Below are 57,671 nucleotides of genomic sequence, written 5' to 3'. Positions count from 1 at the left end.
GAAATGGAAAAGATCATACTGCTCTGTGAACTGTTTTCCTGCAGTATGGATACTCTGCTGCGCGGGGATGCCCAGGCGGAAGTGGTGGAAGATTCCGCTAAATATGAAGAGCATATGAAAAGATTTGGCAATGCGGTTACCTTTGGCGTGGGCTTCCTGATCGTGGGGTGTTCTTTTCGCACTCTTCTGGATGGGATGAATGGATTTTTGAGAAATCTGCAGGATATTGTTATATTTCCTTTCTTTATTGTGGCTGTTCTGACATTTGTGGTGGCGGGTATCAGACACATTAACTTTACAAAAAGGCATCCCTATATACAGCCTTTTTACACCGGGGAGGAGATAGAACGGTTTGACAGGGGATTTCCCATCAGGATCGCCGCGGGAGTGGGAATCATTCTCATAAGTGTAGTGGTGGATGAGCTTCAGAACTTTATGCCCGCACCTGCAGGTGTGGAAGCCTCTGCGTTTTACCGCTTTCTGATGCTTTTGCTCGTCAGTGCGGGCTTCATGCTGCTGGTCCATACAGGGATGGAAAAAAGTAGATATAATATAGATGAATATAACAAAGAGCACGATCCGCTGTACCGTGAACGTCTGACTCCGGAGCAGAGGCGTATACTGGATGAGGAGGATCATATGCCGCTGGCTGCCAAATGGTCGGCCTGTATCATGATCGTGACGGCAGCAGTTTATCTGCTCTGGAGTTTTTTACAGCATGCCTGGCAGATCAGCTGGGTTTTATTCCCGGTAGGGGGTCTGTTATGCGGAATCGCATATATTGTGCTGGGACCGAAAAAATAGAGAAAATGGAGGAAGACACATGAGTCTGGCGATCGCGACACTGAAGAAGGGGGAAGGGCGTTCCCTGAAGGCAGGAGGTCCGTGGATATATGACAATGAGATAGCCAGTATCCTGGGAAGTTTTGAGAATGGGGATATGGTGGTGGTCCACGATTTTGACGGTTATCCCCTGGGAAGAGGATTTATCAACACCAACTCCAAAATCAGGATCCGTATGATGACAAGAAGATCGGAGCAGGAGATCAATGAGGACTTTTTGAGAAAACGGGTGTGGGATGCCTGGGAATACAGGAAGAAAACCGTGGACACAAGCAGCTGCCGCGTGATCTTCGGTGAGGCGGATTTTCTGCCGGGGCTTGTTGTGGATAAATTTTCCGATGTTTTGGTGGTGCAGTCACTGGCCTTGGGGATTGACAGACTGAAAGGGAAGATCCTGGAGCTTTTGAAGGAAGAGATGGCAAAGGACGGTACTGCCATCCGGGGCATTTACGAGCGGAGTGATGCAAAGGTGAGAAGGCAGGAAGGGATGGTACCGGTAAAGGGGTTTATGGGAGAGCCTTTTGATACCAAGGTGGAGATATGTGAGAATGGTGTGAGGTATCTGGTAGATGTGGAGGACGGCCAAAAGACCGGTTTTTTCCTGGACCAGAAGTATAACCGGCGGGCCATTCAGAAATTATGCAGGGATGCAAAAGTACTGGACTGCTTTACACATACAGGTTCTTTTGCGCTGAATGCGGGGATCGCAGGGGCAAAGAGCGTGTTAGGGGTGGACGCGTCCCAACTGGCAGTGGAGCAGGCAGAAGAAAATGCTGCGCTGAACGGGCTTTCAGGGAGTGTAAAATTTGTATGTGAAGATGTGTTTGAGCTGCTTCCGAAGCTGGAGAAAGAGGGGGAGAAGTTCGATGTGGTGATCCTGGACCCTCCGGCGTTTACGAAATCGCGCAACTCTGTTAAGAATGCGGTGAAAGGGTACCGGGAGATCAATCTGCGGGCTATGAAACTGGTGAAGGATGGAGGGTTTTTGGCGACTTGCTCCTGTTCGCATTTTATGTCTTATGAGATGTTTACGCAGACCATTGGGCAGGCGGCAAGGAATGTGCATAAGAGACTACGGCAGGTGGAGTATCGGACGCAGGCGGCGGATCATCCCATACTTTGGGCGGCGGAGGAGTCTTATTATTTGAAGTTTTATATTTTTCAGGTATGTGAAGGGTAGGTAAAGGCGGACGGCAGGGGAAGCACCGCTCTTTGCTTCCCTTGCCTGGTATTGGCTGGTTTACGAAAGAGGTAGAGGATGGCGGATTAAAATGTGTATGGGGAAGTTTTTGATAAAAATTGTCAAAAAGCGTTGACAAGGGAAAGATTACGTGATAATGTTTAAATTGCTTATATGACTGACGGAAGTGGAATGAACCACAGGGAGTATAAGCGTAGGAAGCCGACCGTCTGGGCAAGTATGTTCAGAGCGTGGGCTTTTTTTGTTGTTATGTTTTATTAGGGTAAAGTTGCCCATGGATTGGCAGCTATGATCATGGTCAAAATGAGAAGGAGAAGGAATTCATGAAAATGTTATCACTTGAGAATGAATTGAGAGAAAATGCATACCCTGGAAGGGGAATTGTTATTGGTAAGTCCGAGGATGGTACAAAGGCAGTTACAGCATATTTTATCATGGGCAGAAGTGAGAACAGCAGGAACCGTGTGTTCGTGGAAGAGGGAGAGGGTATCCGCACCCAGGCATTTGACCCGTCTAAGCTGACTGATCCCAGCTTGATCATATATGCACCGGTACGTGTGATTGGCAATAAGACGATCGTAACGAACGGTGACCAGACAGATACGGTCTATGAAGGTATGGAACAGGGAATCTCTTTTGAGCAGTCCTTAAGGGCTCGTGAGTTTGAGCCGGACGGCCCCAACTATACACCGAGGATCTCCGGTATTATGCAGGTGGAGGACGGCACATACCATTATGCCATGTCTATTTTGAAGAGCAGCAACGGAAGTCCTGCGGGATGTAACCGTTATACATTCACCTATGAGAACCCGGCAGCCGGGGAAGGACATTTTATCCACACTTATATGCATGACGGCAATCCGCTGCCAAGCTTTGAGGGAGAACCGAAGCTGGTGGGGATTCCAAATGATATTGATGGGTTTACAAAAAATGTTTGGGAGAGCCTGAATGAGGACAATAAAGTGTCTCTGTTTGTGCGGTTTATTGATATTGAAACCGGGAAGTATGAGACAAGGATCGTAAATAAAAACAAATAAGTACGAAGCATAGAGGAGAACAGAAATATGAAAGAATTAGCGCTAAAGTACGGATGTAATCCGAACCAGAAACCTTCCAGAATTTATGTTGCTGACGGCAGCGGGCTTCCTATTGAAGTTCTCAGCGGCAAGCCGGGATATATTAATTTTCTGGATGCTTTTAATGGCTGGCAGTTGGTGAAAGAACTGAAAAAGGCTACCGGACTTCCGGCTGCAACTTCTTTTAAACATGTATCACCGGCAGGTGCGGCAGTTGGGATTCCCATGTCAGATGTGCTGAAAAAGATTTACTGGGTGGATGATATGGGTGAATTATCACCGCTGGCATGTGCTTATGCAAGAGCGAGGGGCGCTGACAGAATGTCCTCTTTTGGTGACTTTATTTCCCTGTCTGATGTGTGCGATAAAGACACAGCTATGCTGATCAAGAGAGAGGTTTCCGACGGTGTTATCGCTCCGGGATATACAGAGGAAGCACTGGAAATACTGAAACAGAAGAAAAACGGCAATTATAATGTGATTCAGATCGATCCGGATTATCAGCCGGCTCCGCTGGAACATAAAGAAGTATTCGGCATCACATTTGAGCAGGGAAGACAGGAGCTTTCTATTGACGATGCGCTGCTTTCCAATATTGTGACAGAGAATAAAGAAATTCCGGCAAACGCGCTGATGGATCTGAAGATTTCTCTGATCACACTGAAATATACACAATCTAATTCCGTCTGTTTTGTAAAAGACGGACAGGCGATCGGTATCGGCGCAGGCCAGCAGTCACGTGTACACTGTACCCGTCTGGCAGGCCAGAAGGCTGATAACTGGTGGCTGAGACAATGCCTGAAGGTGCTGGATCTGCCTTTTATCGACGGTATCCGCCGTGCTGACAGAGATAATGCTATTGATGTTTACATCGGTGAGGAATACATGGATGTTCTGGCTGATGGGGCCTGGGAAAAGATTTTCAAAGAGAAGCCGGAAGTGTTTACACGTGAGGAAAAACGTGCATGGCTTGACAAACTGACGGATGTCACATTAGGCTCTGATGCATTCTTCCCGTTCTCAGACAATATCGAGCGCGCTAACAAGAGCGGCGTTAAATATATCGCAGAGCCGGGCGGCTCCGTACGCGATGATGCAGTGATCGAGTGCTGCAATAAGTACAATATGGCGATGGCATTTACAGGCATCCGTCTGTTCCATCACTAAATAATTTCGCCTCCGCTTTGGGCAGAGATAGGACCGGGTTTTCGGTTTTATCCCTGCCTTTTTTATTTTAATCGTGAAGGTTTTTGCGCAGATCTGGCAGCGGTATGACTGTGAATATGCAAGTGTTCAAGACAGCGCTGGGATATGGGAAAAATCAAAGAAATTTGAAGGAAAAAGACATGAATTTCACTTGTAGTCTATACGGTTCTGACTTATAATGAAGTCACATAATGCACAATCACAAGAGGAGGAAAACAAGAGATGGAAGGCATGATGAAAGTAGCAATAATGACGGATATCCAGAAGATGGATTTTGAAGAAAGACCCATCCCGCAGCCAAAGGACGACGAAGTTTTGGTAAAGCTGGATTATGTGGGAATCTGCGGTTCGGACCTGCATTATTATGAGACAGGGGCTATCGGGGATTATGTGGTAAAACCACCGTTCGTACTGGGCCATGAGCCGGGCGGCGTTGTAGTGGAAGTGGGCAGAGAGGTAAAGCATCTGCAGGTTGGTGACCGTGTGGCTTTGGAGCCGGGAAAGACCTGCGGACAGTGCGAATTCTGTAAAGAGGGCAAGTATAATCTCTGCCCGGATGTGGTATTCTTTGCAACTCCGCCGGTTGACGGCGTGTTCCAGGAATACGTGGCACATGAGGCGAATCTCTGCTTTAAGCTGCCGGACAATGTCAGTACTCTGGAGGGTGCTCTCATTGAGCCTTTGGCAGTCGGATTCCACGCTGCGATCCAGGGAGATGCCCATCTGGGACAGAAGGCTGTTGTTATGGGCGCAGGCTGTATCGGCCTTGTCTCCATGATGGCATTAAAGGCCAGAGGTGTCAGTGAAGTTTACGTGGTGGACGTGATGGACAAACGTCTGGAAAAAGCCATGGAACTGGGCGCCACAGGCGTCATCAACGGCATGAAAGAGGATGTTGTGGAGAGAGTAAAAGAGCTGACCGGCGGCAGGGGAACGGATCTGGTGATTGAGACTGCCGGTGCGGAAGTGACCTCCAGACAGGCCATCCTCATGGCAAGAAAAGGCTCCACTATTGTATTTGTGGGATACAGTAAGACAGGGGAAGTGACCCTGCCTATGAGTATCGCTCTTGATAAGGAACTGACCTTCAAGACAGTGTTCCGTTACCGTCATATTTATCCTATGGCGATCCAGGCTGTTGCGGACGGCAAGATCGATCTGAAGGGGATCGTGACAGATGAATTCCCGCTTACTGAAGCGGATAAGGCTATGGAGTTCTCTATGAAGAATAAGGCGGATATTGTAAAGGCAGTTATTAAGATCCATGAGTAACTCTTGACTGCAGCTTTACTGCCTTTGTATGGTAAGGAGAAGCACTACTCACCTATTTTATAAGCAAAGATGGAATGATAAAAAAGATGATCGGATGCCTCATATAGAGGTGTTCGGTTGTCTTTTTTGCATGTAAGGAAAAAATGGTGATATGTGGAATTCCGGGTGGATGCAATATCAAAGGTATTATTGTCTGCAGTTATAGATACTATTATGAGAAAGACAGGAAAACAATGAAACAAATGTGAAACACATGAAACTGCGTTGACTTTTTTTAATGTGAGATTTATTGTTAAATTGACCAGAAAAAAGCTGATAAAAACAAATAATAGTTTATATTGACTAAAAAATGGGAGAGGACTGATAGGATGGCAGCAACAATACGAGATGTTGCGGCCCGTGGTACTTTCCTCCACAATGGTTTGGGAACATGACAGGAGTTTTGTTTCATACAGGGACGAGGTAGAGATCACTGCCGGAGTTCTTGAACAGGTATATGAAAGTTTAAGCGGGGCAAAAGTGGTGGATATGCATGAAGGTTTTTTAGATGTTTATCAAAAACTACATCGGGAAGGGACTTTGCAGGTGTTCGATACGGGGTGGAGCGATGACCTGTCCATTGATAAATACAGAGAATATTTGCAGATTGCCGATTACTATGTCCCCAATCAGAAAGAGGCATTGAAGATCACAGGTGAGATCACAATAGAAAATGCAGCAGAAAGGCTGTCAGAATTTTTCAATGATGTGATCATTACTGGACCGGGATGGATGTCTTCTGAAAAATAAAGACGGCATTTCTGTCATTCCTTCTATGAAAAATGTGGAGGCTGTAGATGCCACTGGAGCCGGGGATGCATTTTTAAGTGGTTTTATTTATGGATTATTTCATGATTATCCCGTGGAGCAGTGTATCCGTTTTGGAAATGTGACAGGAGGTACATGTGTACAGGGAGTGGGATGTCTGACAAAATATGTATATGAAGATCAGTTGCTGCAGTTCGCCAGCCAAATCCAATAGGGGGTCAGGGGTGACAAAGGGGGTCATAAAAAGCATAGCCGAAACAGAATGGAGCATGTGATGGCATTCTGCAGAAGCAGGACGGATAGTGACGGATTTATGAGGGAAAGGCCAGGGGACTGGATATTCATTGACTGGGCGCCCATGGACAAGACCGGGGCAGTGTGCGTTGAAAAACTGTTCAGCATTCAGGCGATCCTGAACACGATCATTACCAATATCCAATTCCTCACAAGCGGACAGAGCGCGGCAGCCTCCAATGTGGATCTGTCACAGCTTCCGAGTGTTGGAATCCGGATGGCGATGGCGTTTCGGCCGCTGCACTTGGGAAACTAAAGTGCAGCGGTCTTTTTGCGGCACACTCTGGGAATCTATGGACAGTCCCATAGTTGTGTGTTATCCTTTGAAAGGATCATATTACATAAAAGGATGGGACAAAATATGAAAAAGAACCCGGCGGGAGCATCCCAAACCAGGGATGCTTTCCGTTCAAAATTTGGTTTTATTGTGGCGTGTGTAGGTTCGGCTGTGGGGATGGGAAACATCTGGATGTTTCCTTACCGGACCGGGCAGTATGGCGGTGCTGCTTTTCTGATCCCCTATTTCATCTTTGTGGCGATCCTGGGATTTTCCGGAGTGGTGGGGGAAATGGCCTTTGGGCGTGCCATGAAGACCGGGCCTTCGGGAGCGTTCGGTAGTGTGATGGAGATGCGGGGGCTGAAGGGCGGCAGACTGATCGGCATGATACCGGTTCTTGGCTCCCTGGCTATTGGCATAGGCTACTCTGTGGTAGTGGGCTGGTTTCTGCGGTTCTTGTGGGGGTCCCTGTCGGGAACCATGTTCCGCGCCCCGGATGTCTCCGCTTATTTTGGAGAGATCGCAGGTGGATTTGGAAGCGTGGGATGGCATATGGCAGGTCTGGCTGTGACCTTCCTTATTATGGCGTTTGGGGTTTCCAAAGGGATCGAGAAGATGAATAAGGTTATGATGCCCCTGTTCTTTGTTTTCTTTTTGTTTCTCATGGTGCGTGTGCTGACGCTGGGAAATGTGGGAGAGGGCTATAAATATCTCTTTGTGCCCAAATGGGAATATCTCGCGCAGCCCAAAACCTGGGTGTTTGCCCTTGGGCAGGCATTCTTTTCCCTGTCTCTGGCAGGGTCGGGCACTTTGGTGTACGGCAGTTACCTGTCAAAGGATGTGGATGTGGTGGAGAGTGCCAGGAATGTGGCGTTTTTTGATACCTGTGCCGCTATCCTTGCAGGTCTGGTTGTGATTCCGGCTGTCTTTGCCTTTGGGCTGGATGTGTCCGCGGGACCTCCGCTGATGTTCATTACACTTCCTGAGGTGTTCCGGCAGATGCCATTTGGCCAGTTGTTCGCAGTGGTATTTTTTGTGGCTGTACTGTTTGCTGCGGTGACTTCCCTGATGAACTTGTTTGAGACACCCATTGAGGCGCTTCAGGAACAGTTTGGACTGTCAAGGAAGATGGCGGTCATTCTGGTGGCCTTTGCGGCGGCAGCAGTGGGGATCTTTATCGAGAGTGCTGATATGGTCAGCATGTGGATGGATGTGGTTTCCATTTATATTATCCCTCTCGGCGCGCTCCTGGCCGCAGTGATGTTTTTCTGGGCAGCGCCAAAAGGGTTTGCCAGAGAACAGGTGCAGATGGGACGGACAAAAGCCCTTGGGAAATGGTTCGAGCCTGCGACAAAATATCTCTTTGTGGGAATGACTTTTGTTGTATATATTTTAGGTATTTTTTACGGAGGCATCGGCTGATTTATGAATTTTGCAGGTTGAAGTGAAAAAGGGAATTTGTTATACTTAGTGGGATGAAAAGGGAAACACGATAGAAAAAATTAACAGGAGAGATAAAGGATGAGTATAAGAATCGGAATTTTAGGCTATGGTAATCTGGGACGCGGAGTAGAATGTGCGGTGAAACAGAACCCGGATATGGAGCTTGCTGCTGTTTTTACACGCCGTGATCCTGCAGATGTCCATATCATGACAGAGACTGCAAAAGTATATCATGTGGATGAAGCTGTGAAGATGAAGGACGAGATTGACGTTCTGATCCTGTGCGGCGGAAGCGCAACAGACTTACCGAAGCAGACACCTGAGTTTGCACAGTATTTCAACGTGGTGGACAGCTTTGATACTCATGCAAAAATTCCTGAGCATTTTGCAGATGTAGATGCAGCGGCAAAGAAGAGCGGGAAGATCGGCCTGATCTCAGTGGGCTGGGATCCGGGCATGTTTTCTTTGAACCGTCTGTATTCCAATGCCATTCTGCCGGAAGGAACAGACTACACCTTCTGGGGAAAAGGCGTAAGTCAGGGACATTCAGATGCAGTCAGAAGAATTGATGGAGTTGTGGATGCAAGACAGTATACCATTCCTGTGGAAAAAGCGCTTTCGGCAGTCAGAAACGGCGAGAATCCGGTACTGACAACCGGAGAAAAGCATACACGTGAAGTGTTTGTAGTGGCAGAAGATGGCGCTGATAAAGAGAAAATTGAAAAAGAGATCAAGACAATGCCCAATTATTTTGATGAGTATGAGACAACTGTGCATTTCATCAGTGAGGAGCAGATGAAAGCTGAGCACGCGGGACTTCCTCACGGAGGATTTGTTATCCGTACAGGAAAGACAGGATGGGAGCAAGAGCACAGTCATGTAATTGAGTACAGTCTGAAACTGGATTCAAATCCGGAATTCACTTCCTCTGTCATTGCAGCTTACGCAAGGGCAGCATACCGTCTGAACCGGGAGGGACAGAGCGGCTGCAGAACCGTCTTTGATATTGCACCGGCTTATTTAACTGTAAAATCTCCGGAGGAGCTTCGGAAACACATGCTGTAAGGTCAGCAGATGAGGAAAAATGAAAGAAAATATTGATTATAAGGCAGAGGCAAAACGAGTTGTCTTTGGGCTTGCAGGTGCCATTATCATGGCAGTTAATATTAAAACCTTTGTAAGAGCCGGTGGATTGTATCCCGGCGGGTTTAATGGAGTGACGCTGCTGATCCAGACTATCTTTGAACGGTTTTTGGGTGTTGCACTGCCGTTTACGGTGATCAACCTGCTGTTAAATGCAATCCCTACCGTTGTTTGCTTTAAAGCCATAGGCAAGAAGTTCACAGTCAGCTCCGCCATGATCATTGTGCTGACCAGTGTTCTTACCGATATTATTCCGTATCAGCCGATCACCCAGGATATTCTGCTGATCTCCGTGTTCGGCGGACTGCTGAACGGTTTTGCTGTGAGTCTTTGTCTCATGGGCGGGACAAGCGGCGGAGGTACGGATTTTATCGCTATTTATTTTGCTGAGAAAAAGAATAAAGATGTCTGGAATTTTATTCTGCTTGGCAACGGATGTGTGCTGGTGATCGCGGGTATTTTGTTTGGATGGGATAAAGCGCTTTACTCTATTATTTTCCAGTTTACGTCCACACAGATCATCCATATGCTGCATACAGCGTATAAGAAGGAGACCCTGTTTATTGTTACGGACTGCCCGGATGCCGTGTACCAGGAGATCTATGAGGTGACGAATCACAGTGCAACGGAGTTTGCGGCTACCGGCTGTTATTCTAATGAAGGGCGGAAAATGCTTTATTCTGTTGTTTCCAGCGCAGAGGCTAAAGTGTTGGTCTCACGAGTACGGAAGGCGGATCCGAAGGCATTTATCAATGTGATCAAGACGGACTTTCTGGAAGGACATTTTTATCAGAAGACAGATTATTAGGCGGAAAAGGACTGCTGCGGGGACGTGGCGGTCCTTTTTTTCTGCACGGTTCTGCCGGACACTGAACAGGAAGGCTTGCAGCCTGGTCCGGCTGCAGATTTTTATTGCACTGGCGGAAGATTGTCTTTGTTGTTGGAAAAGGGAAGAATTGTATGGGGATTTGTGGTATTATGGAAATGATCAGGAGAGTTCGGATATAGAAATCATAGTAATAGATAAAGAGAGTGGACGGGTGAAGTATGATTTACGTGAGTCATTTACTGGAAGACTGGGATATGAGAGATGTGATAAATAGAACAGGGGCAGGGGTTGAAAGTATTGAGTTTTCTATTTCGGAAAATTTGGACTGCCTGGAAGAGAAGGTTGATCAGTATGAAAAGAGGCTGGAGGAGATGGGGTGTGAGAACCTGATCCTCCATGGGCCCTTTTTGGATTTGAATCCTATGACGTTTGATTCCCTGATCCTGGAGACTACCAGGAAAAGATATGAGCAGGCTTACTGGGCGGCGAAAAGACTGGGGGCAAAAAAACTGGTGTTCCACACCTGTTATGTGCCGGATGTATATCTGCTGATCGGCTGGGCCGACAGGGTGGCGGATTTTTATAAACGGTTTCTGGAAAGCAGGGAAGGGATCCAGATCGTGATGGAAAATGTGTTTGACAGACAGGCAGAGCCAATTCTTGAAGTGGCGAGGAAGGTGGAGCATCCTGATTTTGGGCTTTGCCTGGATATAGGACATGCCCATTGCTATTCAGATAGGCCGGCTGGTGCATGGGCGGAGCTGTTTGGCAGTTATATCAAACATCTGCATGTCCATGACAATTCGGGGGACAGGGATGCCCACTGGAGGCTGGGAAGGGGAAACCTGGATTATAAAGAGATAATTGAGACCGTAAAAAGGAACAGCCCGGATGTGACTTTTACGGTTGAGTGCAGCCAAAAGGAGGATGTGCTCCAATCCATAAAAGAAATCTGCATGGGATGATCCGGGGCCGCAAAATGTAAGGAATGGAATCGCGAGCATAGGACCGGTTTTAAATGCCCCAGATATCGTATCATATCTAGGGCATTTCAGGCTGTAGATTAAGTAAATCCAGGATTTTAGATTATGCATAGGTTGAATGATTATGCAAATGAACTATTTTCCTCTATCTTTCATAGAATATCTTGAATATAAGTCAGGAATTTCTTCCTCTTTCTTATTTCTTCGGACTCTTTTTCTTCATCAAGTTCTTGAACCTGCGCATCATCTGTTCCTGAAAGAGCTTTAAGCATCTTGAACATCTCATTTTGGGCTATGGGACCCGAACCCAGGGAAAGACACACCATTAGGGTGAGAAATAGTTTATATATCTTTTTTTTCATTTATATTCCTCCAATTCAATCTCTGCTTTGTTTCACTCCCGTAATAAGAATACAGGTTACGGCCGCTGCCTAATTTGCACACAAAAAAGAAGCCATTGTTTCATTCTAAAAATGACTTATAACCACCAGAATACTTGCCATAAAGTATTCTAATAATAGTGCATAGGCATGTTTTGTCCATGATTTGAAAAGGAAAAGATTCAATTGTCCAGACGTACCTTCTGATTAATTAATGTGTGATCATCAGGCAAAGAGATAGATAAGGTCAAAAAGTAAAAAAGAAAAAAAGTAAAGCTGATTCCTTTGGGGATAGCTGCCATTGTAAGTATGGAGCATATATTTTTCGTTATAGTTTCATTATAAGAGTTATTTTGGTTCAAAAAGGAAGTCTTAAAATCGGTAGTATGATCAATGTCTTCATTTTCAGCCATACTTTCTGAAGTTGCCCACGTCTCAATTACAGTTGTCATATCTAATGATCCATAAGGAGCATAAGTACAACATAAAAGCACATGCATAGTTAAACACATGGCAAAAAGAAGCATACTGAAAGAGACTATAATATGAGATAGACGATTTATCTTATCATTTTTTTCCATTACAATTCCCTTCTGCCGCTGTGGCCAATGTGTTCAACATAAACAACACTGTTTTTCATTCCATATCTTGAGATATGGAAAAAGTACGATTTATTTTATTATAACAGTAAAGAAAATAAAAATAAAGCACTGTATATTTATACTCTTGATATACAGTGCTTCATCGCATGATTTCCTTTGCCTGCAGCAGATCTGTTTAGAGCAGCTTCGGCTGTATTTCATCTATTATTTTCCGTCAAAACAGTGTGTGCACATTTTACACGGACTGAGGCCGATGGAAGCTGTCAGATCATCCAGACGGTGATAGTGAAGGGTGGTGAAATTAAGCTGTCTTCCGATCTCCTCCAGCATTTCTTTGTAGTTGGAGGAATCCGGGTTCGCGTAGTCGGCAAGGACTTCCGCGGGAACATTGTCCCCCTCACGGTCTGCAATGATACGGCGGGTGATCAGATCCATTTCGGATTTGGAGCGGGAGAAGTTCAGGTACGGGCAGCCGAACAGAAGCGGCGGGCAGGCCGGACGGATGTGAACTTCTTTGGCTCCGCTGCTGTATAAAAATTCGGTTGTCTCGCGAAGCTGTGTGCCGCGGACAATGGAATCGTCAATGAGCAGCAGACTTTTGTTTTTGATCAGCGCTTCCACAGGAATCAGCTTCATGCGGGCGATGAGGTTTCTCTGGCTCTGCTGAGTCGGCATGAAGGAGCGGGGCCAGGTCGGTGTATATTTAATGAACGGGCGGGAGAAGGGAATGCCGGATTCGTTGGCGTAGCCAATGGCGTGTGCGATACCGGAATCGGGAACACCTGCAACCAGGTCGGGTTTTACATTTTCCCTCTGGGCATCGCGCTGTGCCAGTTTTTTGCCGCATTCGTAGCGCATTTCCTCTACATTTATGCCTTCATAGGTAGAGGTGGGATAGCCATAGTATACCCACAGGAAGGAACAGATCTTCATTTCCTCTTGTGGTTTCACTAAAGTTTCAGCGCTTTCCGGTGTAAGGAATACAACTTCTCCGGGGCCAAGTTCACGGTAGGGTTCATAGCCAAGATTGAAGAAGGCGAAGCTTTCAAAGGCAGCGCAGAACGCGTCCTCTTTTTTACCCAGGATAACAGGGGTGCGGCCTACCCGGTCACGGGCGGCATAGATTCCTTTTGGGGTGAGCAGAAGCAGGGTCATGGAACCCTCTACAAGCTCCTGTACATACTGTATCCCTTCCACAATGGTGGATTTCTGGTTGATCAGGGACGCCACCATCTCGGTTGGATTGATGCTTCCGCCGCTCATTTCCAGGAAGTGCGTACATCCGTTTTTATAGGAGATATCTACAAGCTCATCCATGTTGTTGATCTTTCCCACAGTTGTGATAGCGAAGCTGCCCAGATGTGACTGGACTAAAAGCGGCTGCGGCTCGTTGTCAGAGATACAGCCAATACCCAGATTTCCTTCCAGTTCGTTTAAGTCTCCATCGAATTTGGTACGGAAAGGGGTATTTTCGATATTGTGAATCGAACGGTTGAATCCATTTGGTCCATAGACTGCCAAACCGCCTCTTCTTGTTCCTAGATGAGAATGATAGTCTGTTCCGAAAAACAAATCCAAAGTGCAGCTGGATTTAGAAGCTACTCCAAATATTCCACCCATTGATTTTTCTCCTTTTTTACTTAAGAATTCTGTCTGTTGTTATTATATACAGCCGATTTTCCGCCAGGTGTTTTATGCGCCTTCACATAAAAATCCCGGAGCAGCCGGCGTGATACGGAGCAGAATGCTCTATATCTGTGCATCGCGAAGCGTGCTGCTGTTTGCAGTAACATTCTGTTATTTTCACCACAGATCGTGTGTTGTGTGTACTTTCTGCGGTTTTTCCGATGCAGTCTTTATTATATACTCATAGGACAGCGTTCGTAAAGTCGTTTTGCCAACTTTTTTTACTTCGCAGGATAGAAAAAATAGTGTATAATGGGGACGAAAGAAGTAAAATTCTACAATTATAAAAGAAAAGAAGATGTTATATTTTGTAAATATCCGGCAGGTCTGGGTATTTACAATATTTCGTCTGTTTGGGGGAGGAGCCGATGAAAAATCAGACAGAATATGTGACGCATACGTTTGCACCGGTTTTTGACAGCAGTTCCAGAGTACTGCTTTTGGGGACTATGCCTTCTCCGAAATCCAGAGAGGAAGGCTTTTATTACGGGCATCCCAGAAACAGATTTTGGAAAGTGATAGGGGAAGTGCTGGGCGAAGATATGCCTTTGACCATAGAAGAAAAGAAGAAAATGCTGCTGGCTCATAAGGTGGCTGTGTGGGATGTACTGAAAAGCTGCGAGATACGCGGGGCGGACGACGGAAGTATTAAAAACCCGGCGGCAAATGATATGTCCATCGTGCTGAAGGCCGCGCCCATACAGGCCGTTTTTGCTACAGGCCAGAAGGCGGCAGCACTTTACCGGAAATATTGCGAGCCTGATACGGGTGTGCCAATCAGACAGCTGCCGTCCACCAGTCCGGCAAACTGCGGTATGAAATATGAAAGGATCCTGGAATCTTACCGGGAGATTTTAGAGTATATTTGAAAATTGTTTTCAGCCCGCTGCGCGTCAAGGGATGCGCAGCGGGCTGGGTTTACCGAGGTGGGGCAAAATATACTGTGAATTGGGGCGTGCAGATTGTGGGGATGAATTTTAGACACGTATTTGTATAGAACAGAGAGGAGAATTGTATGAAATTTATATCATGGAATGTGAATGGCCTGCGGGCTTGTGTGCAGAAGGGATTTACTGAGTTTTTTGAGGCTGCGGACGCGGATTTTTTCTGTCTGCAGGAGACAAAGCTTCAGGAAGGGCAGATTGATTTTGCGCCGGAAGGGTATTACGCGTACTGGAATTATGCTGTGAAGAAGGGGTATTCGGGGACGGCTGTTTTTGCCAAGAAGGAGCCGGTTTCTGTGGCATATGGGATTGGGATGGAGGAGCATGACCAGGAGGGCAGGGTGATCACTCTGGAATATGATGGGTTTTATCTTGTGACTTGTTATACGCCCAATTCAAAGAATGAGCTGGCAAGGCTTCCTTACAGGATGGAGTGGGAGGATGCGTTCAGGGCGTATCTTTTGAAATTGGATGAGAAAAAGCCGGTTGTTATGTGCGGGGATCTGAATGTGGCACATGAGGAGATTGATTTGAAGAATCCGAAGACTAACAGGCATAACGCGGGATTTACGGACGAGGAGAGAGGGAAATTTACGGAGCTTTTGGAGGCTGGGTTTACGGACAGTTTCCGGTATTTTTATCCGGAGGAGACCGGGGTTTATTCCTGGTGGTCTTATCGGTTTAGGGCAAGGGAAAAGAATGCGGGGTGGAGGATTGATTATTTTTGTGTGTCGGATCGGTTGAGGGAGAAGTTGGTTTCGGCGGGGATCCATACGGAGGTGTTTGGGTCGGATCATTGTCCGGTGGAGGTGGTGATTGCTGAGTAGGAGTTAATATGGAGGCGGAGGGGATATGAAGGTGGATGGGGATATGTAGGCGGAGGGGGATATGAAGGCGGACGGGGATATGAAGGCGGACGGGAAAGGAGCGGTGAGCGGAGGGCAGCCGGGGCAGAGGGTATCAGGCAGACGGAGCGCTCCGCTGGGCAGAAGCTAACCTGCTCCCAGTCACTAAATTCGTCAGCAGCGGCTTCCTCATTAAGTGTCTGGGGCAGGTGGATCTTCTGCCCGCTCCTCGAAACACCGCCTGCCTGATACCCTCTGCCCCGGCTGCCCTCCGCTCACCGCTCCTTTCCCTGTTGACTGGCTGACCACCGGACTCGGCGTGAGGGTGTGGGGCGGGAGGGGTTGGAAAGAGCAAGATATAAGGATATTGAAGGGGTGGCGGAAACATAAGGATAATGAGGGGATGGCAGAAACATAAGGATGTTGAGGGTATGGCAGAAACATAAGGAAATTGAGGGGGTGGCGGAAACATAAGGATAATGAGGGGATGGCAGAAACATAAGGATAATGAGGGGATGGCAGAAACATAAGGATAATGAGGGGATGGCAGAAACATAAGGATAATGAGGGGATGGCAGAAACATAAGGATAATGAGGGGATGGCAGAAACATAAGGATAATGAGGGGATGGCAGAAACATAAGGAAATTGAGGGGGTGGCGGAAACATAAGGATATTGAGGGGATGGCAGAAACATAAGGATATTGAGGGGGTGGTGGAAACATAATGGATATTGAGGGGGTGGCAGAAGCATAAGGGATATTGAGAGGTTAATAGAGGTGGGAGGAGATATTGTGAGATTGATAGAGATGGGAATGGATAGGAGATTGTTATGAGTGCTGGGGTGAAGTTGACGGAGTTTTCTAAGAGTGCGGGGTGTGCGGCTAAGATTGGGCCGGGGATTTTGGCGGAGGTGGTGGGGAGACTGCCTGCGGTGATGGATGAGAATTTGTTGGTGGGGGTTGAGACGGCGGATGATGCGGCGGTGTATCGGGTTTCGGATGAGGTGGCTTTGATTCAGACAGTGGATTTTTTTCCGCCTATGGTGGATGATCCGTTTACGTTTGGACAGATCGCCGCGGCTAATGCGCTCAGTGATGTGTATGCTATGGGCGGGGAACCGAGGATTGCCTTGAATGTGGTGGCGTTTCCTAATTGCCTGGGGGCTGAGGTGCTGGGGGAGATGCTGGCAGGCGGGGCTTCTAAGGTGAAGGAGGCCGGGGCTGTGCTGGCAGGTGGGCATTCTATTAATGATGAGGAGCCTAAGTATGGGCTTTGCGTGACGGGTTTTGTGCATCCGGATAGGATTTGGAAGAATGGCGGGGCGCAGGCCGGTGATGTGCTTCTGCTGACAAAGCCTCTGGGAGTGGGGCTGGTCAATACGGCTGTGAAGGCTGGTATGGCTTCTGAGGAGGCGAAAAGGTGCGCGGTGGAGAGTATGAGCTGCCTGAATAAATTGGCGATGGAGGGGCTCAGAGAGGTTGAGGTGCATAGCTGTACGGATGTGACAGGATTTGGGCTTGCGGGACATGCGCTGGAGACTGCCAGGGCAAGCGGGGTTTCGCTTGTGATCGAGTCCGGCAGATTAGAAGTGCTGCCGGACGCTCTTTTTTATGCGTCTATGGGATTGGTCCCTGAGGGGACTTACAGGAATAAGGCGTATAATAAGAAGGATGTATGGCTGGAGGACAAGGTTGAGGAAGCTTTGGAGGATTTGGTCTTTGACCCGCAGACTTCCGGAGGGCTTTTGGTGAGCCTGAGAAGGGAGGACGCTGAGGCTGTGCTTGTTAAGCTTGAGAAAGCCGGGTATCCTTTGAAGGCTGGGATCGTGGGATTTGTGACGGATATGCAGGAGAAGTTCCTGATGATCCGATAGGACGGAAAGACGGTGATAGAGATGATTTATCTGGATAATGCGGCAACTACACTGAGGAAACCGGAATGTGTGAGAAAGGCTGTCTATGAGGCTATGGGCACCCTTGGAAATTATGGGAGGGGTGGCCATGGGATCACCCTTGAGACGTCCAGGAAGATTTATGAGGCCAGGGAGGCCATTGCGGGATTTTTTGGATTTGGTGATCCTTCCGGTGTGGCGTTTACCTGTAATGCCACGGAGGCATTGAATACAGTGATCCGGGGGATGTTTGATCCCGGAGAGCATGTGGTGACTACCGCGCTGGAACATAATTCGGTTCTCAGACCCTTGTATGAGATGGAAAAAGCAGGGGTTCTGGTGACGGTTCTTCCGGCAGATGAAAAAGGAAATATTTCTTATGAGGAGATGGAACAGGCCATTGGGGAGAAGACCAGGGCCGTGGTGTGCACCCATGCTTCTAATGTTACGGGAAATATGCTGGATATAGAAAGGATTGGAAAGCTTTGCCGCAGAAAAGGGATTCTTTTTGTCCTGGATGCGTCTCAGACTGCGGGAGCGGTGCCTGTTCAGATGGAAAAATGCGGAATAGATGTGCTTTGTTTTACCGGACATAAGGGGCTTATGGGGCCTCAGGGAACAGGTGGGATCTGCGTGCGGGAAGGGGTGGAGATTCGCCCTTTAAAAGCAGGAGGCAGCGGAATCCATTCTTTTGAACGGGAGCATCCGGGGATCATGCCGGGCAGGCTGGAAGCGGGAACGCTGAATGGGCACGGAATCATGGGCCTGTTAAGCGCTGTGGAGTATGTGAAACAGGCAGGCGTGGAAAATATCGGTGCCCATGAACAGAAGCTTGCCCGTGCGTTCTATGAAGGTGTGCGGGAAATACCAGGCGTTAAGGTGTACGGGGATTTTGAGAAAAAGGAGAGAGCTGCGATTGTGGCTCTCAATATAGGAGAATATGATTCGGCACAGGTAAGTGATGAACTGTCCTGTACTTATGAGATCTATGCCCGGTCCGGGGCACACTGCGCGCCGCTGATGCATCAGGCAATGGGAACGCAGGAGCAGGGGGCCGTTCGTTTTTCTTTTTCCTGGTTTAATACTTTGGAGGAAGTGGAGCAGACCGTAAGAGTATTGAGGGAACTGGCAGCAGAATGAGCAGCCGGTTCCCTTTAAATAATGCAGAACTTTTATTCTGAAAAGTATACGTCAATGATCATGACCTCAGCGTCTGTTCCCACACGCATGGCAGGACCCCAGATCCCCACGCCGGAGGTGACATAGGAGTACATATTATCCTTTTTCAGCTCTCCGCAGGAGTTTTCCCACATGAGTTTTGTGGTCAGATTGCCCGGGAACATCTGTCCGTCGTGGGTGTGGCCGGAGAGGTCTATGTCGCAGCCGGCGTCTGCCAGTTCCTGGAGCTGTTTGGGCTGGTGGTCAATGACCAGTATGGGCTTGTCATGGTCCAGGTCTTTTAAAAGGTCCTCCGGTGAGAGTCGGTTTTCCTTCATTTTTTTGGAACGCTGGGGGTCTTTACGGCCTGTCAGATAGAAGGAGTCGTCAATGAGGACAGACTTGTCATCCAGGAGCCGGATTCCGGATTTTTTCAGGAAGTCATCCATCCGGGTATCTGTGTGCTGTCCGTTTTTGACGGGTACGGTAAAGCCGGCAAGGAGCTTTTCTTTAAAGTCATGGTTGCCCCAGCAGGCATATACGCCGTAGGTGCTCTTTATTTTCTTTAAGATGGAAATGGTTTTTTCCGGGTACAGTACAGCGTCATATTCGTTGTCGAAGAAGTCGCCGGCAATGCAGACCAGGTCCACGTTTTCAGCGTTTATTTTGTCCACCATGGATTTCACATGGTATGTGCCGATGCTGTAGCCCAGATGCAGGTCTGCAGTCAGGGCGATCCGCAGATGGTCCAGTCTGCCGCCGGATTTTTCCACTTTGGCTTCATAGTGGTTTACATAGACCCGGTGTTCATGGATGATCCCATAGGCGCTCAGGCCGATGATCAGGCAGGCCGCGGCACCGCCGCTTATGACAAAAGTGCGGCGCAGGGCAAGGGTTTCATTTTTTATCCATCTTGTATGTTTTAACAGGAATCTTCCCAGGTCGAAGATAAGGATGATAAGTACAATATATAAAAATGTGCCCAGCCAGTAATTGAAAAGGCGCTTCAGATAACTGTGCCAGGGATTGGCAGAGACCAGATAAGAGGTCAGGGGCGTCAGGCACATGAAAATATAAATGGAAAGGAAAACCGCACGGAACGGCCTGGATTTCAAATGCCTGTGGCAGGCACCTGTCCAGCGGATGATCCAGCGGACAACATAGAAATTGATCAAAAGATAAAATGGGGCAAGTATGATAGCCAGCATAACAGACTCCTTTTGTGAATTGGATTTATTACTTCAAGAATAGAATAGGTTGGAAGTTTTGTCAAGTATTTACAAAGAACATATGTTCTGGTATAATGGTCCTAAAGAGGTCAAAGACCTTGCGGGAATCAAATTGTTATGATATAAGGAAGTGGGATAGAATTGGAGAACATCATTTTTCATATTGATGTAAACAGTGCGTTTCTTTCCTGGGAGGCTGTTTACAGGCTTGAAAACGGAGGGACTGTGGATCTTCGCAGCATTCCGAGTGCAGTGGGAGGGGACAGGTCAAAAAGGCGGGGGATCATCCTGGCAAAATCCATTCCTGCCAAAGCCTTTGGTGTCAGGACAGGGGAGCCTATTGTGGACGCCATGCGGAAATGCCCATCCCTGACTATTATCCCTTCCCATCACGGAATGTACCGGGTGTTTTCGGGAAAGTTTATGGATATCCTGAGAGAATACACACCAGATGTGGAAAAATACAGCATTGACGAGGCGTTTATGAATATGACAGGGATGGAGCGGCTGCTGGGGGAACCGGTGGCATTTGCGCACCGGCTCAAAGACCGCATCAAGACAGAACTGGGGTTTACAGTGAATATCGGAATCTCCAGCAATAAGCTGCTGGCAAAAATGGCCTCTGATTTCCAGAAGCCAGACAGAGTCCACACGCTGTTTCCGGAGGAGATTCCCGAGAAGATGTGGCCTCTTCCCGTATCGGAACTGCTGTTTGTAGGCAAATCCACGGAAAACACTTTAAAGAAGCTGGGGATCTATACCATTGGGGACCTGGCTGCCGCGGATGTGGAGATTCTGCGGCATCATCTGAAAAAGCACGGGGAGGCTATCTGGAATTTTGCCAACGGCAGGGACAGCGCTGTGGTGGAATCCGTGCAGGAGGATAATAAGGGGTACGGCAACAGTACGACCATAGCTTTTAATGTGGTGGATGAGGAGACCGCAAAACAGGTGCTGCTATCCCTTTGTGAGACAGTGGCCTCCCGGCTGCGCAGTGACGGTATGAAGGCTGAGGTGGTGTCCATCACCATTAAGGATCATGAACTGCAGTCAGTCTCCCACCAGATGGTGCTGAATGCCCCCACCAATATCACCTCAGAGCTTTATCATCAGGCCTGCAGGCTGTTTGATGAACTGTGGGACGGAGCGCCCATCCGTCTTCTGGGGGTGCGGACCAGCCGTGTTTCCAGGGAGGAGAGCGGCAGGCAGTTGTCCTTGTTTGATCACACGGATTATGATAAACTGGAGAAAATGGACCAGGCTGTTGATGAGATCCGCAAAAAATTCGGAACAGGGGCGGTCATGCGGGCTTCTTTCCTGAAGCAGCCCATCGAAAATATGGCGGGAGGTCATCCGGAAGGAAAACTTCCGGCTCCTGAGGTGAGCGCTGCGGAGGGGCTTTCCCTAAACTGGAAGCAGAAAGAAAATGAGGAGAAGAACAAGCGGGATGAGTGAGATAGTGGAGGAATTTGTAAACGGATACTGTAAGAATTACGATATGGCAAGGAGTGCCATATGCGAATTCGTACAGAATGAAGACGGCCTGCATTTTGACAGGATTGACTGTGATTACGGTGCATGTCCCCACAGCAAGAACTGTGAGATGATGAAACAGGTTTTTGCAATGGAAGCAGAAAAATAACAGAAAGGAAAATGTAGCTGGTAAATCCGGAACAGTTACAGGATAACAATAATTATGCTGACGATCAGAGATATCAGAGAGGAAGACAGAGACATATTCTTTAAGATGGAAAAGGAGTTTTACGGCGGTGAAGCCTGTATGCATACAGTACCTCAGGAGCATTTTGAAGCAACCCTGAAGGAATGTTTAAGAAGCAGGGAATATGCCAGGGTTTTGATGCTGGAGGATGAAAGCGGTGTGGTCGGATACCTGCTTCTCGCTTTTACTTTCAGTAATGAGGCAGGTGGTCTCACGGTGTGGCTGGAGGAACTGTACTTTATGGAAAATGCCAGAGGAAAGGGATACGGAAGTGAAGTCTTTGCCTGGATCGAACAGGAGTATTCCCATGCCAAGAGATTCCGTCTGGAAGCCACATACAGCAACGAGAGAGCGATCGCGCTGTATGAGAGGCTTGGATATGAGGAGCTGCATTATTTCCAGATGATAAAAGACTTGTAGAAAAGAAAAAGGATGCGTTTTGATGATACCGCACCGGCCTGCCGGGAGCTGTAAGATCGAAAACGCATCCTTGATTCTAAACGCAGTGCTGCCGGCTATGACCGGGCCTAATACTTACGCGGAGGCGATCATCCGTTTGATATCCGGTACTGCAGTGAGAAGCGGATAGAGGACCAGTGAGAGGATCAGACCGCTGGCACCCTGGATCAGATTGGAGGGCACGCTTAAAAATGCGGCTGTGCCGTACAGGAAGAACTCACACAGGCAGTAGCCCCCTGCAACCAGCACCATGTCGATAATGCCTCCTGTGAGGACGCCTGCCCAGGCTGTTTTACTGTCTTTGGCTATCTTTTTGTAGGCAAGGGCAGCAAACAGTGCCACCAGGCCTTTTATAGCAAAGGTGATGGGGACGTAGATAAAATATCCCCCCAAAAGGTCGGCCATGCAGGAACCGATACCGGCGGCCAGGAATCCGTAGGCAGGACCCAGGATGATCCCGGAAAGGATCACAATGGCATCCCCCGGATGAATGTAACCGCTGGTTCCGGGGGTGGGAATGCGGATGGACATGGTGGCAACACAGGCCAGAGCTGCGAAAAGTGCGGTCATGACAATCTTTTTTGTTTTGTTTTCCATAATGTAAACTCCTTTTAACGATATAGCTGTCCGGCACCTTCATTTTACATGTAAGAATCCCTGCGAAGCCGCTTCAGGTATGGGGAATCTGGCTGCCGAACGCTTTCTTTCTACACAATATAGCCGAAAATTGGCATTCTATAAAGAGCCAGTTTCTTAAAAAAAGAGCAGTCCAGTTTTGGACTGCCCTATAAACTGCTATGTACTATGCGCGGAAGGTGAGGGAATCATTGCTCATGGAATCCACAATTGCCAGGGACTCCACACGGATGCCTTTTTCTCTCAGCGCGTCGCCACCGTGCTGAAAGCCCTTTTCAATGACTATACCGGCTCCTTCCAGAGTTGCTCCGGCTGTATCCACTATTTCGATGAGACCCTGGAGTGCGCATCCGTTAGCCAGGAAATCGTCAATGATCAGTACATGGTCTTCCGGCTGCAGGAATTTTTTTGATAATATCACATCATAAACTTTTTTATGGGTAAAGGACTGGACTTTGGTCGTATACATTTCACCGTCCAGGTTCAGGCTCTGGGCTTTTTTTGCAAAGACCACCGGGACGCCGAAATACTGTGCCACAATACAGGCAATGCCAATGCCGGAGGCTTCGATGGTAAGAATCTTTGTGATAGGGGAGCCGGCAAATCTGCGTTTGAACTCTTTGCCGATCTCGTTGATGAATGGTATGTCCATCTGGTGATTCAGGAAACTGTCCACCTTCAGTATATTACCCGGCTTTACCGTGCCGTCTTTTAGAATACGCTCTTTTAAAAGCTGCATTTGAATTCCTCCCTGGTTTTACGTGTCCGGAGGGATCTGATACCCCCGGTTTTTCTGGTAACTACCATAATACGATATTTGTACGGGCTTTGCAATTTATTTTTGGTTTTTTTGTAAAAACAGGGGAGAAAATCACACAAAATCTGCACGATCGTGATAAAATAGAAAAGAGGTAGGTTCCCAGAGACCTGCGGCAGGATGAAACGAACGCGCAGTGGTGATCGGGAACCGGGTGGAGCTGCGGCAGACAAGAAGCCTGCCGCCCAAAGTGATTTTGCATGGACAGCCAAAAGGCCCCATAAGGCTAAGAGGCAGTGTTTGAAAGGAAGGAAAGAGATGAAAACGTATGAAGTAATACACGAAATTTTCAACCAGTGTCCGGGAAACCATTCCAGGGATAATTTTATTCAGGAAGTGGATATGGAAAGCCCGGAGGTTTGGCTGAACGCGAAGTTTAATTCCGAAAAGGAGCTTCGTATGGAGAAGACAGAGAAGGAAGACGGAAGTGTGGTATATGATGTGATGACAGCGGAGGTACATCAGAGATTTACATTTTCTGAGATTTAGATGCTGCTGTTTACACAGCCATTATCCCCACGGAGGCTGAAGAGCAGGGAAACCATTGCTTTTTTTTCTGGGTTTGATATAATAGAGAAAGTGCGAGGAGGAAACCACAATGGAAGAGACGAAACATGTCCATACACATAGTCTTCCTGACGGAACAGTGATTGAGCATGTGCATGAAGATGCCGGCACACAGGGACACGGACACCCCCATTCCCATACGCATACCCACACCCATACGAAGGCAGTGCTGAACCGTTTGTCAAGAGCGATCGGTCATCTGGAATCAATCCGCCGTATGGTGGAGGACGGCAGGGACTGCAGTGAAGTGCTCATACAGCTCTCGGCAGTGAAGGCGGCGATCAACAATACCGGAAAGGTGATTCTGCAGGATCACATTGAGCACTGTATCGTGGATGCAGTGGAGAGCGGGGATAAAGAAGCCCTGGAAGAATTAAATAAAGCCATTGACAGGTTTATGAAATAAGGTATAAACCCCAGTGGGAAAGGAAAGAATCATGAGTGAAGAAAAGAAACAATGCGACAGCAAGAGCTGTGATAAAAAAAGTTGTGAGGGATGCAGCCATGCAAACGGCGGCGGAATCCCAAAAGAAGAGTTGAATGCATTTTCCGAAATTAAGAAGGTGATCGGTGTTGTCAGTGGAAAAGGCGGCGTAGGCAAATCTTTTGTCACCGCGTCACTGGCCAATGAGATGGCATCCAAGGGATACCGTGTAGGTATTCTGGATGCAGATATCACAGGGCCTTCCATCCCGAGAATGTACGGGATCAAAGGTTCCGCTACCGCGGATGACAATGGCATATATCCAATTCTGACAAAGAATGATATTAAGATCATGTCCATCAATCTGCTTTTGCCTCAGGAGGAGGCTCCGGTTATCTGGAGAGGCCCGATTCTTGCGAATATGGTAAAGCAGTTCTGGACGGATGTTATATGGGGCGAACTGGACTATCTGTTCGTGGACATGCCTCCGGGAACCGGAGATGTCCCGCTGACTGTATTCCAGTCTCTTCCGGTAGATGGAATTGTCATTGTGTCATCTCCGCAGGATTTGGTGCATATGATTGTGAAAAAAGCTTACAACATGGCCAAGATGATGAAGGTTCCGGTGATTGGTTTGGTGGAGAACTACAGCTTTGTCAAATGTCCTGACTGTGGAAAAGAGATCCATGTGTTTGGGGAGAGCAAAGTAGATGCCATCGGAGCAGAGCTGGGTGTGCCGGTAATTGCCAAGATGCCTCTGGAACCTGAGCTGGCAGCAACTGTGGACGCCGGCGGATATGCGGATGTGATCAACGAATATCTGAAGGATTCCCTAAAATATCTGCCGAAAGCCTGAGCGGCGGCTGATACAGTGACAAAATTTGGGTCTCTGATTTGGGGATATTTCTCTGAGTAAAATGATAACTGGTATATCATGGTTAAACGGAGACGTCAAACTGCACAGAGCAGACAAGTTTCGACAAAATATTTCCTGTTTATTTTACTAAAAAGCGTGATAAAATGGCGGTTTTTAGTACAAGAGGGAAAATCTTGTCAAATTCTTGACAAATATAGGCAGAGCTGTCATAATACGTCCTAACAATAAAGAATCAAGACATAACTATAATATCAGTTGGCGTGTTGTTTCTTAAAAGAAAGGATGGTAAATATGGTACAACGCCAGATTAGGTTGAATGAGACAGGCGATGTTAAGGAATTTGTCACTGAAGCCAGTAAATGCGAATTTGATATTGATGTTTTTTACAACAGAGTTATCATTGATGCGAAGTCGATCCTTGGAGTTTTAAGTATGGATTTGACACGTGTGCTCACTGTGAGATGTAATGGGCATGATGAGAGATTCGATAGATTTCTGGACAGATATGCGATTGCTTAGAGGGGGATTACTCGGGGACTGATAATTTTATATGTTATTTTGGGGCGGAAGACACGGATTGTGGGCTTCCGCTTTTTTTGGCGTTGGTGGGGAGTGCGGACGGGAAAGCATGACGGATGCGGGAGGGGGAAGGGATTGCCTGTGAGCGATGCACTCCCCTGGGGTTGGGGATGTACAGGAACATAGGTTCTGTGTTAGAATGTGGGTATGAGTGAGATGAAGGAAGTGATTCGGATATCGGTTAGGTATTTGGTGGAGTTTATACTGCGCAGCGGGAATTTGGATAACCGGAGGACAGTGTCTGCGGACCGGGAGGCTATGAGGAAAGGAAGTAAGGTGCACCGGAAGATTCAGAAGCAGATGGGGTTGTCTTATCGGGCGGAGGTTCCGCTTTTGTGGGAAGAAGAATTTGAGGAGTTTGTTGTCCGGCTGGAAGGCAGGGCGGATGGTATTATAGAGGAAAAGGATGGGGTTACGATTGACGAGATTAAGGGTGTTTATCGAGACCTTGAATTTTTGGAAGAGCCTGTGCCGGTTCATCGGGCACAGGCTATGTGTTATGCTTATATTTATGGGACGCAGAAGGAATTGGAACGGATTGGGGTGCAGATGACGTATTGTCAGCTGGAGTCAGAACAGGTGAAACGGTTTCGGGAAGAGTTGTCCATGTCTGCGCTGAAAAAGTGGTTCTCGGATTTGATGGCGCAGTATTATAAGTGGGCTTATTTTCAGTATAGAAGAAGGATTGAGCGCAGGGAATCTATGCAGGGATTGGAGTTTCCTTATGAATATCGGGAGGGGCAGAAGGAACTGACTGCTGGGGTTTACCATACGCTCAGGAATGGGAAACAGTTGTTTATTCAGGCGCCTACAGGGATTGGAAAGACTATGGCGGCCCTTTTTCCAGCAGTGCGGGCTGTGGGGGAGGGACATGGGGATAAGATTTTTTATCTGACGGCTAAGACGATCACCAGGACTGTGGCGGAGGAGGCGTTTTCTATTTTGAAGGGCAAGGGATTGTCCTATAAAACCCTTACGGTCACCTCTAAGGAGAAGATGTGTCTCATGGATGAGGTGGAGTGTAATCCGGAAAAGTGTCCTTATGCTAAGGGGCATTTTGACAGGGTAAATGATGCTGTGTATGAATTGCTGACAGAACAGGATACTTATCAGAGAGAGGAACTGCTTAAACAGGCCCGGAAGTGGCAGGTGTGTCCTTTTGAAATGTGTCTGGATACCTCTACCTGGGTGGATGCAGTGATCTGTGATTATAATTATGTGTTTGATCCGAATGTGTATCTGAAGCGGTTTTTTGGGGACGGGGTGAAGGGGGATTATCTGTTTTTGATTGATGAGGCACATAACCTGGTGGACAGAGGGCGGAATATGTACAGCGCTGTTCTGTGTAAAGAGGATTTTCTGGAAGTTAAGAAGGTGGTGAAGGAGCACAGCAGGAAACTGGAAAAGATCCTGGAAAAGTGTAATAAGGTTTTGCTGGGATATAAGAGGGAGTGTCAGGATGAGTACCGGGTGATGGAGAATATAGGGGTACTGGCACTGCAGCTTATGAATCTTTTAGGGGAGATGGAAAACTTCCTGGAGAGGGAGCAGGAGGAAAAGGTGCGCAGTACGGTGCTGGAATTTTCTTTTGCAGTGCGTCATTTTTTGAATATGTTTGATCTGCTGGATGAGAATTATGTAATTTATACGCATCATGGGGCAGAGGGGAGGTTTTATCTGACTCTGTTTTGCGTAAATCCAAGGGTGAATCTTCAGGAATGCCTGAACAAAGGGAGAGGGACCGTATTTTTTTCGGCCACGCTTCTGCCTTTGGGATATTACAGGTCGCTTTTCAGCACAAGGGAGGATGATTATGCCATCTGTGCCAAATCCCCGTTTCCCAGGGAGAATCTGAAGCTTATGATCGCAAGGGATGTGAGCAGTAAATATACCAGACGCGGGGAGGAGGAGTATGGGAAGCTGGCACAGTATATTCTGCAGACGGTGACTGTCAAGCAGGGAAATTATATGGTGTTTTTTCCTTCTTACAGGATGCTGCGGGATGTGTATGAGATTTTTGAGGAGAAGAGTTCAGGGATGGAGCTGCAGTGTATGCTGCAGTCCGGGAATATGACTGAGGGGGAGAAGGAAGAGTTTCTGGAACGGTTTGAGGGGGAACCGGATGGGACGCTGGTGGGATTTTGTGTGATGGGTGGGATTTTTTCGGAAGGGATAGATCTGACAGGGGAGAAGTTGATCGGGGCAATTCTGGTGGGAACCGGACTGCCGCAGGTGGGATATGAGAGGGAGATATTGAAGAATTATTACGATGAGAAGAACAGGGCCGGGTTTGAGTACGCGTATCGGTATCCGGGAATGAATAAAGTGCTGCAGTCTGCAGGAAGGGTGATTCGGACGAAAGAGGATAAAGGGGTGGTGCTGCTTTTGGATGAAAGGTTTTTGCAGAGGGCTTATAGGGAGTTGTTTCCGGAGGAATGGGGAGGGTATGAGATTTGTTCGTTGGAGGATGAGAGGGGGAGGGTGGAGCGATTTTGGGAGTGAGGTGGCAGCAGAGCCACCTGTTATGGACCTGTTTGTAGTATATGAAGACATTGCCAAAGCGTACAGGATCATTGACCGGGAGCCAGGACAGGTCATACAGGTTATGCTTACTTACTGACAAAAGGAGATACCATGAAAACTACATTTACCGTTCCGGGTCTTCTCCCTGAGGGCTATATAGGGAAGGGATTTTGGGGTCATACAGAGGAAACGGCACTGCTTTGATATATAATCCCTCCGGGATGGCAGCCTGTGAATAGTAAGACTTGACCGTTCCCTTTTAGAAACGTATAATATATACATTCCCCCGGATGTTCCAATCAGGTTCGAGGGGGAGGATTTGTATTTCAGAAGGGAGATTTTTTTATGAAGGTAGTAAGCACTGACAAGGCTCCGGCAGCGATCGGACCATATTCACAGGCAATGATCGTAAACGGAGTGGTATTCACTTCCGGTCAGATTCCCATTGATCCGGCTACAGGTGAAATTACAGCAAAAACCATTGAGGAGCAGGCAGAACAGGTAATGAAGAACCTGGGCGAAGTGTTAAAAGAGGCGGGAAGCAGCTATGAGAAAACGGTTAAGACAACCTGTTTTCTGTCAGATATGGGTGATTTTGCCGCCTTTAATGAAGTATACGGAAAATACTTCACCGGCAAACCTGCACGTTCCTGCGTGGCAGTAAAGACACTGCCTAAAAATGTGCTGTGCGAAGTGGAAGCTATCGCTGAAATTTAAGCGTATCTGCTGCGCTGGCCGTAAAAATAATATAACAAATTATTATGTTTGAATGAATGCCATAATCCCCCCATGGGGCTTGTGGCATTTTTTCTGTTCTGATAAAGTAATAAAATAAGAAAAAAACAGATATTATAGCGAAAAGGATGAAATTATGGAAAGACTGCTGGAGAAAATAGAGAAATACTGGAGTACCCGCACAGAAGGGTATTCGGAAGTGAACCATAAGGAACTGGAAGGGATGCAGAAGGAGGCCTGGCTGGAAGTGCTGGAGGCGGAATTTCCGGCCATGCCCAGGGAGGAAATGAAAATACTGGACATTGGCACAGGCCCCGGCTTTTTTTCCATAATCCTGGCAGAAGCCGGATATCCGGTCACAGCCGTGGATTACACCCGGGAGATGCTGGAGAAGGCTATGGAGAATGCGGGAAACCTGTGTAAAAAAATAGATTTTTACCGTATGGATGCCCAGAATCTTGGATTTGAGGATAACACCTTTGATGTGGTGATCTCCAGAAACCTGACCTGGAACCTGGAAAAACCGGAGCAGGCTTACCGGGATTGGTACCGGGTGTTGAAGCCGGGCGGAAAGCTTCTGAATTTTGATGCCAATTGGTATGGATATCTCTACGATGAACAGAAGCGGAACGCTTATGAGCAGGACCGGAAAAACGTGGAGCAGTTAAGCCTGGATGACCATTACCTGTGCACAGATATTGACGCTATGGAGCAGATCGCCCTGCAGATGCCCCTCTCCTCAAAAATGCGTCCGGGCTGGGATATGGAAATACTGAAGCGAACAGGATTTGCGGAAATACACACAGACACATCAGTCTGGGAGCGGGTATGGAGCAAAGAGGAAAAGCTGAACTATGGCTCCACACCCATGTTTATGATAAATGGACGGAAAGGGGACAGCAAAGTCTATGCTTAATACGAAGACATTCACGCTTGTAAATATGAAAGCAGAGCCGGGAGAAATCTGCAGCGGGTTTCTGGAGCTGGCAGAGGGGAAATTCAAACTTCCCGCAGCCATTTTAAACGGTGAGAAGCCGGGAAAAACGGTTCTTATTATGGCTGGTGTTCACGCAGGAGAATATGTGGGCATCCAGGCTGCCATTGAATTATCGGAAAAATTAAAGATCAGGAAGATTAGCGGAACAGTGGTCATTTTGAAGGCAGTATGCAGAGAGGCTTTTGCGTGCAGAGGCGGCAGCCTGGGATTGGAGGATGGCAAGAATCTCAACCGGGAGTTTCCCGGGGACCCAAAGGGAACTTGGACGCAGCAGCTTGCCTGGGCCATGACACAGGAAGTATTTCCGGCGGTTGATTTCTGCATTGACCTGCACAGCGGCGACGATTACGAACAGCTCACCCCTTATGTGTATTATGCGGGCAAGGCGGAGGAGCGGGTGGTGGCTATGTCGAGAAAAATGGCGGAGCAGGTGGATGTGCCTTATATGGTGCGGTCCACGGTTGCCACAGGCGGTGCCTATAATTATGCGGCGCATACCGGTATTCCGGGTATTCTTATGGAGAGAGGCGGTATGGGAGGCTGGACCATGGAGGAAGTCCGCTCTACCAGAAGAGATGTGCGGAATATTCTCTGCTCGCTGGGTATTTATGAGGGACAGAGGGACTACCGGGTCTATTATCCTCTTGATGTGGTGGATATCAGATATCAGGCCGCCTCTGCCAACGGATGCTGGTATCCCTATAAGATGCCGGGGGATATGATTCAGGGCGGGGAGGTTCTGGGTACGGTAAAGGACTATGAAGGGAATGTGACGGAGGTCTGCCGCGCGGAATGCGACGGCGTCATCCTCTGTCAGACAGGCAGTCTCCAGGTCCTGGAAAACGGCCCAATGATCGCTTACGGAAGGATTGTCAAAAATTTTGATGACAGAAAAGAGAGGATCACGGATTACTGGGCAAAGCGCAGTGAGAGTTTTATGGAGCAGAGGAGAAGAGAACTGAAAAGCCCTCTGGCAGAACGCTGGCTGGGGGAGATCCGGCAGAAGCTTCCGGCAGGAAAGAAATTAAAAATCCTGGATGTGGGATGCGGTTCCGGATTCTTTTCCATTCTTCTGGCTAAACTGGGACATGAGGTGACGGGAACTGATTTGACCCCGGAGATGATCGTCAATTCCAAACAGCTTGCAAAGGAAGAAAATGTCTCCTGCCGTTTTCTGGTCATGGATGCGGAGAAGCTGGAGTTTGAGGATGGAAGTTTTGATGTTGTCATCTCCAGAAACCTGACCTGGACCCTTCCCCATGTGAAGGAAGCTTATGGGGAGTGGATAAGAGTGCTGAAGGCGGAGGGAATCCTTTTGAATTTTGACGCCAATTACGGTGCCAGTAATTTCGCGGATACTTCCGAACTGCCGGACAGCCATGCCCACCATACGCTGGGTGAGGACATGATGCAGGCGTGTGAGGAGATCAAGCGCCAGCTCCCCATCAGTTCCCGCGTCCGCCCGGCCTGGGATGTGGAAACCCTGGGGCAGATGGAAATAGAAGAAATTTCCATAGACCTGGGGATCAGCAGGCGTATTTATATAGAAAAAGATGAGTTCTATAACCCCACACCCATTTTCATGATCTGCGGAAAAAAGTGTGAGTTACAAAAAGGAATGAGGAGATGAAAAAGTACATAATAAAAAGGCTTCTGCAGCTGATACCTATTTTGATCGGGATCACGCTTTTGTCCTTTGTTCTGATGCAGGCATCTGCCATGGACGCAGTTGATGTGATGGAACAAAATACGGGAGGTTCCATGTCTGATGCCGAGAAAGCGGCTGCAAGGGAAGAACTTGGACTGGACAAGCCTCTTCCCCAGCAGTATGCGGTGTGGCTAAAGGGCGTACTCACGGGAGATATGGGAAAGTCTTTTGTTTCCGGACAACCGGTATTTACCACGTTTGTGTCAAAACTTCCGGCCACCGTTGCATTGGCAGCCACGTCCGTTTTGCTGACCGTATTGATCTCCATTCCCCTTGGGATCTTAGCGGCTGTAAAACAAAGTCATTTTTGGGATTATCTGATACGTTTTCTCAGTTTTATCGGTAACTCCCTTCCGAATTTTTTCGTGTCTTTGCTGCTGATCTATATTTTCGCCCTAAAGCTTGGCTGGTTCCCTGTGATGGGAAATGCCCAGGGGTGGAAAAGTATCATTCTGCCAACTCTTACCCTGGCTCTGGCAATGGCGGCCAAATATACCAGACAGGTGCGGGCCACAGTGCTGGAGGAGCTGAACAAAGAGTATGTGCAGGGGGCCAGGGCGCGCGGGGTTCAGGAGAAGAAGATCCTTTCTTTCAGTGTGCTGAAAGCATCCATGCTGACCATTGTAACGCTGCTGGCATTATCTGTCGGTTCTCTTCTTGGAGGCACTGCCATTGTTGAGTCTATATTTATGTGGGACGGCGTGGGGAAAATGGCCGTCGACGCAATTACCATGCGTGACTATCCGGTGATCCAGGCATATGTGATCTGGATGGCAGTTATCTACGTGCTGGTGAATCTTGTCACGGACCTGATCTATTGCTTCCTGGACCCGAGAATCCGCATAGGACAGGAGGCCCACGGATGATAAAGAAAGATGATATAAAACTAAAATGCATCCTTTTGTCCGTATTGGTGGGGGCAGTGCTTTTGGCGGCAGTGTTTGCAAAATATCTTGTTCCTTATGACCCTTATGCCCAGGATCTGGGAAATGCCCTCAAGCCGCCCGGAGGGGCACATCTGCTGGGAACAGACCGTTATGGAAGGGATATGCTGTCCAGGGTGATCATGGGGGGACAGACAACCATATTCTCATCTCTGCTGCTGGTGGTGATCACCATGACTGCGGGCACTGTGATCGGAGTGTTTTGCGGTTATCACGGGGGTAAGACGGATACGGTGCTTATGAGGATATCCGATGTTTTCCTGGCTTTTCCGGGCATGGTTTTTGCCATAGCGGTTGCAGGTGTCACAGGGGGCGGAGTCATGAACGCAGTGGTGGCTCTGGCATGTATATCCTGGCCGAAATTCGCCAGAATTGCCAGGAGTCAGGTTATGACCATGAAAGAAGAACCTTTTATTGCAGCGGCCAGGCTTTCCGGGTCTGGCACAGGGAAAATCATTGTGAAGCATATGCTTCCTAATATTGCAGGACCAATCCTCATCACCGGCGTCCTGGATATCGGTACCATGATGATGGAGATTGCGGGCTTATCTTTTCTGGGGCTTGGGGCAGTCCCTCCCATTGCGGAGTGGGGTTCCATGATGAGTAACGGCAGAAGTATGCTTCAGACATCCCCGTGGGTGATCCTGGCGCCGGGGTTTGCCATATTTCTTACGGTGATGCTGTTTAATTTATTAGGTGATGCGGTGCGGGATGTTATGGATCCCCGGAGAAACCGAAAATATCAAAGACATCAGAGAAAGGGAGATTAGACATGAACAAAACAAGCTTATTCCATAAAAAGGCGGGTGCCGCGGTACTGGCATTTTGCCTGACTGCAGCACTTTTATCCGGCTGTGGGGATGCCAAAGCAGAAGCTAAGGAAGACAGTACGGTAAAAGAAAACGGGGAGAAGGTGTTCACTTATGGAGACACCACATTCAATGCAGAGAACGATGAATCGGATGTGAACCCTCACAACGGGTATTCCGGATGGGCGTGTATCCGCTACGGTATAGGGGAGACATTGTTTAAATATTCCGATAAAATGGAACTGGAGCCATGGCTTGCCACAGAGTATGAACTGGTGGATGAGAATACCTGGAAGATCACGCTGAGAGAGGATGTATCCTTTACCAGCGGGCGCAGGCTGGACGCGCAGGCAGTTAAGGAATGTCTGGATGATCTGGTGAGCGTCCATGAGAGGGCGAAGGGAGATTTAAAAATAAAGGAAATATCCGCGGACGGACAGATATTGAACATTGTCACAAAAGAACCGGTACCGGCATTGATAAACTATTTGTCCGACCCTTATGGGTGTATGGTTGACATGGAAGCCGGTGTTACGGAGGATGGAAATGTGACAGGAACCGGCCCTTATATTGCCACAGAAGTAGAGACAGACGTTGGCCTTACTTTAGTAAAAAATAAAAATTACTGGGACGGAGAGCCGAAACTGGATACCATCCATGTGAAGACCATTTCTGATGGTGATACCATGACCATGGCTATGCAGTCCGGTGAACTGGATGCGACTTATGGCCTCCCCTATGCAAGCCTCCCGCTGTTTTCACAGGAGCCATATACCATATCATCGGTAGAAACCTCCCGTTCTTTCTTCGGACAGATGAATTATGACACGCCGGCGCTTCAGGATGAAAAAGTAAGGAAGGCCATTGCCATGTCGATTGATAAAGAAAACTTTACCAAAACACTTTTAGACGGAAACGGGACAGCGGCAGCAGGGCCTTTCCCCGCCAATTTTGCTTTTGGCGATGATACGGTGACAGCTCCCGGGTATCAGCCTGAGGAAGCAAAAAAATTACTGGCAGAAGCAGGATGGTCGGACAGTGATAAAGACGGATATGTGGATAAGGACGGAGAAAATCTTACCATACGCTGGGTGACGTATCCAAGCCGCCAGGAGCTTCCCCTGCTGGCAGAAACGGTGCAGGCTACCCTTAAGGAGGTTGGGATCAAAGTGGAGGTCAATTGTTCCGCGGATTTCCAGAGCTTTCTGGACAGCGGAGACTGGGATATCTATGCAGGGGCATTTGTCTGCGCACCTACCGGCGATCCGGAATATTTTTTCACTACACACTGCCTGGACGAATCCTCCAAAAACAGAGGCGGTTATCACAGCGATAAACTGCAGGAACTGGAGGGGCAGATGAAGGCAGCGTTTGATACGGATGAGAGGGCAAAGCTGGCCACACAGATGACGCAGACCATCCTGGATGACAATGGGTTTGTTTTTGCCTCTCATCTGAAAATGTCCATTGTCTCCGGAGAAGGCGTGACAGGTCTGGAAGCGCATCCCTGTGATTACTATGAGATCACAGTAGACCTGGATAAAAATTAACAACGGGATCAGAAAGGACGGAAAACGTGGGACAGTCTATTTTAGCGGTGGAGCATCTGCAGATATGTTATACGGGACAGTCTGTATTGGAAGATGTAAACCTGACTCTGGAACCTGGCCGGATCCTTGGGATCGTGGGGGAGAGCGGCAGCGGAAAAAGCACATTGATCAGAGCTGCCATGGGTCTGTTAGGCAGTGACGGGGCAGTGACGGGGGGCCGTATCCTTTACAGGGATAAGAATGTCACAGAGCTGAAAGGGGAGGAACTGCGTAAGCTGCGAGGCCCCCAGATGGGGATGATCTTCCAGAACACAGGGGCATCCCTCTGCCCGATCCGCACAATAGAAGACCAGCTTTACGAGTCAGTTCTCCAGCATGAGAAAATACCCAGAAGGGAGATCAGGGAACGGGCCATGGACCTGTTTGATAAGATGAAGCTTTTGGATGGGGAGAGGATATTAAAGAGCTACCCTTTTGAACTTTCAGGGGGCATGAACCAGAGGGTGGGGATCATGATGGCTATGATCCTTAAGCCTGCCCTTCTCTTTGCGGATGAGCCTACCAGTGCTCTGGACGTTACGGTCCAGGCGCAGGTGGTGCGGGAAATGATGAAGATGAGAGAACTGTTCGGCACAACCATTGTCATTGTCACCCACAATATCGGCGTGGTAGAGTATATGGCGGATAAAGTGGCTGTCATGTACCGGGGCAGGCTGGTGGAATATGGGGATACAAAAGAAGTGATACAACATCCCAAGGAGGAATATACTCAAAAATTAGTCCGTGCCGTGCTGCGGATCCACAGAGGTTAGGTTATGGATAAGATACTGGAAGTAAAGAACTTGAAAAAAACGTTTTATAAAGCAAAGCATGTCTGTCCGGCTGTGGATGATGTGAGTTTTTCTGTGAAGGAAGGTTCCTGTGTGGGCATTGTGGGAGAGAGCGGATGCGGAAAAAGTACCATTGCCAGAATGATCACCTGCTTTACAAGACCGGATGCCGGGAGTGTACTTCTGGACGGACGGGAAATGGTGGGGGCGGGGAGAAAGCAGCAGATGGATTTGTACCGAAATGTACAGATGGTATTTCAGACACCTGAGGATTCTTTTGATCCGAGACGCAGCCTGGGGGACGGTATTATGGAGGGGATGCGGAATTACGGGATGAAGAGAAAAGAAGCAGGGAAAAGGATGAAGGAGCTTCTTTCCATGGTGGGGCTGGAGGAGAAATATGCGGCCCGCTATCCCCATGAGGTCAGCGGAGGGCAATGCCAGCGGGCGGCTATTGCGAGAGCACTTGCCGTCAATCCCCGGCTGCTCATCTGTGATGAAGCAACCAGTGCCCTTGATGTGACTGTGCAGTCTCAGATCATCACCCTGCTTCAAAAGCTGAGAAAGGAAATGGGACTTTCCGTACTGCTGATCTGTCATGATCTGGCGCTGGTCCAGAATTTCTGTGATTATGTGCTGGTGATGTACCAGGGGAAAATTGTGGAGGAAGGGACACCGGATGAGGTGATCATGCGTCCGAAACAGGACTATACCAAATTATTGATCGACTCTGTTTTGTAAAAATGGGACGGTTTCTTTTCGCTGTATGTTGTTATTCTAAGGGAAACAGGCGGGAAGCCCCGGTTCTTTCATTGCGGGGCCTGCACGGATCCATGGTAATAGAAAATCAACGAAGGGAGCATTTAATCGTTGAAATAAGCCAGAAATTTATTCGCTGCCGCGGAGGTGCTCTGCTGTTCGGTGTAAGCCAGAACCAGATGCCTTTTGGGCAGCTCTTCTTTTATCTGAAGCTGGTACAGGCCTTTTTTTCGCTGGTCCAGGACAAAATCAGGGACAAAGGCAATCCCAAGGCCGATATATGCCAGATCCAGCAGAAGGTCATTGCTGGACAATTCCACTTCAGGGGTCAGGTTCAGACCTTTTTGCAGAAACAGGCTGTGGAGAAATTCGCTGGTCGTGCTTTTTTTACTGAGCATGAGAAGCGGGTACTGATGCAGTTCTGTCAGGGAAAGTTTTTGGTCCGTAAGATCAAAGTAGTGCCTGTTGGCAGCGAACACATCCCGGAAGGTCAGAATGGTTTTGTAGTGTTCCTTTATCTTTAACCTGGAGTTGGGGTAATTGCAGACGATAAAATCCACCTGTCTGTTTTCCAGCAGCTCCACGCAGCCGATGGAGGTGGCATTGGTGACTTTGATGTGGATATCCGGGAATTCCTGGTGGAAACGCCGCAGATAGGGCACCAGAAAATACCGGCAGATGGTGTCGCTGGCGCCGATCCTGAGAGGCGCTTCCGCGGACGCTGTGTGCATAAGCTGGTTTTCGCCCTGAAGGAGCAGGGAGACAGCAGGCTGCACATGGCGGAAAAGGGTTTCCCCCTCTGGCGTCAGCTCCACTTTTTTGGTGTTGCGCACAAAGAGGGGGTGGCCAAGTTTTTGTTCCAGGGATTTTACAGACTGGCTGACAGCAGACTGTGAGATAAAAAGCTGTCTTGAAGCCTCCGAAAAACTCAGGGTGGAGGCTACGTGGTAAAATACTTTATATAGTTCAAAACTGATATCCATAAAACACCTCCGGTTCTTTCCTTATTCCTGACTTCTCAAATCTCCGGCTGCCGTTGTATCTGTTGTCTTTTCTTTTGCAGAGTTTTTCTGCAGACCCAGCATGACTATAAATAAAAGGGCCGGGAATACAAGGGCCGCCATGATCCCTGTCTTCATGGAGCCCACGGCGTCTGTGACAAACCCAACAACGGTAGGGCCTGCGGAGCATCCCACATCACCGGCCAGGGCAAACATGGCGTACATCATAGTGCCGCCCCCACGGCAGAGAACGGCGCCCAGGGAGAATAGTCCGGGCCACATCAGTCCAACGGAAAAGCCGCACAGTGCGCAGCCTGCCAGGGAGAGAAGGGGGATCGGGGAAAGGCTGGTGATGAGATATCCCACGATACACAGTGCGCTGGTTCCCAGCAGACCGTGGCGGATATTCAGCTTGTCACCTTTGATCCCGTAAAGAAGCCTTGAAAGTCCCATGAAGAAGGCAAAGGCGCAGGGGCCGAGAAGGTCACCCACGGTTTTGCTGACACCAAGTCCATCCTCGGCGAACAGGGAGGACCACTGGCTTACGGCCTGTTCCGAGGCACCGGCACATATCATCAGCAGAAAGAGAACCCAGAAAATCCTGCTTTTGAAAATACCTCCGGGTAGCTGGGTCTCCTCGTCGTCTCCCTCAATGCTGTAGATAGGGATTTTTAAAAACATCATGCAGGTGAACAGCGGGACCAACGCCCAAAGAGAGGGGAGATACCGCCAGGAATCAATGCCGATCGCCACGAAGAACACGGTAGAAAGGATCACCACGCCCATGTGCCCCCAGCAGTAGAAGGAGTGAAGAAGGCTCATGGCGGATTCTTTATTTTCACTGGGGCAGGCTTCCACGATAGGACTTACGATGACTTCCAGGATACCGCCGCCGATGGCATTGAGGGTCATGCAGATCAAAATGCCTGCGTAGGCGTTTGGAAGGACAAAGGGAAGCCAGGAAAATCCTGTGAGTCCCAGGGTTGTTACGAGAAAAGAAGTGATGCCTACTGCCCGGTATCCCACCTTTTTTATGATCCCCGGCGCCAGGAAATCTATGAGGATCTGAATGCAGAAGTTTACGGTGATCAGCAGGCTGATCTTCTCCAGGGAGATGCCGAATTGGTTATGGAAGGTGAGGAATAAAAGGGGCGGAAGGTTGTTGACAATGGCCTGGGTGATGTAGCCTAGGTAGCAGCCGTAAATGGTGTGTTTTGCAGTTAGGTTCATGTGTGTGTCTCCTTAGTGAAATTGATGGCTTATTTGAGTTTAGCAAAGGGGGTGGGGCAAGTCAATGGGTTTTGTGAAAAAACCAAAGTGGGCGGAAGTGTCTGGGAGAGGGTCTGGGGAGCCCTATGCCTGTTCTTGGCGCCGGATAGTGCCGGAAAGTATCGTCTAACTTGTATACGGCAGAATAGTAAGGCACGGCCAGAATAAAATTTTGTGAATATATTAGCTGTAGTTATAAAAAATATAAGATATATTAATTTTATTAATGAAGAGATCCATGTTATGATAAGTACGAAAGCGGCAAAAGGAGATCCTTCCAAGGGCCGCCTGATAACACAAATCATTAAGAAACCGCAATGCGGGTTTTGGTGTGCCGAAGAAAGAGGCAGAAAGGAGCCAACATGAGCAGTGTAAGACGTGTTTATGTAGAGAAGAAGCCGGCTTTTGCTGTACAGGCAAAGGAGCTTGCCCATGAGATCAGCAGTTATCTGGGGATTAAGGACGTGGGGGGAGTGCGCGTTCTGATTCGCTACGATGTAGAAAATATTTCCGATGAGGCATTTGAGAAAGCATGTGACTGTGTATTTTCTGAGCCTCCGGTGGATGTATTATATCAGGAGGATTTTGAGAGGAAGGAAGGGGATAAGGTATTTTCCGTAGAGTTTCTTCCGGGACAGTTTGATCAGAGAGCCGATTCTGCGGTGCAGTGTATACAGTTTTTAAAAGCGGACGAGGAGCCTATCATCCGCTCTGCCACTACTTATGTAATAGAAGGAAATATTTCTGACCAGGAGTTTGAGGCTGTTAAGGAACACTGTATTAACCCGGTGGATTCCAGAGAGGCAGAGGCTGTAAAACCGGAAACACTGGTTACAAATTTTGATGACCCGGAAGATGTAAAGATTTTTGAAGGGTTCCAGAAGATGCCGGAAGCAGAGCTTAAAGAGCTGTATGGTTCCCTGAATCTGGCTATGACGTTTAAGGATTTCCAGCACATCCAGAACTATTTTATAAAGGAAGAAAAACGTGATCCGTCCATGACAGAGATCCGTGTACTGGATACTTACTGGTCTGATCACTGCCGTCATACCACTTTTTCCACAGAGCTGAAGAACGTGGAATTCGGCGAGGGCGATTACAAAGAGCCTCTTGTAAAAACTTACGAAAAATATCTGGCTGACCGTCAGGTGATATACAAAGACAGGGATGACAAGTTTGTATGCCTTATGGATCTGGCTTTGATGGCTATGAAAAAATTAAAGGCAGAAGGAAAGCTTCAGGACCAGGAAGAGTCTGACGAGATCAATGCCTGCAGTATTATTGTACCGGTTGATGTGGACGGTAAGGAAGAAGAATGGCTGATCAACTTTAAAAATGAGACCCATAACCATCCTACAGAGATCGAGCCTTTCGGTGGCGCGGCTACCTGTCTGGGCGGCGCGATCCGTGATCCGCTGTCAGGACGTACCTATGTTTATCAGGCTATGCGTGTGACCGGTGCGGCTGACCCAACCTTGTCTGTAAGAGATACCATGAAGGGAAAACTACCTCAGAAGAAGCTGGTCAGAAGTGCGGCCCATGGCTACTCATCCTATGGAAACCAGATCGGTCTGGCTACGGGATATGTGAAGGAAGTGTATCATCCAAATTATGTGGCGAAACGTATGGAGATCGGTGCCGTATTAGGTGCGGCTCCGAGACGGGCGGTTATCCGTGAGAACTCCGACCCTGATGATATCATCATCCTTTTGGGCGGACGTACCGGACGTGACGGCTGCGGCGGTGCTACAGGTTCCTCAAAAGTGCATACAGAAGAGTCTATCGAGACCTGCGGTGCTGAGGTGCAGAAGGGAAATGCACCTACGGAGCGGAAGATCCAGAGACTTTTCAGAAGAGAAGAAGTCAGCAGGATCATTAAAAAATGCAACGATTTCGGCGCAGGCGGTGTATCCGTTGCCATCGGAGAGCTGGCAGCAGGGCTACAGATCGACCTGGACAAGGTTCCGAAAAAATATGCCGGACTGGATGGAACAGAGATCGCCATCTCTGAATCCCAGGAGCGTATGGCGGTTGTGGTTGACCCAAAAGACGTGGAACAGTTCCTGGATTACGCCAAAGAGGAGAACCTGGAAGCAATTCCGGTGGCTGTTGTGACCGAAAGCCCCCGTCTGGTCATGAACTGGAGAGGCAATACCATTGTGGATTTATCCAGGGCATTTCTGGATACCAACGGTGCGCATCAGGAAACAGATGTATTTGTAGATGTTCCGAACAGTGAAGGAAATGTCCTGGACCGGGCAGAAGAATCTGCTGATGTGAAAAAACGCTGGATGGATACACTTGCCGATTTAAATACCTGTTCCCAGAAGGGCCTTGTGGAAATGTTCGACAGCTCCATCGGAGCAGCCAGTGTATTTATGCCATACGGCGGAAAATACCAGCTCACAGAGACACAGGCCATGGTTGCCAAGGTTCCTGTATTGAACGGTAAGACAGAGACAGTTACTATGATGAGCTACGGCTTTGATCCGTATCTGTCAAGCTGGAGCCCATATCACGGAGCTGTCTATGCAGTGACGGAATCCGTTGCAAGGATCGTTGCAGCAGGTGGTGACTACAGCAGGATCCGCTTTACCTTCCAGGAGTATTTCCGCAGGATGACAGAAGATCCCCACCGCTGGAGCCAGCCTTTTGCAGCTCTTTTGGGCGCTTATGCGGCACAGCTTGGATTCGGGCTTCCTTCTATCGGCGGCAAGGATTCCATGTCGGGTACCTTCAATGAGATTGATGTTCCGCCTACACTGGTATCCTTTGCTGTGGATGTTGCAAAGCAGAAAGATATCATCACACCGGAGCTGAAAACACCCGGTAACAAGCTGGTTTGGCTGCGTGCTCCAAAAGCAGAATACGACCTTCCGGATTTTGAGGCGCTGAAAGAGCAGTATAGTAAGCTGCATGAGGATATTCAGGCAGGCAGAGTTGTGTCCGCATATGCTCTTGACCGTCACGGTATCGCTCCGGCGGTGAGCAAAATGGCATTCGGTAACCAGATGGGTGTGAAAATGGAGCATAACGTGGATGAAAGAGATCTGTTCAGCGCGGGCTTCGGCGATATTATCTGTGAAGTGAAAAAAGACAAAGTGGGTGAGCTGGCAGTCACATACACAGTGATCGGTGAAGTGACGGATAAGGCTGCCATTGAATATAAAGATATGAATATTTCCATGGCGGAAGCGCTGGAAACCTGGAAGACACCTCTTGAAAAAGTGTTCAAGACACGTTCCGGTTCCGAGACCGATGATATTACAAAAGACGAGGACAGAGGTCTGTACAAGGCGGACAGCATTCATATCTGTGCGCATAAGATCGCACAGCCCACTGTATTTATTCCGGTATTCCCGGGTACCAACTGTGAATATGACAGCAGAAAAGCCTTCGAGAGAGCCGGTGCGAAGGTTATCACAAAGGTATTCAAGAATCTGGATGCAGCGGATATCCGTGATTCTGTTGCTGCATTTGAAAAATCTATTGACCAGGCACAGATCATTATGTTCCCGGGCGGATTTTCAGCAGGTGATGAACCGGACGGCTCCGCAAAATTCTTTGCAACCGCATTCCAGAATGCAAAGATCAAAGATGCGGTTATGAAGCTGGTAAGCGAGAGAGACGGACTTGTACTTGGTATCTGCAACGGATTCCAGGCGCTGGTTAAGCTGGGGCTTGTACCAAACGGTGAGATCACCGGACAGACTGCAGATTCACCGACTTTGACATACAACACGGTGGGACGCCACATTTCCAAGATGGTTTACACAAGAGTGGTTTCCAACAAATCCCCTTGGCTGCAGAAAGCCGTGCCGGGTAATGTTTACGCAAACCCGGCATCCCATGGCGAGGGACGTTTTGTGGCAAATGATGCATGGATACAGAAGCTCTTTGCAAACGGCCAGGTAGCTACCCAGTATTGTGATCTGGACGGCAATGTGACTATGGATGAAGAGTGGAATGTAAATGGCTCTTACGCTGCCATTGAGGGGATCACCAGCCCGGATGGACGTATCCTTGGCAAGATGGCTCACAGCGAGCGCCGTGACAGTGGTGTAGCCATGAATATTTATGGTGAGCAGGATATTCAGATTTTTGAATCCGGTGTGGAATATTTCAAATAATTTTAACTATTGGCAGCCCTGCAAAAAATGCAGCTCCGCGAACAGCAAGTAACACGCTGCGTGATGCACGGATAGGAAGCAGTCTGCTTCCTATCGCGCTGGCTGCTCCGGTATTAATTATAAAACGCAGATGACGGAGGAAACCGTGGGATATAAAAACGATGTCCCGCGGTTTTCTCTGTTTTTCTTTATGGATATAGGGTGCTTGCCCACATACTTTCTATGGCCTTACCGGCCCGAACTCCTCTGCCTTTTTCTTCAGATACAAAATCCTGTCAAATTTGGCGGCAGGAGGCACCGTATCGGCCACGGACATTATAAGATGGTCCCCTTTTCCCAGGTTATCGAATTTTTCCTCCACAAACCGTTTAAATGTCAGGTCATTCATGGATTCTTCCAGAACGGAGATAGAAGGAATACCGCCCCACACCGTACAGGTATCCCCGAACATGCGCCGGGTATCCTCAAGGGAGATTTTCGTCATAGGGGCAGGACATATGGAATCCGCTATGTCAAATCCGGATTTTAAGTAGAGTTCCATCAGTCCGGTATTTTCCCCGTCTGTGTGTGTGGCCAGATATTTGCCGCGGGCGTGTGCCCTTTCGGACTGTTCCTTCAATGCAGGCACAATATATTCTTCAAACATGGACGGCGCGGTAAATGAGGTATCAAAATTGGCACCTGAAAGTATCACCTCTGCAGGGCTGTTCAAAGCAGCCTCAAATAATCTGCTGCAAAATGGCGTGATCTGCTCAATGAATTCATTCATCTCATCAGGGTTATCATATTGTTCATAATAATAGGTATCAAACGCCATCAGTTCTTTGATCAGGTAATGACCGGGTGAGGCCCACATGGCGGAGAGGGTCACACCCCCGTTTGGGATATGCCTGTTCGTCATGTCGGATGTGTCAGGACTGCCTGTATCCACAGTGACAAAGGAGTGCGCCAAATATCTTCCGGTCATGTTCCTGGTCCTGCTGCTTATTATATTCTGTCCAGCCTTGTCCACGTGGCTGCCCAATTTGTTTTATTCTTAATCATATATGCTGTCCGGTATGCTTTCCGTTCCGGACAGCATTTTCTTGTCAATCTTGTGAAAGAAATGCTATAATCAGGACAGACTTTCAGACACAATAATTGTAACTACAGAGGTACGGAACAGTTACCAATGATATTACCTATTGGGGAACAAAAACAATGATATTATCAGGCAAAGAAATCAGGAAGCATATGGGCAGGGAGATCATAATTGAGCCGTTTGACGAAAAACGGATCAATCCCAACAGCGTGAGCGCAGGTTTTGGGGATATTGGCTTTGCGGGACACTGGATTTAGAGATATTTTGTATCCATCCGGTCAAAATATATCCGAATGTGGAAGTGTGCCAGATTTATTATCATGATATGGACGGCGGATACGACTTGTATGCCGGCTGTCTGGCGCGTTTTGGCCACCGCATCAGGTAAGCGGGGCGGATAGGAGAGGGATATGCTGCAGGAAGCAATTAAAGACAAGGTTGAAAAATATTTTGATAAAGTAAAAGTGTTGGCGGATCATCTGACAGATCACCCGGAAATCAGCGGAGAGGAAAAGGAGTCCTGTGCATACATCACGGATTTTCTGGGGGGACTGGGGTATGAAATAACAGCTCCCTATGCAGGGATGCCTCACTCATTCCTGGCTGTGGACAGAGAGAGAAAGGACTTTAAGGGACCAAAGGCTGCATTTTTATGTGAATATGACGCACTGCCCGATGTAGGGCACGCATGTGGGCATTCGTATAGCTGCGCGATCAGCATATTAGGGGCGCTGGCGCTGCGGGAGGCGTATCCGGATCTGCCTGTGCGAATTGATCTGATAGGCACACCCGGGGAGGAATTCGTAGGCGGAAAATGCTATATGACCGGGAACGGAGGCTTTGACGGCTGCGAATATGCGGCCATGGTGCATTTAAATAACGAGAATGTGACCTATTTCCAGGTGCTGGCATCCAATGACAGATATTTTACATTCCACGGAAAAGCGGCCCATGCCTCCGCGTGCCCGGAGGAGGGGCTGAATGCCCTGAATGCTGCCAGGCTCTTTATGGACGCCATGGATATGTGGCGCCAGCATTTGACAAAGGACTGTCAGTTCCATGGCATTGTGGCAAAAGGAGGGGCAGCGCCGAATATTGTTCCGGAGGAGGTTTGCCTGGATTATTATTACAGGGCAGCCACCATTGAGAACCTGTGGAGACTCAATAAGATATCCGAAACCTGCGCCCAAGGAGCTGCCATGGCCACGGGGACCACTGTGGAGTGGACCCAGCGGTATCCGGATTACGGGGAAATTTACTGGAATGACTATATGGATGCAATAATGCAGGAATTGTTTATGGATACAGGAAGAAAGACCGTTAAATCCAAGGGGCCTGGAGGTTCCACGGATCTGGGAAATGTGAATCTGAGAATACCGGTCTTTCACCCTATGATTGACATTACCGGAGACCGGAAGGATATTGTGATCCACGACAGAGCGTTTGAAAGGCTTCTGCACACAGAAGCAGCGGGAAAAGTCTTGAGAGACGGGGCGGATATTATAGCCGGTTTGGGGTACAAGCTGGCAGCAGAACCGGAAGTGAGGGCAAGGATTAAAGAGGATCATAGGAAATACAGGAATTTGTCATGATGCCAAATAAAAGGATGGTATACACATTGGATACAGGAGCCCGACAGCTGGTTTTGCTGCGGTAATATAGTTGATTATTATAGATTGTTGCGTATTTATTTAAGATATTTTTCAAAACAGCCCTGATATAATAAGCCTTAGTAACAGGAAGCACCAAATACATATCAGGGAGGAAAGAAATGAAAAAGAAAATGGCAGCATTAGTAATAACGGTATCTATGGTGATGTCACTTTGTACGGGATGTTCCGGCAAAGAAGAATCTGCTTCGGCAGATGACAACGGGAAAGAAGAAATCGTATATTGGAACATTGGGACGGAAAACCCCGATAAAGATATACTTAAATATGCTGTGGATAAGTTTAATGACAATACGGATACCGGATTTCATGTCACCAGTGAGGCGATCCAGAACGATACATATAAAGAAAAACTTGTGATCTCCATGAGCGCAGATGAATGTCCCGATGTATATGTTACCTGGGTTGGCGGCCCCATGAAAGAGTATATTGAGGCAGGCTATGCGCAGCCTATTCAGGAACTTATGGATGCAAGCCCGGTAAAAGACAGAATCATTGACAGCGCAATGGAACAGTCAAGTTATAATGGAGAGCTGTACGCATTTCCATTTATGCAGCTGACCATCAGCGGCGTGTTTTATAACAAAGAAATATTTGAAAAATATGATCTGCAGGTACCAGAGACGGTTTCTGAACTTGAAACCGTTTGTGATACTCTGGCCGCCAACGGAATTACGCCATTTGCCCTTGCAAATGCATCAAAATGGACTGGTTCCATGTATTTTATGAGCCTGGCTACAAGAAAGGGCGGTTTGGAGCCGATCCAGAAAGCCGTGGATGGAAGCGGTACTTTTGAGGATGAGAGCTTTGTATATGCAGGAGAAAAGATTCAGGAATGGGTGAAAAAAGGATATTTCCCGGAAGGGGTTAACAGCCTCAGCGAAGATGACGGGCAGGCAAAACAATTGATCTATCAGGAATCTGCAGCTATGCTTTTGGGTGGTTCCTGGTATACGGGAACATTCCAAAGTGATGATGAAGAATTTTATAAAAAATTAGGATGGTTTTCATTCCCGGCTGTAGACGGATCGGATGCGGATGCCTCAATACAAATCGGTACCAGCGGTTATTTCCTGTCCTTTAATTGTGAGGGTGAAAAATTAAAAGCTGCTTTTGATATGTGTGAGTATTATTATGATGATGAGATCATTGAGAAGATGGTATCAGAAAATAAAATACCTCCGGTAAAGAATGCTGAGGAGCTTATCAAGGATCCTGTAGTAAAACAGATTTTGGAAGCCGCAAATAAGGCCAGCAATATGCAGATTTTCTACGACCAGTATATGCCGCCCACAGTGGCTGAGGTACACAAGGATACCTGCCAGCAGATTTTCGGTCTTGCTGTTACACCGGAAGAGGCCAATGCAGAACTGCAGGAGGCTATGCAGTCATATTTGAAGGAAAATAAAGAATAAAGGAAACAAGTTTAAAGGGCATGGGAAATCTCATGCCTTTTTGACGTAAAACGGATACGAATAGGGAAATAAATGTTTAAAAAATATATGTCTTATAACTTTGATAAAAAAGTAAAAATATTCATATCACTGGCCATTACCGTTACTACCTTGTGTGTATTGGGAATATCTACTTTTTCTTCTGTGAAGATCGTTACGGAAAAATCAGGCTCTCTGGCCAAGATACAGATGGAAACCCTTGCAAATGATTACCAGATGAATCTTTCCGGGTATTATGATATGGCAAAAGGCCTTATGATGGATGAACATGTGAAATTGTTTCTCAAGCAGAAAGACAGGACAGAGCCGGAGCTTTTAAAACAGGTGGGACAGACGATCCACAATAATTTGAATGTCCAGTCAAACATTAATTTTATAGCAATTATAAATGTAAGGACACAGGAGTATGCGTATAAAGGGAAAACTTCCCTGGCATATGCAGGTTTGGAAAGTAAGATACAGGAGGATCATCGGGCAGGAACACTGGCAAAACAAGGAGATGTCATCCTAAGTTACGCAGACCGGTACAATAACGGGGAAGAGTATTCCATGACTTTATATTCCCCTCTCTATGATGTAAATCACGTAAAGGATACTTTGGGAATGGTTTGCATCAATATCAGGGGAAATCTTTTGGAGCATATGGGGGATACAGATAATGCACAGATGCCTTTGGAGATCATGATGGTACACAGCAGTGGTGAGATTTTTTCGGCAGGCGATAAATCCCTGCTTGGCACCGGATTTTCCTGCCTGGAGAATCTGAGAGGGGAAAAAGGGGAATTTAAAAAAGATAATTCTCTGTTTGTGTACCGGAAAATGGGAGTATGGAATTATTATCTGGTAGGAAAGATACCGTATAAAGCTTTATATATTGACAGTTTTAGAACAATAGCTATTTTGTGTGCCTGTATAGTAATGATGGTCATAGCTGGAATATCTGCAGGCAGCCGTCTGGTGCGTTACTCTTACAGGGTTGTGGAAAAAGTGGTAAACGGTATGAATCGTGTTTCAGAAGGAGACTTGGAACATAGGATCACTCTTGACAATACAGGTGAAGATTTTAAACAGATGGAACAGGGATTTAATTATATGATGGAGCGGATGACAGAGCTTGTGGACAGGGTGAAGTTTGAGCAGCATCAGGCTGAGCAGATACGTTTCAATGCCCTCCAGGATCAAATAAAACCGCATTTTTTGTATAATACACTGGAATGTATCCATTGGCAGGCAACTTCAAAAGGGAATGAACAGGTTTCGACCATGGTAAAAGCGCTGGCTAACTACTACAGGCTCTGTTTGAGCAGAGGGAAGGACATTATATCTCTGAAACAGGAAATCTCTCATATTGAAAACTATCTGACTATCCAAAATTTAAGATATGGCTCTATTATCGAGAGTGAGTTCAGGATTGAGCCGGATATGTATTCACTTCAGATACCGAAACTTACCTTGCAGCCGCTTGTGGAAAATGCCATATATCACGGAATCAGGATAGAAGATGAAACAAGAGGGAAATTAGTCATAAGTGCAGAAGTAAGAGGGGAAAGAGCCGTGATCTCTGTTTCTGACAGCGGCAGTGGTATGACAGCCGAAGAAATGGCAAAAATGAATGCTTCGGTGTCAGAATTTGATGAGAATTTCGGATATGGAGTACGCAATGTGCATAAGAGGATTGAGCTGTTTTTTGGAAAAGGGTATGGGTTGTTTTATAAAATGAATGAAGAGGCAGGGGTTACGGTGGAGATCACACTTCCTGCGGGTACGCAGAAAAAAGAGGGGGAAGATCATGTATAGAGCTATTGTTGTAGATGATGAGAAAATGATACGCGATGGAATACGGGATACGATCCGGTGGGATCAGGTTGGTATAGAGGAGGTCTATACTGCGGCGAGTGGGAGGAAGGCACTGGATATTATAGCCGAAAAACGGCCTGAGATCATGATTACGGATATCAATATGAGAGGAATGACAGGGATAGAACTGATTGGGCAGGCAAGGGAATTTCTTCCTGAAATGAAGGTACTGGTGCTTACCGGATATGATGAATTTGAATATGCAAGAAAATGTCTCAGGCTGAAAGTGCAGGAATTTCTTTTAAAACCAGTAGACGAAAAGACTCTTGAACAGGAAATCTGTAAACTGACTGAACAGCTGGATGGTGAGAAGAGAAAACAGAAGGAACAGGTAGCAGTCCTGCGCACTGCCGGAAGCCGCCAGCAGGAAATTCTGGAGAACATAATGAGAGGGCTGATCTATGATCAAAATTCAAAAGAACTGGCACTTGCTGCAAGTGCGTACGGTATTGAACGTGGAAAGATCATGCAGTTAGTGATATTGATATGTGAAATACAGGTTGAGGAAAAGGATGGTATTGCAGAAGGGCTTTTAAATATGACGATCCGCAATATCTGTATGGGACTTCTGGATACGCATCAGGAAGGGATTACATTTTTTGACAGGCAGGACAGGGTTTTACTTCTGCTTTTCGGGGATAACAGTAATAATATAGAAGCGGTTGAAAAGACAGAGGAGATTGTCAATGTCCTGCGGGAGGAACTGGATATTCGAGTCAGGGCGGTTTTGGGCAGTGTTGTCACAGAGCCGGAGGAACTTTATATTTCTTACAATAATGCGGAATATCTTTTAGAGTCAGCACTGCCCTTTCAGCAGATCACACAAACGGTCAAAGCCAAAAACAGGCGGCAGCTTTTCGCGGATACTTTTACAGAGTTGAAAAACAGGATGCTTATAGAGTTGGGAAATGCAGAGGAGACAGCCCGGATCATGGATATCTTTGAGATCGCCTCGGATTCTTACAATGTAGCTGATTCAGTCGTGCGCAGATGTTGTTTTGAACTGGTATCTGCCCTGTATTTTGCTGTTGTCAGTAACGGCGGGGAAGAGAAGAAGGGGAATCTGGATGCATTTTCTTATATGATTCTCCGTAGTCAGAGAAAAGAAGTTTTTACTTATACAAAAGATTATATTGAGAAATTGTTTTATCAGGAGGAGGGCGGCCATCAGATTGTGAAAAGGGCCGAAACCTATATTAGAAACCATTTGGAGGAAGACCTGTCGGTGGGCGGTTTAGCGGCGCAGGTATATCTTTCCCCCAATTATTTTTCTAAATTGTTTAAAAAGTTTACAGGTAAAGGGTGTAATGAGTATATTGTTTTTTGCCGAATGGAAAAAGCCAAACAGCTTTTAGAGAGTACCAATTTAAAGGCCGGGGAAGTGGGTCAGGCTGTGGGATACCATGAGATCAATTACTTTTCCCTGGCATTTAAAAAACAGACTGGTTTGTCGCCCATAAAATACAGAGAAAAATTCAGAGAAGATTATAAGCGGTGACCGGCAGATTGCCTGTTATTCTATTAATTGTTATTTTTTGTATTTTTTTGAGAAAAAGGTATTGACAATTGACACAATTTAAGGTTATAATAGCAAAGCAGTCAAGCAGTAGCAGAGACTGCTAAATGAAATGGGATCTTAGCTCAGCTGGGAGAGCATCTGCCTTACAAGCAGAGGGTCATAGGTTCGAGCCCTATAGGTCCCATTCTTTTGCCAAAAGCAGAGGATATATACAGATGGCGAGATAGCTCAGCTGGCTAGAGCATACGGTTCATACCCGTAGTGTCGAGGGTTCAAGTCCCCCTCTCGCTACTTGCTGTACAAGCAGCAGACAATCAAATGAAATTTATGGGATCTTAGCTCAGCTGGGAGAGCATCTGCCTTACAAGCAGAGGGTCATAGGTTCGAGCCCTATAGGTCCCATTCTTTTGCAAAAAAGCAGAAGAAATACAGATGGCGAGATAGCTCAGCTGGCTAGAGCATACGGTTCATACCCGTAGTGTCGAGGGTTCAAGTCCCCCTCTCGCTACTATAGATAAGTACTTGTGGAATTTATTCCCCAAGTGCTTTTGAATTACAGACAACCACTTTTTATTGATGACTGTCTGTTTTTTGACTTGATTCTGTGCCTTAGAGGCCTCTTTTAATACCTGATTAGTTTTTCCATACTATCAGGTTCTTTTTATCACGAAAATCGGATTTCATCCCGTACCCAAAAAGCACTAAAATCTTTACGACATCTTGCACATTTGTTTTATGTAGAAACCGGAAAAATGACTGAGTATTCATAGTATTTAATATGCATTTTGAAAAGTATACGATGTTAATTTAGCTTTGCATCGAATGGGGCAGTATTTGACTGAACCATCCGTCTTATATCCACGGCAGCAAAGTGTTTACCTTTGTTATTCCCAGGTATGCCAGATTACGTCGTTTATTATTTTGTTAAGCCTGTTTTCGGATTCCTGAACCCCGGGATGGGGTTAATGCATATAGGATCAAGGTCTGTAATTGGCATAAATCCTGCCAGTTGCAGGCTTTTTTTCTTTTCAAAAACCTTTCCCCAAAAACCCCGGGGGCGGCTTGCGGGCCATTTTACCCTCTGCTATACTCCATTCATGACAGCCCGGAAGCGGGAATATATTCCGGGAAGGCAAAGGCTGAACACGAAACAGAAAAAGGAGCAGAACACATGAAGAGAAAGATTGCAGCAGTTCTCTGCTGTCTGGCAATGACTATGTCCTTGCTGGCCGGCTGCACAAGCGGCGGGGCTTCCGGTACGGATTCCGCCAAAGAGACAAAACAGGAGGGGAAGGAAGTATCCGCAGGGGCAGATGCTTCGGAGACGAAGGGGTCTGAAGCATCCGGAAAGTCTGAGGTCACCATCGGTTTTTCAAATGATACGGACAGCTGGGACCCCTGCACAGGGTTCGGTTATACAGGTTCACCGCTGTATTCCTCGCTGGTGAAAGTGAACGGGGATGACAAACTGGAGAATGACCTGGCTACAGAGTACAGTGTGAGTGAGGATGCGCTGACATGGACCTTTAAGATCCGGGATGATGTGGTGTTTTCCAACAAAGAGCCGCTGAAGGCATCGGACGTGGCCTTTACATTCAACACCACAAAAGAGAAGGCAACCTACATGGACCTGACCATGCTGGAAAACTGTACTGCAAAGGATGACACCACAGTGGAATTTCAGCTGAACAAGCCGTGTGTGACCTTTATCTATACGGCTGCCCAGATTGGTATTGTCCCTGAAAAATCCTACAGTGATAAATTCGGACTTTCGGCGGAGGAGACTGTGGGTTCCGGTCCCTATAAGCTGACACAGTGGGATAAAGGACAGCAGTTCATCATGGAAGCCAATGAAAATTACTATGGAGAACAGCCCGCCATCAAAAAGGCAGTGTTCCTGGTACAGGAGGAGGATGCCAGGTTTGTATCCGCCAAAGCAGGGGATGTGGATATTGCCCTGACCTCCGCCACCATAGCTGCCAATGAGATAGAAGGCATGCATGTACAGGAAGTGGAATCGGTAGACAACAGGGGGATCACCCTTCCCACCGTACCGGATGAAGGAAGGACAACAGAGGATGGCTACAAGATCGGAAATAATATCACCTCGGATGTGAATGTCAGAAAGGCGCTGTGTTACGGTATTGACCGGGAAAAAATCATTACGGAGGCTTTAAACGGATTCGCCAAACCTGCTTATACAGAGTGTGACGGCATGCCCTGGTGGAATGAGGAGACCGTCATTGAAACTGATGTGGACCTGGCAAAACAGCTTTTGGAGGAAGCCGGCTGGAAAGATGAGGACAACGACGGGATCCGGGAGAAAGACGGTACCAAGCTGGCCTTTAACCTGATGTATTTTGCAGGAGATTCCATGCGCCAGGCAGTTGCCATGTCAGTGGCAAACCAGGCAAAAGAAAACATGGGGTTTGACATCACCGTGGAGGGTGTCAGTGCGGATGATACCGTGAAAAGGATGTTCTCAGAGCCTATGATCATGGGATGGGGCTCCGACAGTCCTATGACCTCCTACATGCTGTATCACAGCAGCAATGCGGGTAAGACAGATTTCTACAATCCTGAGTTTTATACCAGCGAAAAGACGGACGAATATCTGGATAAAGCCATGAACTCTGTCTCCATAGAAGACTCCTATGCGTGGTGGCAGAAAGCCCAGTGGGACGGGGAGACAGGTACTTCCATGAGAGGAGAGGCTCCCTGGGCATTCTATGTCAATATGTCACATCTCTACTATGTGAAAGACGGACTGGACATAGGAAAACAGAGGATCCACGCACACGGCGCTGCATGGCCTCTGGTCGCAAATCTAGCAGAGTGGACCTGGAAGTAATAATATTTTGAAATACTGCTCCGGATGAAAAATCCTGAAAATACGGATTTTACATCCGGGGCTGTTCGTGCTTTATATGGAAATTCAATTACAAGAGAAAATCGAATGGAGAGACAGGATGAAAAATAAGTATTATCTGAAAATCACCGGGAAATATCTGCTCCGCATGGTAACACTTCTCATAGCAGTCAGCATCATAAGCTTTCTTCTGGTAAATATGTCCCCGGTGGACCCGGTGCAGCAGTATGTGGGAGCAGTGCCTAATGTGAGCATGGAACAGAGAGCAAAAATAGCGGAATACTGGGGCCTTAATGACCCGCCGGTGGAGCGCTTTTTTACATGGGCAAAGTCAGTCCTGCATGGTGACTTCGGCGTGTCATTGATCTACAGAAGGCCTGTGCTGGATATCATAAAAGAGAAATTTGTCACTTCCCTGGCGCTCATGGCGGCGGCATGGCTGTTTTCCGGGATCATAGGATTTACCGTGGGCTGTGTCATGGGCGCGTTTCACGGAAAAGGGCCGGATAAAGTCCTGAAAAAGCTCTGTCTGATCATGTGTTCCATTCCTACCTTCTGGATCGGAATTGTTTTCCTCATGCTATTTTCCGTGAAGCTGGGATGGTTTCCCATGGGAATGAGTGTGCCCAAAGGTGTCCCCACAGACCAGGTGACTGTCTTACAGAGAATCCATCACCTGATCCTGCCGGCCCTCACATTGAGCTTCCTCTCTTTTGCCAATGTGGCACTCCACACCAGGGAAAAGCTGGTGGATGTGCTGGAGAGTGAGTACGTCATGTTTGCCAGAGCCAGAGGGGAATCCGGATGGAGTATCTTAAAACGGCATGGGCTGCGCAATATTATGCTGCCTGCTGTGACCATGCAGTTCGGCTCTTTTTCTGAGCTGTTCGGAGGTTCTGTGCTGGCGGAAAATGTATTTTCCTATCCGGGTCTGGGAGCTGCGGCTTCAGCGGCAGGCATGGGGTCTGATGTGCCCCTGCTTTTGGGGATCACCCTGTTCTCGGCACTCTTTGTCTTTGTGGGAAATATGCTGGCAAATATTATTTATGGGGTCGTGGACCCGCAGATAAGGGAGGGATACAAAAATGAGTGATATGACTGCAGCAGCATCCAAGGCCCAGGGCAGGAAAATTGTGGTGAACCGGAGATCCAAGACCATTATTTTTGCAGCCCTGATTTTTATGGTGATCCTGGGCGTGTATCTGTCGGGAGCCTTTTTAAGTGATGACCTGATCCGGGCGGATTTTACAAAGAAAGCACTGAAACCATCCCTTGCCCATCCTTTCGGCACAGACCTTTTGGGGAGAGATATGCTGGTGCGCACCATCAAAGGTCTCTCTGTGAGTATTTCCGTGGGTATGACCGCTTCCTGTGTCAGTGCAGTGATCGCCTTGTTTGTGGGCGTGGCAGCGGCAACGGGGCGCTCCTGGCTGGATCATTTTATCAACTGGCTCATTGACCTGGTCATGGGGATCCCACATACAGTCCTGCTGATCCTCATCTCTTTTGCCTGCGGAAAAGGTCTGAAAGGCGTACTGATCGGTGTGGCGGTCACCCACTGGACAGGGCTTGCCCGTATTATCAGGAGTGAGGTGCTCCAGATACGCTCCCAGCAGTACATAGGTGTGTCAAAACGGCTGGGGCATTCCAGCTGGTGGATCACAGTGCATCACATACTGCCCCATATGGTGCCGCAGTTTATCATTGGCCTGATCCTTCTGTTTCCCCACGCTATCATGCATGAGTCAGGACTTACCTTTTTGGGGTTTGGGCTGTCACCGGAGCAGCCGGCTATAGGGATCATACTGTCGGAATCCATGAAATACCTGTCATCCGGAATGTGGTGGCTGGCCTTTTTTCCGGGGCTTATGCTTGTGATCATTGTGCTGCTGTTTGACCGGCTGGGGGAAAATATGAAGAAGATCCTGGATCCGTACAGCGCACAGGAATAGACCCGGGGTATGAGGAGATTAAAGTGTTATACAGCTTACAGGAATAGAGGCGTGGTATGAAGAGATTAAAGTATTATACAGCTTACAGGAATAGAGGCATGGTATGAAGAAATGAGAGCATTATGCAGCGTACAAGAATAGGAGTGTATCATGAAAGAGGAATATATAGAAAAGAAGCCCATTCTGGAAGTGGAGGATTTGTCTGTGACCTTCCACATGTACGACAAAGGGCTGGAACAATCTGATTTAAAAGTAATATCCAATCTGAGCCTGAATGTAAAACCGGGGGAGATCGTGGCAATTGCAGGCTCCAGTGGTTCCGGCAAAAGTCTTTTAGCCCATGCAGTCATGGGAATCCTGCCGGAGAATGCAAAGATCACAGGAAAGATCACATATAAAGGCCGGATATTGGACCAGAAGAAAAAGGAAACCCTCAGGGGAACAGAGATTGCCCTGGTGCCGCAGTCTATAGCCTATCTTGACCCGCTTATGAAAGTGGGAAAGCAGGTAACAGGAAGGGACAGTAAAAAAGAAAAGGAGAAATCCCAGAAAGAGATTTTCAAGAGATTTCATCTGGACGAAAAGATAGAGAGATGCTATCCTTTTCAGTTGTCAGGAGGTATGGCGAGGAGGGTACTGGTGTCTACGGCTGTTATCAGCAATGCATCCCTGATCATTGCGGACGAACCCACACCGGGCCTGGATCTGGAGATGGCGCTGGAGGCGCTGAAAATATTCCGTGAGCTGGCGGATGAGGGGAAAGCAGTGGTGCTCATCACCCATGACATTGACCTGGCCTTCCATATTGCGGACAGGATCGCTGTATTTTATGCGGGCACTACGGTGGAGATGGCAAAAGCGGAGGATTTCCAAAAAGGCATGGAGGAGCTGCGCCATCCCTATTCCAAGGCACTGTGGCAGGCGCTTCCCCAGAATGGTTTCAAGCCGATTCCGGGTTTTCAGCCCTATGCCAAATATCTGCCGAAGGGATGTCTTTTCTCTCCCAGATGTCCCCATAAAACAAAAGAATGTGAAAATGATATTCCCATGCGCAAAATCCGGGAAGGATATGTGAGGTGTATACATGCGACTTGAAGCAAAGAACTTAGGATTCCGCTATGGAAACGGGCCGTGGATACTGAGAGATGTGAACTTTTCCATGGAGGAAGGGGAGCGCGTCGGCCTGGTGGGACCGAGCGGTTATGGCAAAAGCACCCTGGTAAAGCTGCTGGCAGGGTATCTGGCACCCTGTGAGGGGGAGGTCCTGCTGGATAAAAAGCCTATGGTAAAGAAAGGGGTCTGCCCGGTGCAGCTGATCTACCAGCATCCGGAGAAGGCCATCAATCCCCGCTGGAGGATGAAAAAGGTTCTGGAGGAATCAGGCATGTACCGGGAGGAGGTGCTGGATGCCCTTGGGATCGAGAAGGAATGGCTGGAACGCTATCCGCGGGAGCTCTCCGGCGGAGAACTGCAGCGCTTCTGTGTGGCCCGATCCCTGTTTGAGGGTACGCATTTTCTGCTGGCCGATGAGATGAGCACCATGCTGGATGTGATCACCCAGGCACAGATCTGGAATCTGATGCTCGGTGAGGTGGAAAAGAGAAACATAGGCCTGCTGACGGTCACACACAATATGGCTCTTGCAGAACAGGTGTGTACCAGGACCGTAAACCTGGCCTTGGTCAATCATATAAAACGTGCGGAGGAAAGCGGGTGTAAAGATGGATGTGAATATGGTACTGTTTGATGACTTTGAGGGAATGGATGTATTTGGGCCGGCAGAGATACTGGGAAAACTGCAGAAATATTACCACATCCGCTATC

At 47.8% G+C, this 57,671-nt stretch carries 55 protein-coding genes, 4 tRNA genes and 1 riboswitch (2 of these 60 running past the window's edge); of the genes, 50 read left to right on the top strand and 9 right to left on the bottom strand.

What is annotated here, in order from left to right; translation table 11 throughout:
- The 12 genes from A4V09_RS13325 to A4V09_RS13270 form a co-directional block, all read left to right on the top strand.
- Positions 1-804 carry the 3' portion of a helix-turn-helix transcriptional regulator gene (locus tag A4V09_RS13325; RefSeq protein ID WP_065542792.1) on the top strand. It extends 126 nt beyond the left edge of the window, so only the last 804 of its 930 coding nucleotides appear in the window; its start codon lies beyond the left edge, outside the window; its stop codon occupies positions 802-804.
- A 19-nt stretch (positions 805-823) separates the two neighbouring features.
- A complete protein-coding gene (locus A4V09_RS13320) occupies positions 824-2,023 on the top strand; it encodes a class I SAM-dependent rRNA methyltransferase (protein ID WP_065542791.1) in 1,200 nt (399 codons plus the stop codon).
- A 164-nt stretch (positions 2,024-2,187) separates the two neighbouring features.
- Positions 2,188-2,266: riboswitch (ZMP/ZTP riboswitch) on the top strand.
- A gap of 101 nt (positions 2,267-2,367) precedes the next feature.
- Positions 2,368-3,081: an IMP cyclohydrolase gene (locus tag A4V09_RS13315; RefSeq protein WP_065542790.1), complete on the top strand. Its 714-nt coding sequence runs from the start codon at positions 2,368-2,370 to the stop codon at positions 3,079-3,081.
- A gap of 27 nt (positions 3,082-3,108) precedes the next feature.
- On the top strand, positions 3,109-4,287 hold the full coding sequence (locus A4V09_RS13310) for a phosphoribosylaminoimidazolecarboxamide formyltransferase (protein WP_065542789.1): 1,179 nt from the start codon (positions 3,109-3,111) through the stop codon (positions 4,285-4,287).
- 261 nt (positions 4,288-4,548) lie between these two features.
- Entirely contained in the window at positions 4,549-5,598 is a 1,050-nt protein-coding gene (locus A4V09_RS13305; protein WP_065542788.1) for an NAD(P)-dependent alcohol dehydrogenase, read from the top strand.
- Between the two features lie 387 nt (positions 5,599-5,985).
- Positions 5,986-6,387 (top strand): hypothetical protein, encoded by a 402-nt coding sequence (locus A4V09_RS13300; protein WP_065542787.1) that lies wholly within the window; start codon positions 5,986-5,988, stop codon positions 6,385-6,387.
- Between the two features lie 25 nt (positions 6,388-6,412).
- Positions 6,413-6,619, top strand: a complete 207-nt coding sequence (locus A4V09_RS26825; RefSeq protein WP_065542786.1) for a carbohydrate kinase family protein — start codon at positions 6,413-6,415, stop codon at positions 6,617-6,619.
- Between the two features lie 60 nt (positions 6,620-6,679).
- Positions 6,680-6,955 (top strand): hypothetical protein, encoded by a 276-nt coding sequence (locus tag A4V09_RS24940; RefSeq protein WP_198168539.1) that lies wholly within the window; start codon positions 6,680-6,682, stop codon positions 6,953-6,955.
- Between the two features lie 105 nt (positions 6,956-7,060).
- The gene (locus tag A4V09_RS13285; protein WP_065542784.1) at positions 7,061-8,398 is read left to right on the top strand and encodes a sodium-dependent transporter; all 1,338 of its coding nucleotides are present in this window, start codon (positions 7,061-7,063) and stop codon (positions 8,396-8,398) included.
- Positions 8,399-8,497: 99 nt separating this feature from the next.
- Positions 8,498-9,484, top strand: coding sequence for a diaminopimelate dehydrogenase (locus tag A4V09_RS13280; protein ID WP_065542783.1), 987 nt, complete (start codon positions 8,498-8,500; stop codon positions 9,482-9,484).
- 19 nt (positions 9,485-9,503) lie between these two features.
- Entirely contained in the window at positions 9,504-10,370 is an 867-nt protein-coding gene (locus tag A4V09_RS13275) for a YitT family protein (RefSeq protein WP_065542782.1), read from the top strand.
- A 239-nt stretch (positions 10,371-10,609) separates the two neighbouring features.
- On the top strand, positions 10,610-11,356 hold the full coding sequence (locus A4V09_RS13270) for a sugar phosphate isomerase/epimerase family protein (RefSeq protein ID WP_065542781.1): 747 nt from the start codon (positions 10,610-10,612) through the stop codon (positions 11,354-11,356).
- A gap of 170 nt (positions 11,357-11,526) precedes the next feature.
- On the opposite strand, the gene A4V09_RS13265 is transcribed toward A4V09_RS13270, so the two are convergent.
- The 3 genes from A4V09_RS13265 to A4V09_RS13255 form a co-directional block, all read right to left on the bottom strand.
- Entirely contained in the window at positions 11,527-11,736 is a 210-nt protein-coding gene (locus A4V09_RS13265) for a hypothetical protein (protein WP_065542780.1), read from the bottom strand.
- 200 nt (positions 11,737-11,936) lie between these two features.
- Positions 11,937-12,335: a hypothetical protein gene (locus A4V09_RS13260; RefSeq protein ID WP_065542779.1), complete on the bottom strand. Its 399-nt coding sequence runs from the start codon at positions 12,333-12,335 to the stop codon at positions 11,937-11,939.
- Positions 12,336-12,560: 225 nt separating this feature from the next.
- Positions 12,561-13,976, bottom strand: coding sequence for an amidophosphoribosyltransferase (locus A4V09_RS13255; protein WP_065542778.1), 1,416 nt, complete (start codon positions 13,974-13,976; stop codon positions 12,561-12,563).
- A gap of 434 nt (positions 13,977-14,410) precedes the next feature.
- Here A4V09_RS13255 and A4V09_RS13250 point away from each other — a divergent pair, with 434 nt between their 5' ends.
- The 5 genes from A4V09_RS13250 (at position 14,411) to A4V09_RS13235 (ending at position 18,864) form a co-directional block, all read left to right on the top strand.
- Positions 14,411-14,911 carry a DNA-deoxyinosine glycosylase gene (locus A4V09_RS13250; protein ID WP_065542777.1) on the top strand — a complete coding sequence of 167 codons (501 nt, stop codon included), beginning with the start codon at positions 14,411-14,413 and terminating at the stop codon, positions 14,909-14,911.
- Entirely contained in the window at positions 14,908-15,039 is a 132-nt protein-coding gene (locus tag A4V09_RS26820) for a DUF6783 domain-containing protein (RefSeq protein ID WP_408606754.1), read from the top strand. The genes A4V09_RS13250 and A4V09_RS26820 overlap by 4 nt, the downstream gene beginning before the upstream one ends.
- A gap of 18 nt (positions 15,040-15,057) precedes the next feature.
- Entirely contained in the window at positions 15,058-15,813 is a 756-nt protein-coding gene (locus A4V09_RS13245; RefSeq protein WP_065542776.1) for an exodeoxyribonuclease III, read from the top strand.
- A gap of 849 nt (positions 15,814-16,662) precedes the next feature.
- Positions 16,663-17,706, top strand: coding sequence for a selenide, water dikinase SelD (gene selD / locus A4V09_RS13240; RefSeq protein WP_065542775.1), 1,044 nt, complete (start codon positions 16,663-16,665; stop codon positions 17,704-17,706).
- 21 nt (positions 17,707-17,727) lie between these two features.
- Positions 17,728-18,864: an aminotransferase class V-fold PLP-dependent enzyme gene (locus A4V09_RS13235; RefSeq protein ID WP_065544772.1), complete on the top strand. Its 1,137-nt coding sequence runs from the start codon at positions 17,728-17,730 to the stop codon at positions 18,862-18,864.
- Positions 18,865-18,896: 32 nt separating this feature from the next.
- On the opposite strand, the gene A4V09_RS13230 is transcribed toward A4V09_RS13235, so the two are convergent.
- Complete coding sequence (locus A4V09_RS13230) at positions 18,897-20,090, bottom strand: metallophosphoesterase (protein ID WP_065542774.1); 1,194 nt, start codon at positions 20,088-20,090, stop codon at positions 18,897-18,899.
- A gap of 162 nt (positions 20,091-20,252) precedes the next feature.
- Here A4V09_RS13230 and A4V09_RS13225 point away from each other — a divergent pair, with 162 nt between their 5' ends.
- From A4V09_RS13225 to A4V09_RS13215, 3 genes are read left to right on the top strand one after another with little or no spacing between them, the layout of a single operon-like run.
- Positions 20,253-21,566, top strand: a complete 1,314-nt coding sequence (locus A4V09_RS13225; protein ID WP_065542773.1) for a DNA polymerase Y family protein — start codon at positions 20,253-20,255, stop codon at positions 21,564-21,566.
- Positions 21,559-21,753, top strand: a complete 195-nt coding sequence (locus tag A4V09_RS13220) for a ubiquinone biosynthesis protein UbiE (RefSeq protein ID WP_065542772.1) — start codon at positions 21,559-21,561, stop codon at positions 21,751-21,753. The genes A4V09_RS13225 and A4V09_RS13220 overlap by 8 nt, the downstream gene beginning before the upstream one ends.
- Before the next feature lie 54 nt (positions 21,754-21,807).
- The gene (locus tag A4V09_RS13215) at positions 21,808-22,251 is read left to right on the top strand and encodes a GNAT family N-acetyltransferase (protein WP_065542771.1); all 444 of its coding nucleotides are present in this window, start codon (positions 21,808-21,810) and stop codon (positions 22,249-22,251) included.
- Positions 22,252-22,365: 114 nt separating this feature from the next.
- Here the strand turns inward: A4V09_RS13215 and A4V09_RS13210 are convergent, their stop codons facing one another.
- Positions 22,366-22,887, bottom strand: coding sequence for an ECF transporter S component (locus A4V09_RS13210; RefSeq protein ID WP_065542770.1), 522 nt, complete (start codon positions 22,885-22,887; stop codon positions 22,366-22,368).
- A 205-nt stretch (positions 22,888-23,092) separates the two neighbouring features.
- Positions 23,093-23,665 carry a xanthine phosphoribosyltransferase gene (locus A4V09_RS13205; protein ID WP_065542769.1) on the bottom strand — a complete coding sequence of 191 codons (573 nt, stop codon included), beginning with the start codon at positions 23,663-23,665 and terminating at the stop codon, positions 23,093-23,095.
- Between the two features lie 336 nt (positions 23,666-24,001).
- On the opposite strand from A4V09_RS13205, the gene A4V09_RS13200 reads away from it, so the two are divergent.
- The 13 genes from A4V09_RS13200 (at position 24,002) to A4V09_RS13140 (ending at position 37,027) form a co-directional block, all read left to right on the top strand.
- Positions 24,002-24,232, top strand: a complete 231-nt coding sequence (locus tag A4V09_RS13200) for a hypothetical protein (RefSeq protein WP_065544771.1) — start codon at positions 24,002-24,004, stop codon at positions 24,230-24,232.
- 109 nt (positions 24,233-24,341) lie between these two features.
- A complete protein-coding gene (locus A4V09_RS13195; RefSeq protein ID WP_065542768.1) occupies positions 24,342-24,716 on the top strand; it encodes a metal-sensing transcriptional repressor in 375 nt (124 codons plus the stop codon).
- Positions 24,717-24,747: 31 nt separating this feature from the next.
- On the top strand, positions 24,748-25,590 hold the full coding sequence (locus tag A4V09_RS13190) for an Mrp/NBP35 family ATP-binding protein (RefSeq protein WP_065542767.1): 843 nt from the start codon (positions 24,748-24,750) through the stop codon (positions 25,588-25,590).
- A gap of 312 nt (positions 25,591-25,902) precedes the next feature.
- The gene (locus A4V09_RS13185; RefSeq protein ID WP_065542766.1) at positions 25,903-26,130 is read left to right on the top strand and encodes an HPr family phosphocarrier protein; all 228 of its coding nucleotides are present in this window, start codon (positions 25,903-25,905) and stop codon (positions 26,128-26,130) included.
- Between the two features lie 207 nt (positions 26,131-26,337).
- A complete protein-coding gene (locus tag A4V09_RS13180; RefSeq protein ID WP_065542765.1) occupies positions 26,338-28,692 on the top strand; it encodes an ATP-dependent DNA helicase in 2,355 nt (784 codons plus the stop codon).
- 366 nt (positions 28,693-29,058) lie between these two features.
- Complete coding sequence (locus tag A4V09_RS13175) at positions 29,059-29,430, top strand: RidA family protein (RefSeq protein ID WP_065542764.1); 372 nt, start codon at positions 29,059-29,061, stop codon at positions 29,428-29,430.
- 154 nt (positions 29,431-29,584) lie between these two features.
- The gene (locus A4V09_RS13170; RefSeq protein ID WP_065542763.1) at positions 29,585-30,364 is read left to right on the top strand and encodes a class I SAM-dependent methyltransferase; all 780 of its coding nucleotides are present in this window, start codon (positions 29,585-29,587) and stop codon (positions 30,362-30,364) included.
- A complete protein-coding gene (locus A4V09_RS13165) occupies positions 30,357-32,075 on the top strand; it encodes a methyltransferase domain-containing protein (RefSeq protein WP_065542762.1) in 1,719 nt (572 codons plus the stop codon). Before A4V09_RS13170 ends, A4V09_RS13165 begins: the two co-directional genes overlap by 8 nt.
- Entirely contained in the window at positions 32,072-33,019 is a 948-nt protein-coding gene (gene nikB, locus A4V09_RS13160) for a nickel ABC transporter permease (protein ID WP_065542761.1), read from the top strand. Before A4V09_RS13165 ends, nikB begins: the two co-directional genes overlap by 4 nt.
- On the top strand, positions 33,016-33,867 hold the full coding sequence (gene nikC / locus A4V09_RS13155) for a nickel transporter permease (RefSeq protein ID WP_065542760.1): 852 nt from the start codon (positions 33,016-33,018) through the stop codon (positions 33,865-33,867). Before nikB ends, nikC begins: the two co-directional genes overlap by 4 nt.
- 2 nt (positions 33,868-33,869) lie before the next feature.
- Positions 33,870-35,456: an ABC transporter substrate-binding protein gene (locus A4V09_RS13150; protein WP_065542759.1), complete on the top strand. Its 1,587-nt coding sequence runs from the start codon at positions 33,870-33,872 to the stop codon at positions 35,454-35,456.
- 26 nt (positions 35,457-35,482) lie between these two features.
- Complete coding sequence (locus A4V09_RS13145; RefSeq protein WP_065542758.1) at positions 35,483-36,268, top strand: ABC transporter ATP-binding protein; 786 nt, start codon at positions 35,483-35,485, stop codon at positions 36,266-36,268.
- 3 nt (positions 36,269-36,271) lie between these two features.
- Complete coding sequence (locus tag A4V09_RS13140; protein WP_065542757.1) at positions 36,272-37,027, top strand: ABC transporter ATP-binding protein; 756 nt, start codon at positions 36,272-36,274, stop codon at positions 37,025-37,027.
- A 122-nt stretch (positions 37,028-37,149) separates the two neighbouring features.
- Here A4V09_RS13140 and A4V09_RS13135 read toward each other — a convergent pair whose 3' ends face one another.
- Both A4V09_RS13135 and A4V09_RS13130 read right to left on the bottom strand, forming a co-directional pair.
- Positions 37,150-38,028, bottom strand: coding sequence for a LysR family transcriptional regulator (locus tag A4V09_RS13135; protein WP_065542756.1), 879 nt, complete (start codon positions 38,026-38,028; stop codon positions 37,150-37,152).
- Positions 38,029-38,049: 21 nt separating this feature from the next.
- On the bottom strand, positions 38,050-39,276 hold the full coding sequence (locus tag A4V09_RS13130) for an MFS transporter (protein ID WP_065542755.1): 1,227 nt from the start codon (positions 39,274-39,276) through the stop codon (positions 38,050-38,052).
- Between the two features lie 401 nt (positions 39,277-39,677).
- On the opposite strand from A4V09_RS13130, the gene A4V09_RS13125 reads away from it, so the two are divergent.
- Positions 39,678-43,445, top strand: a complete 3,768-nt coding sequence (locus A4V09_RS13125) for a phosphoribosylformylglycinamidine synthase (RefSeq protein WP_065542754.1) — start codon at positions 39,678-39,680, stop codon at positions 43,443-43,445.
- 220 nt (positions 43,446-43,665) lie between these two features.
- Here A4V09_RS13125 and A4V09_RS13120 read toward each other — a convergent pair whose 3' ends face one another.
- A complete protein-coding gene (locus A4V09_RS13120) occupies positions 43,666-44,412 on the bottom strand; it encodes a uroporphyrinogen decarboxylase family protein (RefSeq protein WP_242963829.1) in 747 nt (248 codons plus the stop codon).
- Here A4V09_RS13120 and A4V09_RS26815 point away from each other — a divergent pair.
- The 16 genes from A4V09_RS26815 to A4V09_RS13040 form a co-directional block, all read left to right on the top strand.
- Positions 44,345-44,485 carry a hypothetical protein gene (locus A4V09_RS26815; RefSeq protein ID WP_408606753.1) on the top strand — a complete coding sequence of 47 codons (141 nt, stop codon included), beginning with the start codon at positions 44,345-44,347 and terminating at the stop codon, positions 44,483-44,485. The two genes, A4V09_RS13120 and A4V09_RS26815, sit on opposite strands and share 68 nt — an antisense overlap.
- Before the next feature lie 160 nt (positions 44,486-44,645).
- Positions 44,646-44,783 carry a hypothetical protein gene (locus tag A4V09_RS26055; protein WP_330396421.1) on the top strand — a complete coding sequence of 46 codons (138 nt, stop codon included), beginning with the start codon at positions 44,646-44,648 and terminating at the stop codon, positions 44,781-44,783.
- 153 nt (positions 44,784-44,936) lie between these two features.
- Positions 44,937-46,118, top strand: coding sequence for a M20/M25/M40 family metallo-hydrolase (locus A4V09_RS13110; protein WP_065542753.1), 1,182 nt, complete (start codon positions 44,937-44,939; stop codon positions 46,116-46,118).
- Positions 46,119-46,297: 179 nt separating this feature from the next.
- The gene (locus A4V09_RS13105) at positions 46,298-47,611 is read left to right on the top strand and encodes an extracellular solute-binding protein (protein ID WP_065542752.1); all 1,314 of its coding nucleotides are present in this window, start codon (positions 46,298-46,300) and stop codon (positions 47,609-47,611) included.
- Between the two features lie 72 nt (positions 47,612-47,683).
- Positions 47,684-49,447 carry a sensor histidine kinase gene (locus tag A4V09_RS13100; RefSeq protein WP_065542751.1) on the top strand — a complete coding sequence of 588 codons (1,764 nt, stop codon included), beginning with the start codon at positions 47,684-47,686 and terminating at the stop codon, positions 49,445-49,447.
- The gene (locus tag A4V09_RS13095; RefSeq protein ID WP_065542750.1) at positions 49,440-51,005 is read left to right on the top strand and encodes a response regulator; all 1,566 of its coding nucleotides are present in this window, start codon (positions 49,440-49,442) and stop codon (positions 51,003-51,005) included. The genes A4V09_RS13100 and A4V09_RS13095 overlap by 8 nt, the downstream gene beginning before the upstream one ends.
- Before the next feature lie 132 nt (positions 51,006-51,137).
- Positions 51,138-51,210: transfer RNA gene (locus A4V09_RS13090), tRNA-Val, on the top strand.
- Between the two features lie 33 nt (positions 51,211-51,243).
- Positions 51,244-51,317 (top strand) — tRNA-Met (locus A4V09_RS13085).
- 38 nt (positions 51,318-51,355) lie between these two features.
- Positions 51,356-51,428: transfer RNA gene (locus A4V09_RS13080), tRNA-Val, on the top strand.
- Between the two features lie 32 nt (positions 51,429-51,460).
- Positions 51,461-51,534 (top strand) — tRNA-Met (locus tag A4V09_RS13075).
- Positions 51,535-52,197: 663 nt separating this feature from the next.
- Positions 52,198-53,877, top strand: a complete 1,680-nt coding sequence (locus A4V09_RS13065) for an ABC transporter substrate-binding protein (RefSeq protein WP_065542748.1) — start codon at positions 52,198-52,200, stop codon at positions 53,875-53,877.
- Between the two features lie 118 nt (positions 53,878-53,995).
- On the top strand, positions 53,996-54,988 hold the full coding sequence (locus tag A4V09_RS13060; protein ID WP_065542747.1) for an ABC transporter permease: 993 nt from the start codon (positions 53,996-53,998) through the stop codon (positions 54,986-54,988).
- Entirely contained in the window at positions 54,981-55,847 is an 867-nt protein-coding gene (locus A4V09_RS13055) for an ABC transporter permease (RefSeq protein WP_065542746.1), read from the top strand. Before A4V09_RS13060 ends, A4V09_RS13055 begins: the two co-directional genes overlap by 8 nt.
- A gap of 150 nt (positions 55,848-55,997) precedes the next feature.
- Positions 55,998-56,942: an ABC transporter ATP-binding protein gene (locus A4V09_RS13050; protein WP_171285121.1), complete on the top strand. Its 945-nt coding sequence runs from the start codon at positions 55,998-56,000 to the stop codon at positions 56,940-56,942.
- A complete protein-coding gene (locus A4V09_RS13045; RefSeq protein ID WP_065542745.1) occupies positions 56,932-57,594 on the top strand; it encodes an ABC transporter ATP-binding protein in 663 nt (220 codons plus the stop codon). The genes A4V09_RS13050 and A4V09_RS13045 overlap by 11 nt, the downstream gene beginning before the upstream one ends.
- On the top strand, positions 57,569-57,671 hold the 5' end (the start) of the coding sequence (locus A4V09_RS13040; RefSeq protein ID WP_065542744.1) for a DJ-1/PfpI family protein. The gene runs 485 nt beyond the window's last position; the window shows 103 of its 588 coding nt (coding positions 1-103); its start codon is at positions 57,569-57,571; its stop codon lies beyond the right edge, outside the window. The genes A4V09_RS13045 and A4V09_RS13040 overlap by 26 nt, the downstream gene beginning before the upstream one ends.

Source organism: Blautia pseudococcoides (assembly GCF_001689125.2).
GTDB classification, from domain to species: Bacteria; Bacillota; Clostridia; order Lachnospirales; family Lachnospiraceae; genus Blautia; species Blautia pseudococcoides.
This window is presented reverse-complemented; position numbering and strand designations above follow the sequence as displayed.

Excerpts from the sequence above, each read along its gene's own strand:
- A4V09_RS26055 (WP_330396421.1), top strand. The coding sequence starts at position 44,646 with ATGATATTATCAGGCAAAGAAATCAGGAAGCATATGGGCAGGGAGATC.
- A4V09_RS13125 (WP_065542754.1), top strand. The coding sequence starts at position 39,678 with ATGAGCAGTGTAAGACGTGTTTATGTAGAGAAGAAGCCGGCTTTTGCT.
- A4V09_RS13135 (WP_065542756.1), bottom strand. The coding sequence starts at position 38,028 with ATGGATATCAGTTTTGAACTATATAAAGTATTTTACCACGTAGCCTCC.
- A4V09_RS13175 (WP_065542764.1), top strand. The coding sequence starts at position 29,059 with ATGAAGGTAGTAAGCACTGACAAGGCTCCGGCAGCGATCGGACCATAT.
- A4V09_RS13120 (WP_242963829.1), bottom strand. The coding sequence starts at position 44,412 with ATGACCGGAAGATATTTGGCGCACTCCTTTGTCACTGTGGATACAGGC.
- A4V09_RS13190 (WP_065542767.1), top strand. The coding sequence starts at position 24,748 with ATGAGTGAAGAAAAGAAACAATGCGACAGCAAGAGCTGTGATAAAAAA.
- A4V09_RS13180 (WP_065542765.1), top strand. The coding sequence starts at position 26,338 with ATGAGTGAGATGAAGGAAGTGATTCGGATATCGGTTAGGTATTTGGTG.
- selD (WP_065542775.1), top strand. The coding sequence starts at position 16,663 with ATGAGTGCTGGGGTGAAGTTGACGGAGTTTTCTAAGAGTGCGGGGTGT.
- A4V09_RS13230 (WP_065542774.1), bottom strand. The coding sequence starts at position 20,090 with ATGCTGGCTATCATACTTGCCCCATTTTATCTTTTGATCAATTTCTAT.
- A4V09_RS13275 (WP_065542782.1), top strand. The coding sequence starts at position 9,504 with ATGAAAGAAAATATTGATTATAAGGCAGAGGCAAAACGAGTTGTCTTT.
- nikB (WP_065542761.1), top strand. The coding sequence starts at position 32,072 with ATGAAAAAGTACATAATAAAAAGGCTTCTGCAGCTGATACCTATTTTG.
- A4V09_RS13220 (WP_065542772.1), top strand. The coding sequence starts at position 21,559 with ATGAGTGAGATAGTGGAGGAATTTGTAAACGGATACTGTAAGAATTAC.
- A4V09_RS13130 (WP_065542755.1), bottom strand. The coding sequence starts at position 39,276 with ATGAACCTAACTGCAAAACACACCATTTACGGCTGCTACCTAGGCTAC.
- A4V09_RS13045 (WP_065542745.1), top strand. The coding sequence starts at position 56,932 with ATGCGACTTGAAGCAAAGAACTTAGGATTCCGCTATGGAAACGGGCCG.
- A4V09_RS13315 (WP_065542790.1), top strand. The coding sequence starts at position 2,368 with ATGAAAATGTTATCACTTGAGAATGAATTGAGAGAAAATGCATACCCT.
- A4V09_RS26815 (WP_408606753.1), top strand. The coding sequence starts at position 44,345 with ATGTCGGATGTGTCAGGACTGCCTGTATCCACAGTGACAAAGGAGTGC.
- A4V09_RS13245 (WP_065542776.1), top strand. The coding sequence starts at position 15,058 with ATGAAATTTATATCATGGAATGTGAATGGCCTGCGGGCTTGTGTGCAG.
- A4V09_RS13305 (WP_065542788.1), top strand. The coding sequence starts at position 4,549 with ATGGAAGGCATGATGAAAGTAGCAATAATGACGGATATCCAGAAGATG.
- A4V09_RS13260 (WP_065542779.1), bottom strand. The coding sequence starts at position 12,335 with ATGGAAAAAAATGATAAGATAAATCGTCTATCTCATATTATAGTCTCT.
- A4V09_RS13100 (WP_065542751.1), top strand. The coding sequence starts at position 47,684 with ATGTTTAAAAAATATATGTCTTATAACTTTGATAAAAAAGTAAAAATA.
- A4V09_RS13185 (WP_065542766.1), top strand. The coding sequence starts at position 25,903 with ATGGTACAACGCCAGATTAGGTTGAATGAGACAGGCGATGTTAAGGAA.
- A4V09_RS13150 (WP_065542759.1), top strand. The coding sequence starts at position 33,870 with ATGAACAAAACAAGCTTATTCCATAAAAAGGCGGGTGCCGCGGTACTG.
- A4V09_RS13205 (WP_065542769.1), bottom strand. The coding sequence starts at position 23,665 with ATGCAGCTTTTAAAAGAGCGTATTCTAAAAGACGGCACGGTAAAGCCG.
- A4V09_RS13170 (WP_065542763.1), top strand. The coding sequence starts at position 29,585 with ATGGAAAGACTGCTGGAGAAAATAGAGAAATACTGGAGTACCCGCACA.
- A4V09_RS13050 (WP_171285121.1), top strand. The coding sequence starts at position 55,998 with ATGAAAGAGGAATATATAGAAAAGAAGCCCATTCTGGAAGTGGAGGAT.
- A4V09_RS13250 (WP_065542777.1), top strand. The coding sequence starts at position 14,411 with ATGAAAAATCAGACAGAATATGTGACGCATACGTTTGCACCGGTTTTT.
- A4V09_RS13265 (WP_065542780.1), bottom strand. The coding sequence starts at position 11,736 with ATGAAAAAAAAGATATATAAACTATTTCTCACCCTAATGGTGTGTCTT.
- A4V09_RS24940 (WP_198168539.1), top strand. The coding sequence starts at position 6,680 with ATGGCATTCTGCAGAAGCAGGACGGATAGTGACGGATTTATGAGGGAA.
- A4V09_RS13200 (WP_065544771.1), top strand. The coding sequence starts at position 24,002 with ATGAAAACGTATGAAGTAATACACGAAATTTTCAACCAGTGTCCGGGA.
- A4V09_RS13095 (WP_065542750.1), top strand. The coding sequence starts at position 49,440 with ATGTATAGAGCTATTGTTGTAGATGATGAGAAAATGATACGCGATGGA.
- A4V09_RS13210 (WP_065542770.1), bottom strand. The coding sequence starts at position 22,887 with ATGGAAAACAAAACAAAAAAGATTGTCATGACCGCACTTTTCGCAGCT.
- A4V09_RS13110 (WP_065542753.1), top strand. The coding sequence starts at position 44,937 with ATGCTGCAGGAAGCAATTAAAGACAAGGTTGAAAAATATTTTGATAAA.
- A4V09_RS13280 (WP_065542783.1), top strand. The coding sequence starts at position 8,498 with ATGAGTATAAGAATCGGAATTTTAGGCTATGGTAATCTGGGACGCGGA.
- A4V09_RS13285 (WP_065542784.1), top strand. The coding sequence starts at position 7,061 with ATGAAAAAGAACCCGGCGGGAGCATCCCAAACCAGGGATGCTTTCCGT.
- A4V09_RS13065 (WP_065542748.1), top strand. The coding sequence starts at position 52,198 with ATGAAGAGAAAGATTGCAGCAGTTCTCTGCTGTCTGGCAATGACTATG.
- A4V09_RS13235 (WP_065544772.1), top strand. The coding sequence starts at position 17,728 with ATGATTTATCTGGATAATGCGGCAACTACACTGAGGAAACCGGAATGT.
- A4V09_RS13215 (WP_065542771.1), top strand. The coding sequence starts at position 21,808 with ATGCTGACGATCAGAGATATCAGAGAGGAAGACAGAGACATATTCTTT.
- nikC (WP_065542760.1), top strand. The coding sequence starts at position 33,016 with ATGATAAAGAAAGATGATATAAAACTAAAATGCATCCTTTTGTCCGTA.
- A4V09_RS13270 (WP_065542781.1), top strand. The coding sequence starts at position 10,610 with ATGATTTACGTGAGTCATTTACTGGAAGACTGGGATATGAGAGATGTG.
- A4V09_RS13300 (WP_065542787.1), top strand. The coding sequence starts at position 5,986 with ATGTTGCGGCCCGTGGTACTTTCCTCCACAATGGTTTGGGAACATGAC.
- A4V09_RS13165 (WP_065542762.1), top strand. The coding sequence starts at position 30,357 with ATGCTTAATACGAAGACATTCACGCTTGTAAATATGAAAGCAGAGCCG.
- A4V09_RS13140 (WP_065542757.1), top strand. The coding sequence starts at position 36,272 with ATGGATAAGATACTGGAAGTAAAGAACTTGAAAAAAACGTTTTATAAA.
- A4V09_RS13320 (WP_065542791.1), top strand. The coding sequence starts at position 824 with ATGAGTCTGGCGATCGCGACACTGAAGAAGGGGGAAGGGCGTTCCCTG.
- A4V09_RS13255 (WP_065542778.1), bottom strand. The coding sequence starts at position 13,976 with ATGGGTGGAATATTTGGAGTAGCTTCTAAATCCAGCTGCACTTTGGAT.
- A4V09_RS13195 (WP_065542768.1), top strand. The coding sequence starts at position 24,342 with ATGGAAGAGACGAAACATGTCCATACACATAGTCTTCCTGACGGAACA.
- A4V09_RS26825 (WP_065542786.1), top strand. The coding sequence starts at position 6,413 with ATGAAAAATGTGGAGGCTGTAGATGCCACTGGAGCCGGGGATGCATTT.
- A4V09_RS13060 (WP_065542747.1), top strand. The coding sequence starts at position 53,996 with ATGAAAAATAAGTATTATCTGAAAATCACCGGGAAATATCTGCTCCGC.
- A4V09_RS13055 (WP_065542746.1), top strand. The coding sequence starts at position 54,981 with ATGAGTGATATGACTGCAGCAGCATCCAAGGCCCAGGGCAGGAAAATT.
- A4V09_RS13105 (WP_065542752.1), top strand. The coding sequence starts at position 46,298 with ATGAAAAAGAAAATGGCAGCATTAGTAATAACGGTATCTATGGTGATG.
- A4V09_RS13310 (WP_065542789.1), top strand. The coding sequence starts at position 3,109 with ATGAAAGAATTAGCGCTAAAGTACGGATGTAATCCGAACCAGAAACCT.